The 55,785-nt window shown below is 60.9% G+C and carries 50 protein-coding genes and 2 tRNA genes; 29 read left to right on the top strand and 23 right to left on the bottom strand.

Annotated elements, in window-relative coordinates:
- Positions 1-719: 719 nt before the first annotated feature.
- The 6 genes from PLL20_07405 to PLL20_07380 all read right to left on the bottom strand — a co-directional run bounded on the left by PLL20_07405 (position 720) and on the right by PLL20_07380 (position 5,708).
- Positions 720-1,811 carry an LD-carboxypeptidase gene (locus tag PLL20_07405; protein HPD29804.1) on the bottom strand — a complete coding sequence of 364 codons (1,092 nt, stop codon included), beginning with the start codon at positions 1,809-1,811 and terminating at the stop codon, positions 720-722.
- A gap of 4 nt (positions 1,812-1,815) precedes the next feature.
- The gene (locus tag PLL20_07400; GenBank protein ID HPD29803.1) at positions 1,816-2,637 is read right to left on the bottom strand and encodes a BtpA/SgcQ family protein; all 822 of its coding nucleotides are present in this window, start codon (positions 2,635-2,637) and stop codon (positions 1,816-1,818) included.
- A gap of 25 nt (positions 2,638-2,662) precedes the next feature.
- On the bottom strand, positions 2,663-2,983 hold the full coding sequence (locus PLL20_07395) for a co-chaperone GroES (GenBank protein ID HPD29802.1): 321 nt from the start codon (positions 2,981-2,983) through the stop codon (positions 2,663-2,665).
- A gap of 160 nt (positions 2,984-3,143) precedes the next feature.
- Complete coding sequence (locus PLL20_07390) at positions 3,144-3,557, bottom strand: hypothetical protein (protein ID HPD29801.1); 414 nt, start codon at positions 3,555-3,557, stop codon at positions 3,144-3,146.
- 112 nt (positions 3,558-3,669) lie between these two features.
- Positions 3,670-4,320, bottom strand: a complete 651-nt coding sequence (locus tag PLL20_07385) for a methyltransferase domain-containing protein (GenBank protein ID HPD29800.1) — start codon at positions 4,318-4,320, stop codon at positions 3,670-3,672.
- Positions 4,321-5,108: 788 nt separating this feature from the next.
- Positions 5,109-5,708: a thioredoxin family protein gene (locus PLL20_07380; protein HPD29799.1), complete on the bottom strand. Its 600-nt coding sequence runs from the start codon at positions 5,706-5,708 to the stop codon at positions 5,109-5,111.
- A 316-nt stretch (positions 5,709-6,024) separates the two neighbouring features.
- On the opposite strand from PLL20_07380, the gene PLL20_07375 reads away from it, so the two are divergent.
- Positions 6,025-6,798 (top strand): UvrB/UvrC motif-containing protein, encoded by a 774-nt coding sequence (locus PLL20_07375; protein ID HPD29798.1) that lies wholly within the window; start codon positions 6,025-6,027, stop codon positions 6,796-6,798.
- A gap of 87 nt (positions 6,799-6,885) precedes the next feature.
- Here the strand turns inward: PLL20_07375 and PLL20_07370 are convergent, their stop codons facing one another.
- The 3 genes from PLL20_07370 to PLL20_07360 form a co-directional block, all read right to left on the bottom strand.
- A complete protein-coding gene (locus PLL20_07370) occupies positions 6,886-8,241 on the bottom strand; it encodes an amino acid permease (GenBank protein ID HPD29797.1) in 1,356 nt (451 codons plus the stop codon).
- A 107-nt stretch (positions 8,242-8,348) separates the two neighbouring features.
- Entirely contained in the window at positions 8,349-9,185 is an 837-nt protein-coding gene (locus tag PLL20_07365; GenBank protein ID HPD29796.1) for a class I SAM-dependent methyltransferase, read from the bottom strand.
- A gap of 26 nt (positions 9,186-9,211) precedes the next feature.
- The gene (locus PLL20_07360; protein ID HPD29795.1) at positions 9,212-10,180 is read right to left on the bottom strand and encodes a hypothetical protein; all 969 of its coding nucleotides are present in this window, start codon (positions 10,178-10,180) and stop codon (positions 9,212-9,214) included.
- Positions 10,181-10,409: 229 nt separating this feature from the next.
- Here PLL20_07360 and PLL20_07355 point away from each other — a divergent pair, with 229 nt between their 5' ends.
- From PLL20_07355 to PLL20_07330, 6 genes are read left to right on the top strand one after another with little or no spacing between them, the layout of a single operon-like run.
- Positions 10,410-12,551, top strand: a complete 2,142-nt coding sequence (locus tag PLL20_07355) for an SPFH domain-containing protein (protein HPD29794.1) — start codon at positions 10,410-10,412, stop codon at positions 12,549-12,551.
- A 57-nt stretch (positions 12,552-12,608) separates the two neighbouring features.
- Positions 12,609-13,595, top strand: coding sequence for a protease modulator HflC (locus PLL20_07350; GenBank protein ID HPD29793.1), 987 nt, complete (start codon positions 12,609-12,611; stop codon positions 13,593-13,595).
- A 40-nt stretch (positions 13,596-13,635) separates the two neighbouring features.
- A complete protein-coding gene (locus PLL20_07345) occupies positions 13,636-14,925 on the top strand; it encodes an SPFH domain-containing protein (protein HPD29792.1) in 1,290 nt (429 codons plus the stop codon).
- A 40-nt stretch (positions 14,926-14,965) separates the two neighbouring features.
- Positions 14,966-16,159, top strand: a complete 1,194-nt coding sequence (locus PLL20_07340) for an ABC transporter ATP-binding protein (GenBank protein ID HPD29791.1) — start codon at positions 14,966-14,968, stop codon at positions 16,157-16,159.
- 6 nt (positions 16,160-16,165) lie between these two features.
- Positions 16,166-17,572, top strand: coding sequence for an ABC transporter permease (locus PLL20_07335; protein HPD29790.1), 1,407 nt, complete (start codon positions 16,166-16,168; stop codon positions 17,570-17,572).
- Positions 17,573-17,596: 24 nt separating this feature from the next.
- Complete coding sequence (locus tag PLL20_07330; GenBank protein ID HPD29789.1) at positions 17,597-19,627, top strand: hypothetical protein; 2,031 nt, start codon at positions 17,597-17,599, stop codon at positions 19,625-19,627.
- A gap of 20 nt (positions 19,628-19,647) precedes the next feature.
- On the opposite strand, the gene PLL20_07325 is transcribed toward PLL20_07330, so the two are convergent.
- Entirely contained in the window at positions 19,648-20,745 is a 1,098-nt protein-coding gene (locus tag PLL20_07325; GenBank protein HPD29788.1) for a DegT/DnrJ/EryC1/StrS family aminotransferase, read from the bottom strand.
- Between the two features lie 665 nt (positions 20,746-21,410).
- Here PLL20_07325 and PLL20_07320 point away from each other — a divergent pair.
- The 4 genes from PLL20_07320 (at position 21,411) to PLL20_07305 (ending at position 25,333) form a co-directional block, all read left to right on the top strand.
- Positions 21,411-22,883, top strand: a complete 1,473-nt coding sequence (locus PLL20_07320) for a nicotinate phosphoribosyltransferase (protein HPD29787.1) — start codon at positions 21,411-21,413, stop codon at positions 22,881-22,883.
- A gap of 111 nt (positions 22,884-22,994) precedes the next feature.
- Positions 22,995-23,684 (top strand): NUDIX domain-containing protein, encoded by a 690-nt coding sequence (locus PLL20_07315; protein HPD29786.1) that lies wholly within the window; start codon positions 22,995-22,997, stop codon positions 23,682-23,684.
- Positions 23,681-24,232: an RNA 2'-phosphotransferase gene (locus PLL20_07310; protein ID HPD29785.1), complete on the top strand. Its 552-nt coding sequence runs from the start codon at positions 23,681-23,683 to the stop codon at positions 24,230-24,232. Before PLL20_07315 ends, PLL20_07310 begins: the two co-directional genes overlap by 4 nt.
- A gap of 18 nt (positions 24,233-24,250) precedes the next feature.
- On the top strand, positions 24,251-25,333 hold the full coding sequence (locus tag PLL20_07305; protein ID HPD29784.1) for an ADP-ribosylglycohydrolase family protein: 1,083 nt from the start codon (positions 24,251-24,253) through the stop codon (positions 25,331-25,333).
- Between the two features lie 98 nt (positions 25,334-25,431).
- Here the strand turns inward: PLL20_07305 and PLL20_07300 are convergent, their stop codons facing one another.
- Together PLL20_07300 and PLL20_07295 are read right to left on the bottom strand one after the other, a co-directional pair.
- On the bottom strand, positions 25,432-25,902 hold the full coding sequence (locus PLL20_07300) for a hypothetical protein (GenBank protein ID HPD29783.1): 471 nt from the start codon (positions 25,900-25,902) through the stop codon (positions 25,432-25,434).
- Positions 25,903-25,996: 94 nt separating this feature from the next.
- A complete protein-coding gene (locus tag PLL20_07295; protein ID HPD29782.1) occupies positions 25,997-26,959 on the bottom strand; it encodes a reverse transcriptase family protein in 963 nt (320 codons plus the stop codon).
- Between the two features lie 533 nt (positions 26,960-27,492).
- Here PLL20_07295 and PLL20_07290 point away from each other — a divergent pair.
- From PLL20_07290 to PLL20_07255, 8 genes are all read left to right on the top strand, one after another.
- Positions 27,493-29,688 (top strand): beta-propeller domain-containing protein, encoded by a 2,196-nt coding sequence (locus PLL20_07290; protein HPD29781.1) that lies wholly within the window; start codon positions 27,493-27,495, stop codon positions 29,686-29,688.
- Between the two features lie 454 nt (positions 29,689-30,142).
- A complete protein-coding gene (locus PLL20_07285) occupies positions 30,143-31,720 on the top strand; it encodes a 2-isopropylmalate synthase (protein ID HPD29780.1) in 1,578 nt (525 codons plus the stop codon).
- Between the two features lie 101 nt (positions 31,721-31,821).
- Positions 31,822-33,393 (top strand): shikimate dehydrogenase, encoded by a 1,572-nt coding sequence (gene aroE, locus PLL20_07280; GenBank protein ID HPD29779.1) that lies wholly within the window; start codon positions 31,822-31,824, stop codon positions 33,391-33,393.
- A gap of 42 nt (positions 33,394-33,435) precedes the next feature.
- Entirely contained in the window at positions 33,436-34,206 is a 771-nt protein-coding gene (locus PLL20_07275; protein ID HPD29778.1) for a class I SAM-dependent methyltransferase, read from the top strand.
- A 47-nt stretch (positions 34,207-34,253) separates the two neighbouring features.
- Complete coding sequence (locus tag PLL20_07270) at positions 34,254-34,694, top strand: hypothetical protein (GenBank protein ID HPD29777.1); 441 nt, start codon at positions 34,254-34,256, stop codon at positions 34,692-34,694.
- Positions 34,695-34,859: 165 nt separating this feature from the next.
- Positions 34,860-36,113 carry an argininosuccinate synthase gene (locus PLL20_07265; GenBank protein HPD29776.1) on the top strand — a complete coding sequence of 418 codons (1,254 nt, stop codon included), beginning with the start codon at positions 34,860-34,862 and terminating at the stop codon, positions 36,111-36,113.
- A gap of 121 nt (positions 36,114-36,234) precedes the next feature.
- Entirely contained in the window at positions 36,235-37,014 is a 780-nt protein-coding gene (locus tag PLL20_07260) for a class I SAM-dependent methyltransferase (GenBank protein ID HPD29775.1), read from the top strand.
- A gap of 49 nt (positions 37,015-37,063) precedes the next feature.
- Positions 37,064-37,137, top strand: a tRNA-Val gene (locus tag PLL20_07255).
- A gap of 397 nt (positions 37,138-37,534) precedes the next feature.
- Here the strand turns inward: PLL20_07255 and PLL20_07250 are convergent.
- Positions 37,535-37,607: transfer RNA gene (locus PLL20_07250), tRNA-Ala, on the bottom strand.
- 171 nt (positions 37,608-37,778) lie between these two features.
- Here PLL20_07250 and PLL20_07245 point away from each other — a divergent pair.
- Positions 37,779-38,747 carry an aldolase catalytic domain-containing protein gene (locus PLL20_07245; protein ID HPD29774.1) on the top strand — a complete coding sequence of 323 codons (969 nt, stop codon included), beginning with the start codon at positions 37,779-37,781 and terminating at the stop codon, positions 38,745-38,747.
- A gap of 120 nt (positions 38,748-38,867) precedes the next feature.
- Here PLL20_07245 and arfB read toward each other — a convergent pair whose 3' ends face one another.
- Entirely contained in the window at positions 38,868-39,470 is a 603-nt protein-coding gene (gene arfB, locus PLL20_07240; GenBank protein HPD29773.1) for an alternative ribosome rescue aminoacyl-tRNA hydrolase ArfB, read from the bottom strand.
- An 18-nt stretch (positions 39,471-39,488) separates the two neighbouring features.
- The gene (locus tag PLL20_07235) at positions 39,489-40,595 is read right to left on the bottom strand and encodes a dihydrodipicolinate synthase family protein (protein HPD29772.1); all 1,107 of its coding nucleotides are present in this window, start codon (positions 40,593-40,595) and stop codon (positions 39,489-39,491) included.
- 155 nt (positions 40,596-40,750) lie between these two features.
- On the opposite strand from PLL20_07235, the gene PLL20_07230 reads away from it, so the two are divergent.
- The 4 genes from PLL20_07230 to PLL20_07215 all read left to right on the top strand — a co-directional run bounded on the left by PLL20_07230 (position 40,751) and on the right by PLL20_07215 (position 45,210).
- Positions 40,751-42,565, top strand: coding sequence for a hypothetical protein (locus PLL20_07230; GenBank protein ID HPD29771.1), 1,815 nt, complete (start codon positions 40,751-40,753; stop codon positions 42,563-42,565).
- 131 nt (positions 42,566-42,696) lie between these two features.
- Positions 42,697-43,758, top strand: coding sequence for a Gfo/Idh/MocA family oxidoreductase (locus PLL20_07225; GenBank protein ID HPD29770.1), 1,062 nt, complete (start codon positions 42,697-42,699; stop codon positions 43,756-43,758).
- 119 nt (positions 43,759-43,877) lie between these two features.
- The gene (locus PLL20_07220; protein HPD29769.1) at positions 43,878-44,483 is read left to right on the top strand and encodes an acyltransferase; all 606 of its coding nucleotides are present in this window, start codon (positions 43,878-43,880) and stop codon (positions 44,481-44,483) included.
- A 4-nt stretch (positions 44,484-44,487) separates the two neighbouring features.
- On the top strand, positions 44,488-45,210 hold the full coding sequence (locus PLL20_07215) for a glycosyltransferase family 2 protein (protein ID HPD29768.1): 723 nt from the start codon (positions 44,488-44,490) through the stop codon (positions 45,208-45,210).
- 285 nt (positions 45,211-45,495) lie between these two features.
- Here PLL20_07215 and gdhA read toward each other — a convergent pair whose 3' ends face one another.
- Complete coding sequence (gdhA, locus tag PLL20_07210; protein ID HPD29767.1) at positions 45,496-46,836, bottom strand: NADP-specific glutamate dehydrogenase; 1,341 nt, start codon at positions 46,834-46,836, stop codon at positions 45,496-45,498.
- A 224-nt stretch (positions 46,837-47,060) separates the two neighbouring features.
- Here gdhA and PLL20_07205 point away from each other — a divergent pair, with 224 nt between their 5' ends.
- A complete protein-coding gene (locus PLL20_07205) occupies positions 47,061-47,993 on the top strand; it encodes a LysR family transcriptional regulator (GenBank protein HPD29766.1) in 933 nt (310 codons plus the stop codon).
- A gap of 127 nt (positions 47,994-48,120) precedes the next feature.
- Here PLL20_07205 and PLL20_07200 read toward each other — a convergent pair whose 3' ends face one another.
- Both PLL20_07200 and PLL20_07195 read right to left on the bottom strand, forming a co-directional pair.
- The gene (locus PLL20_07200) at positions 48,121-48,792 is read right to left on the bottom strand and encodes a PEP-CTERM sorting domain-containing protein (protein ID HPD29765.1); all 672 of its coding nucleotides are present in this window, start codon (positions 48,790-48,792) and stop codon (positions 48,121-48,123) included.
- A gap of 598 nt (positions 48,793-49,390) precedes the next feature.
- Positions 49,391-50,038, bottom strand: a complete 648-nt coding sequence (locus PLL20_07195; protein HPD29764.1) for a PEP-CTERM sorting domain-containing protein — start codon at positions 50,036-50,038, stop codon at positions 49,391-49,393.
- A 619-nt stretch (positions 50,039-50,657) separates the two neighbouring features.
- Here PLL20_07195 and miaA point away from each other — a divergent pair.
- Positions 50,658-51,581, top strand: coding sequence for a tRNA (adenosine(37)-N6)-dimethylallyltransferase MiaA (miaA, locus tag PLL20_07190; protein HPD29763.1), 924 nt, complete (start codon positions 50,658-50,660; stop codon positions 51,579-51,581).
- Between the two features lie 78 nt (positions 51,582-51,659).
- Here miaA and PLL20_07185 read toward each other — a convergent pair whose 3' ends face one another.
- The 5 genes from PLL20_07185 to PLL20_07165 form a co-directional block, all read right to left on the bottom strand.
- Positions 51,660-51,941: an RNA-binding protein gene (locus tag PLL20_07185; protein ID HPD29762.1), complete on the bottom strand. Its 282-nt coding sequence runs from the start codon at positions 51,939-51,941 to the stop codon at positions 51,660-51,662.
- A gap of 324 nt (positions 51,942-52,265) precedes the next feature.
- The gene (locus tag PLL20_07180; GenBank protein HPD29761.1) at positions 52,266-52,403 is read right to left on the bottom strand and encodes a hypothetical protein; all 138 of its coding nucleotides are present in this window, start codon (positions 52,401-52,403) and stop codon (positions 52,266-52,268) included.
- A 527-nt stretch (positions 52,404-52,930) separates the two neighbouring features.
- Positions 52,931-53,497 (bottom strand): 3-isopropylmalate dehydratase, encoded by a 567-nt coding sequence (locus PLL20_07175; GenBank protein HPD29760.1) that lies wholly within the window; start codon positions 53,495-53,497, stop codon positions 52,931-52,933.
- Positions 53,498-53,712: 215 nt separating this feature from the next.
- A complete protein-coding gene (locus PLL20_07170; GenBank protein HPD29759.1) occupies positions 53,713-54,573 on the bottom strand; it encodes a sugar phosphate isomerase/epimerase in 861 nt (286 codons plus the stop codon).
- A gap of 140 nt (positions 54,574-54,713) precedes the next feature.
- Positions 54,714-54,959: a hypothetical protein gene (locus tag PLL20_07165; protein ID HPD29758.1), complete on the bottom strand. Its 246-nt coding sequence runs from the start codon at positions 54,957-54,959 to the stop codon at positions 54,714-54,716.
- Positions 54,960-55,128: 169 nt separating this feature from the next.
- Here PLL20_07165 and PLL20_07160 point away from each other — a divergent pair, with 169 nt between their 5' ends.
- From PLL20_07160 to PLL20_07150, 3 genes are all read left to right on the top strand, one after another.
- Complete coding sequence (locus tag PLL20_07160) at positions 55,129-55,347, top strand: hypothetical protein (GenBank protein ID HPD29757.1); 219 nt, start codon at positions 55,129-55,131, stop codon at positions 55,345-55,347.
- Complete coding sequence (locus PLL20_07155) at positions 55,344-55,541, top strand: hypothetical protein (protein ID HPD29756.1); 198 nt, start codon at positions 55,344-55,346, stop codon at positions 55,539-55,541. The genes PLL20_07160 and PLL20_07155 overlap by 4 nt, the downstream gene beginning before the upstream one ends.
- A partial coding sequence (locus PLL20_07150; GenBank protein HPD29755.1) for a hypothetical protein occupies positions 55,538-55,785 on the top strand: 248 nt, incomplete at its 3' end. The genes PLL20_07155 and PLL20_07150, both read left to right, overlap by 4 nt.

Below are 55,785 nucleotides of genomic sequence, written 5' to 3'. Positions count from 1 at the left end.
TAGTTCCATATAGCACAATATGTCAAGAGTCAAGAGTTGACCCCGATACCCCCCCCGATACCCCCCTAGCACAATATGTCAAGAGTCAAGAGTTGACCCCGATACCCCCCGGCCGACCTGCCCTACCTGCAGGTGGAGGGTTGGCATCGTCATGAATGCCGAATGTGGAAAGGATTCCGCAGGGGGTGCGGCCCGGAAAGGATTCCGGGCCGAGCGGAGATGGGCCGACGGGGGCGTCGGCCCTACAGCGACGGGGGCGTCGGCCCTACAGACACTCGAACTCAGCCTACGCCGGATGCGGAGATGGGCCGACGGGGGCGTCGGCCCTACCCCCCGCATGCCCACGCAAAGCCGTGGGCATGGCACCCGGCACGCCCTAGCGTGCTGCCATGGACGCCGAATGCGGAAAGGATTCCGCAGGGGGTGCGGCCCGGAAAGGATTCCGGGCCGAGCGGTTTGGAGGTTTGGTCGGACATGAGCGGTCAAAATGGCGCGCAGAGCATGCCCTACCGTGGTGACATCTCAATGGTTGGTGGCGGGTCCGGCGACCTGCCGTGCGGGAATACGCTTGCCTGGGGGCAAGGATGGGCCGACGGGGGCGTCGGCCCTACAGACGCTCGAACTCAGCCTACGCTGGATGCAGAGATGGGCCGACGGGGGCGTCGGCCCTACCCTCCATGCCTACGCATGGCCGTGGGGATGGCGCCCGGCACGGGTTGTTACTCTCTCCCCCACTTGTCCCACGGAGTCTCGATGCTCACCTGGGTCTGGCCGCGGGCCGCGCGGCGGCAACGGAGGATGACTTGGCGGTGCATCGGGAGGGGGGCGATCGGGTAGACGTGTCCGAAGTTGGTCAGTTCGATGACCGGTTGGTTACGTGAGGTTCGCTGGTGACGCTTGAGCGCCTCGAAGACTGCCTGCGTCAGGTTGGCGTCGCCGTCGCGGAAGTTGCCGAGGATAATTCCCTCGGCCTTGTCCAACAGACCGGACAGTTTGAGGCCTGCGAGCATGCGGTCGACGGCCCCAACCGATTCGTTAATCTCTTCAAGGGCGAGCCACTTGCCGGTGGGATCGATGAATTCGGCGTAGCGTGAGCCGATCAGGGGCATGATCACGCTGATGTTGCCGCCGACGATGGTGATGGGCTTGGCGGCCGGCAACTTGCCCTCCAGCAAACGTCCTGAGGGCACACGCGGTGAGCCGTGCCCGTCAAGGATGGCCGCCACCTCGGCGATAAAATCGGCGAACATTCCCCGGAACTTGGCTGCGGCCCAGCCGGCGCCAAAACCCGCGCAATGGGCGGCATCGACGGGCATTTCCGCGGCTTGGAGGTACGCATCGGCCCGTTTGGTCATGAAACGGCGCACCCCGTCGAACAGGAACAACGGCCCAAGATCGTGCAGTGCAAACACCTTCGGATACCTTCCTGCAATGAGGACCAGACTGGTCATTTCGCTGAACCCGAAGACGTGGATCGTGGTGCGGCGTCGCTTGAGCACGTCGAAATCGATCTTCTGGAGGATTCGCGTGAACCATGACCCGCCGCGCACGGTGACGAGCGCAGCGACATCGTCGTCCGCCAGGATGGTTTCGATCTCGCGGGCTCGAGCGGCATCGTCGAATCGCCCGCCGTGCATCTCGTCCTGCTTGGCGAAGATCATCGGCCCGCCGGCCGTGACGGCGTAACGGCCGTTGAGTCTGCTTGATGCCAAGGCAATCAGTTCACCGACGTTTCGGATGCCGAGCAACTGCATGCCCTGGGTGGCGTAGCTGGCAACAGCGGTCAGGTGAATGCGAGGTTTGGCTGCCATAATTTCACCTCCTTGCCGCCTTAACCAAAGCCGCAGCACGCGCCGCGTCGACGGGGGCGGTGGTCAGGCCGTCCCGCTTGATCGCCGTACCGACGATTACGCCGTTGGCGACGGCGAGCCATTCGGCCACGGTATCGGGCGTGACGCCGCTGCCCACGTAGACCGGCCGATCCGGAACCGCCTCTCGAACAGCCTTGAGGTCGGCCAGGTCGGTCGGCTTTCCGGTGGCCGCGCCGCTGACGATCAGTCCGTCGGCTCGGCCCCGGTACGCGGCTTCTTCGGCAGTCTGCGCGATCGGCGCGGCCGCCAGCGGCATAGCGTGTTTCACGTGGACATCGGCAAGAATCGCGGGCATCGCGGCGGTCTGATTGCCTTGTGCGTCGCCGGTAAGACGACGCCGGTATCGAAGCGTCTCGTCGGCGCGCCCCTCCATGAGCCCCTGGTCGGTGGCGTAGGCGCCCGTGTGCACGTTGACACGGACGAACGCCGCTCCGCAGACGCCGGCGATGGCCACTGCGGCAATCGCATCGTTCCGGAGAACGTTGACCCCCACCGGGATGGAGACCGCGGCCATCACCGCTCGCACAGCCACGGTCATGAAGGCGACAGTGTGGGGATCAACGGTGGTCGGCCGGAAGGGGGCATCACCGAAGTTCTCAATGATCAGGGCGTCGAAGCCGGCGTCGGCCAGAAGCCGGGCATCGTGGCACGCCGCCTGGACCACCTTGCTCAAAGGCTGCCGGCCGGCGGGACTTCCGGGCAATGGAGCAAGATGGACCATGCCGATAATCGCCTGGTCCGGCAGACGTCTGATGGGCCCGTCCATGAATCAGACTCGGAGGTGGACTGTCTCAACGGCGGTCTCGAAATACCGCCACGATATCGTCAACCGGTACGACGTATAGCTGGTTGCCGGGCTCGAAATCCACGGGAATGGAGTTTTTCGGGTTAAACAGCACCCGGTCATACTGTCGGACCGGAAAATCGTTGTCATTGGAAAGCATCTGCGAGACCGTTACCACGCGCCCGGTGATCGTGGGAATCTCGATGTTGTCGGGCAGGGCGATTCCGCCTTTGGTTTTCTTGCGGTCTTCGTCCTTGCGGACGAGGACTCGCTTGCCGAGCGGTTCGACGGTCTCGAGTCTGGTCTTTTGGGGTCGGATTTCACGCATTACGCCGTCTCCTCTTGCCGGAGGGCAAGATACTTGACCACGAAAGCTTCAGCGATAGCCATCACAGGAAACCAAGTCAATTATAGAGGAGATGCGGCCGGCGCCAACTCCGGCAAGGCGACAAACAACCACGACGACATGGCAGGTCGAGAAAAGGCTGTTACTTTCCGCCCGGCTTGACGGCCGGGGAAGCAGGTTGGCGTGTCCGAGACTTGAAATCGCGGACCCACGCAAGGAATTGGCTTCGGGGAATCGCACCCGTCAGCGCCCGGTACTTTCCGTCGGGCGAAACGAGAATGAAAGCGGGATAGGTAGTCACCTGATATTTGCGCAGGGAGCCCACGTACATCGATCCGAAATCGCGGTCAACCAGGACGTTGATGGTGTCCCTGAATTCAGCCTCCACCTCGGGGTCGGAAAGCAATTCGCGGCCCTTCATCCGGTTGGAGGTCGGGTCCGTCCAGAGTTGATAGAAAACGAAGAGGATCTTGCCCTCATCGCGGGCCCGCTGCTCGGCTTTCACGACATCGCCGAGATCCCAGCGGTATCCTTGTTGACAACCGGTAGCAGGCATCAGAGCCGCCAAGCAAAGCAACGGGATTCCCCGGCAAGGCCGATCGGACAGACACAACCGTTTGCGGAAACTGGTATGCATGTTCACCATTATCCCTGATGGGTGGAGCATCTCACGCGGCAGTAGATTGTCGTTCCGGCCGTAAGGCGGGCCGGTTGGTGATAAAAACGGTCTGGAACAGATCCATGTTGTCCAGTTTGTAGCGGAAGTCGACTTCGAGCCCCGTCGCCTGGGCCAGTTCCTGCAAGCACAGGTCGCTTCGCCAACCAAGGTGCTGACAGAGCGGACACAGCCATTTTTCGATGGTGCCGAACACCCGGTTGCTCGATCGGAAGTGGTTGATGATGACCACCTGCCCGCCCGGCTTGCTTACCCGCCGAGTCTCCTCGATGAGCTTCACCGGATCGCTTACCACGGTCACGACATGGCTCAGCAGTACATGATCGAACACGCCGTCCTCGAAGGGCAGTTGCAGGGCATTTCCCAGAGTCAGGCTGACCCACGACATGCGGTGCTCTTCAATTCGCTTGCGGGCTCTGCGCAGCATGCCTTCGCTGAGATCGATCCCCACCACCCTGGCGTGTTTCGGGTAGGAAGCCAAGGCCAGACCGGTTCCCACGCCGATATCTAACACTCGGTCTCCCGGCTGGATGCACATGCGCTCAATAGCCCGTGTCGTGCGGCGATGCACGATCGACGGCCAGAAAAGATCATAAAAGTAAGACCATACGTTGTAGATCTTACGAGTGGTGCGCTCTTCCATCGGGCCTTACCTCGTGTCGTTGCTCAATCCAAGGCGGACCGCCCTTTTGCGGGCCGCAGCCAAAGCGCACTACGATCCCGAAACATGCGCAAAATCCACGCCCGTCATGACGGAAGAGAGTAACGCCGCTATCGGCGGGCCGCAAGTTGAGCCTTACGGCCGGGCCTTGCTTCACGTGAACTGCGCCCGGCGACCAGACGCATGCGTCGAGTTTGCCTTTGGTCCCTGAGGCGAAGACGCGGCAAGTGAGCACTGGGGGGCAGTTGATCGGTCGAGCGCCCAACGATGGTCTCGCTGGACCAGCGGGATCTGTGCCGTGGGCGTTGCAAGTTCCCCGCCACCCGCCGAGACCTGAAAAAAAGGCGACGACCAGCCGTCGCCGATCGTCGCTGTTCTCTCTCCCGTAAGCTAGGGTTACGCCTCGTTGAAGATTATACGGCGCGCAGGTGTCCGGGTCAAAAGAAGACTCTAAACTATTTGGAATTCCAGTACTTACAAAACCTAACACAAACCCAATCTGCTTGCTCGCCGGCAGAAAATCACAGTGCCCAACTATGACCGAAGAGAGCTTGTCGGTACACAAAAGGAAGCTTGCAGGCAAGCGGAAACGGTATTATCGGGCTGCCAGCTTGGCTGGCATGCAAATCCAATCTTGTCTTGGTTGGTCGGCGTCACAGCGATTGTGTCTTTGGGCCTTCTATCATGGCCAGGTCAGGAGCGTGTATTGCGCTGCCCGCAAGGTGGGGGGCCAAAGGGGGTACCTGGGCCCAGAGGATCGCTCCGGCGTATCACGAAGCCAGTTTGGAGTTCTTGATTCCGCAGCCGTAGGCATCGGTTTTGGGCTTGGCGACCGGCTTACCGGCGAGCAGGTCCTCGATGGCAGCCGCGACGTAGTTGTTGTCGCCCTTGTCATCGATAGCTCCGGCGTAGACGAGCTTTCCCTCTTTATCGATCACGAACATATGTGGAGTCCGTTTGGCCCCATAGGCGTTGGCGACCTTCGCATCGACGTCGTGAAGAATCGGATAAGCCAAGCTCTGTTCGGCGGCGTAGACCCGGTTCTCGTCGGGCTTGGTTCCTTCAGTCGAGTCGATCCCGAGCCAGACCACGTCCTTGGCAGCGTACTTCTTATAGGTCTTCTGCATCTGCTGCTTGTCGTGGGCAGCGCGGCTGATCGGACAACCCTTGTTGATCCACTCCAAAACGACAATCCTGCCCTTGAAGTCGGCAAGCTTGAATTCCTTGCCATACACGTCCTTAAGGGCAAAATCGGGGGCCTTCTGGCCGGGTTCGGCAGCTTTGCCCGGTTCTGCGGCTAAGGAATAGCCATAGAGACAGACGCCCGCGCCCAAGGCTGCCAGTGTCAGCGCCATCCATTTTCCTTTCATGTCCGTTCCTCCCTTATTGACAGGTCCGAAACCACCTGACTGCATGCTATTACTGCTGCTTCAATAAGCACAGTGCCCAAGTCAATGCCATATTTGCCCAAGCCGCTGCCCGGAAAGCACCGATGGTCCTCGGCCATGATGCAAGGGACGGCTCGAAGGGGAGTTTAGTCCTCTGCCGGTGGGGAGGCAACCGGCCTGGTTTTGCGTCGCTTGATATGGAGTCTAAATACCCCAACGCGTAAGATATATGGTGGAGCTCGAGGCGGGTTGCGAATACCCCCGAAGCCCAAGCCGCCAGCAAAGCATGGAGCCGAGGATGCCATCGAAGGATCTGCGCCCGATCATTCAGGATTGGCCCTTTGAATCGGGCCAGATCAAGGTCCGCAAGATCCGCGGGCTGGATAACCGAGTGAAGATCCAGATGCGCGTGGATCTGGGGGTGCTCCAGATGGAGACGGAAGGCCGGCCCGACGGGCAACGGCCTTTCAATTACGAATCCCTGCTGGAATACCATTTGGCCCGGCTTGAGTCTCACAAGCGGCGCAACGGCACGGACTTGGGTTTCAGCCTGTCGCCCGATGAATGTCTGGCGATCCGCGACGAGAGCCTTCAATACTACCATCGGTACCTGGCCAGTTTCGCAATGGAAGACTACGACATGGTCGTCCGGGACACCCAGCGGAACCTGGACGTTCTGGACCTGTGCTGCAAGTATGGCGAGCAGGAAAGCGACCGGATGGCCCTGGAGGCACACAGGCCGTACATCATCATGATGAACACGCGGGCCAAGGCGTTGGGCGCCATCGGCAACGGGCAGTATCTTACCGCTCTGGCGCACGTGGAGCGGGGATTGGTCAGCATTCGCGATTTCTTCAAAAAATACGGAACTTCCAAGTCGTTCAACCACAGTCCCGAGGTCGTGATTCTCAAGGCGTTGCGGCGTGAGGTCCGCAAGCAGTTGCCCGTGGACCCGATTCGCAAGCTCAAGCAAGAGCTTGCCGACGCTGTGGCGGAAGAGCGATTTGAGGACGCCGCCCAGCTCCGCGACAGTCTCGAGGCCTTGCTGAAGCAACACGGCGGGCAGTCGTAAGCGGGTGTGCGCGGTCGAGCGTCGGGGGGTCCTGGGGCGACGGCCATTAATCGGGTTCGTCGTGTCAAGCCTTCTCCAAGTGATCGGTCACGTTTTGGCGGTCCGACGGCGGAGTTTTCGCCACGCATAGTACACCGGCACGCCAGCGAGGATGCTGCCGAGGCTCAGCAGCGACGGCATCGGCCATTCCTTGAACGCGAAAACGGCCGTGAAGAGGGTGGCGGTCATGAAAAAGGCCGGCACGACAGGATATCCTGGGACCCGAAACGGGCGGGGCATTTGGGGACGGCGGATGCGCAACACATACACTGCGGCGATGAAGAGCAGGGCGAACAGCGAGAGTCCGACGGCAGCGTACTGATAGAGGCTCTCAAAATCGGTCAGAAAGAGAATCGCGATCGCACAGGCGCTTTGGGCCAGCGTGGCATTGACCGGGACCCGCCCTCGTGGGCTGATTCGCCCGGCGATTGACGGGAAGAGCCCGTCGCAGGCCATCGCAAAATAGACGCGCGGTCCGGTCACGATGAAGGCGTTCACCGTGGCCAGGAAGGTCAACCCAACCACGGCCGAGAACGCGCCCGCGGCACGTCGGCCGAGCGATTGTTCGACGGCCATCCATGGAACCTTCTCTGCGTTATGAAAACCGACCTTTACCAGCGGGACCGAGGCCGCAAAGAACAGCATCATCGCCAGATACAGTGCGGTCACCGCCGCGGTTCCGAGCAACAGGGAACGAGGTAGCATCCCAGCGGGGTTTTTCACCTCGCCGGCGAGGTAGCTTGCGGCGTTCCACCCGCTGTAAGCGAACATCACGTAGAACAACTGCGATGCGGCGGTGCCGAGCCCGACATTCGCCGGGGATCGATTGCCGGCGATCTGCTGGAAAGTCGCTTCTCCGCAAATGAACCCGGCGGCAACCGCGGCGACAAAGACGCCCAGCTTGACGACGGTGGTGAGGTTCTGCACCCAGGCTGACTGGCGATGGCCCAGGAGATTGGGGGCGGTAACCAGGATGATGATCGCAGTCGCCAGGACCTTCGTGGGCAACGACGCGGCCGACCCGGCCGCGACCATCCCGGAGGCCTGCAAAAGATACTTGGAGGCCACGTGGGCCGCGACCGCGAGCGGAGCCGAGAAACCAAGGAAGAACGAGGTCCAACCGGATAAAAATGCCGGCATTGGACCGTAGGCCTCGCGCAGGTACACGTACTCACCGCCCGCGCGAGGCATCGCAGCAGCAAGTTCGGCCACGCACAACGCACCGCACAGCGCGAGGAGGCCGCCCAGGATCCAGAGACCGAAGATGACCGTGTGATTGCCGAGCGAGGCCATCATGTAGCCTGGTGAAACGAGGATTCCCGTTCCGACCATGCTGGCGATGACCACGAAAGTGGTGGTGGCCAACCCGAAACCGCGAGGCATCTGCTCTTCACGAACGTCCATGGGTCACTCCGTCCGGGCGTCATCATCGCGACTTTGGGACGAAACACCAGCCCCCGGCGTTTGCGCAGCGGTGGTGTGGCGATCGGGGCCGGCGCGTCGATCTCTTCTCAGCGGCGCGACGCGGTGACCTGCATGATGTCGAAGGTATTGAGGGTGACGCCCCATGCGGCCGGGATGACACTTTCCAAGACGCGGTACGCGACCGGCAAGCGGAGACCGAGAACCAGCAGCGAGTAGAGAATCTGGCGAAGACTGCGGGCCACACCGATCGCCCGGATGTCGATGACCTCGAACCCGTGATTGCCTAACAGACGGGTAATGGTGTTGCGATCGAAGTAGTGCAGGTGCGATGGCGGGTGAATCATCCGCCACTTGCGGCCGCGCCAGCGGGCCAAGACGCTGCCGACGTCGCCGGTAGTGAGACACAGGATTGCTCCGGACCTGGACAGCTCGGCGACGCGGGCGAGGAAGCGATCAGGACGTTCGAGATGCTCGATAACGTCCCACATCACGGTGACATCGACCTTGCCGCCGATGGTGTGCTCATCGGCCAGCAGGAAATCATCCGTTCGCACGTCGAGACCCAGCACCTCCCGGGCGTGGCGGGCCGCCTCCCAATTGATCTCGAAACCTACCGTCTGGAAATGTGCCCGGGCAAGGTCGAGGAAAAAGCCGTAAGCCGACCCGATCTCAAGCAGGCGCCCGCCGGGACAGCGTTTGCGGATGTGCTTGAGGCGTCGGCGGAAGTTTCGCTTCAGAAGGGCCTCATCGCCGAGGTAATCGAGGTATTCCTGGCCGGTGAAATAGGCGCCCTGGTAGATCTGTCGGGCATCGATGGGGTTTTCGAGACGGGCAGTCACAAACCCACAGACCGGGCACTTGAGCAGAATGTCCAGGAAAGGCTCGAATCCCTGATGAGAGCAGACCATGCAGGCCGGCGGCATGTGGGTTACCCCATGTCAGAAGACCGTCAGCCGACCTCTCGCTTCTGGAACAGGGCGACGGCAATCAGAAGCCAGGCCAGAACGATCAGCATCGCGTAGCCAAATGCCATGCCCACGTATGGCGCGGTGATACGGTTGTTCTGGGTCAAGGCATCTGCCACCCAGAGAAACGCCAAGTTGGGCGAGAGCCAATAGGCAAATCGGGCCAGGAGGCTGGTATCGCGAAGTTGCCCAAACAGATAGTCGGAGGCCAAACCGATCATCAGGACCAGTGTGCAGATCGCCAGCGTGGCCACTTGGCCGAGGCGAGTCGAGACTGCCACCGCCACGGCCGTGGCGATCATGACCATGGCAAAGACCAGGGCAACGGCCCCGATGATTTGACCGTCGATGAAGTCTTTGCCGAATTGCTGTATTTCCCACGTAGGACCGATCAGACACACCAAGACCAGAGCCAAGGTCATCAACGGGATTGAGATAGTTACCGATGTCGACGAGAACTGCATGTCATACAAGTAGTTACAGAGAGCGGCGATCAGCAGTGTGGTAAAGAAGGCAGCGCATCCGAACACGATCACGGGCACATCGAAGTGGTCAGAGCTGCGGGACATTACCTTGTGCCGCATGGTCAACAGGAAGACGATGCCGTTGAGATAGTAGGCTATAGCCAGGGCCCCGGACAAGCCGGCGAACTTGCCCAGAATGAACACGGGACGGCCGACCGGCTTACTGACGACGGTCAGGACCGTCTTGTTTTCGATTTCGCGCGACAAAACCCCTGCGGCACTGAAGGCCGCCAAAAACAAACCGCACACAAGCATCGTAGAAAGGCTAAGGTCTTTCAGGAGCTTGTTGTCGTCATCGAAGGTGTAGCCGGCCAAACCGAGGTTGAGCACCAACACGAAGGTGCTCGCAAGGAGGAGGATTCCGTAGATTGGCTGTCTTACGGTTTCTGTGAGACTGTTGGTAGCAATACCCAAGAACTTGGTGAACATGGCGCCCAACTATCAGCAAGAACAGAGGTTACACTTTATCGATCGCAACGGACGAAACGCTCCAAGGCGGCCGGGCCCAAACTTGGCAGGCCGACCCGCATATTGTAGAGTACGCGGCTCGGCCGTCCACTGCTCGGCGGATTTCCGAATTGAGCTGGCAAAGATGTGCGTAGAGCCAACCACATGAGGCGCCATTGGAGATGGCGACTCACCAGAGAAACAGAGCATCATGACAACGCAAAGGCCTGAACGTAGAGCCCGTACTGTAGCACTCGCCGGTCTGGCTTTTCAGATCCTGCTGTCGGTCTTCTTCGCGGTCTTGTGGTCGTGGGGGAAGACGGAGGGACTGCGAGCCCTCATGCTGCTGTCGGCCATCGGGAACGCGATATGGCTGTTCCTTGTCATGGTCTGCCAGCAGCGCGTCCTGGTTCAGGAAGAGAAGTTCGAGACGGAGCAGCTTCGGCGGGAACGAGCGGCGGCAGGCGGCACCGATGCCATCTTCGACGTCGCGGACGAAGAGCTTCTTCTGGCTCGCCGGCGACTGCAGTGGATGTATCGGTGGATGCTGCCGAGCTTTTCGATCCTGGTGATTGTGCTGCTGGTTGTGGCCGGTCTTGTGGGATGGAGATGGTCGATCGGTGACTCGTTCTCCTCCGAGAATTGGACGGCCGTCGGCAAGGACAAGATCCCGCTGTTGTTCTTCATGACGCTTGGGGCGGCTTTCGTGAGTTTCCTGTTTTCGCGATACGCGACCGGCATGGCTCGCTACCGCGAGTGGCAGATCCTGCACGCGGGCGCCACCTGGCTGATGGGCGTCACGCTGGCATCGGTGCTTGTCAGTGCCGCCATGGGTGCGCTTTACATGGGGGCGACGCCCGTTTTCGAGCGGGTGGTGGCCTACATTCTGCGCATTCTGCTGTTCGTGCTGGCGGCGGAGACGCTCCTGAACCTGGTGCTTGACTTCTATCGGCCCAGGGCACCGGATGAAGAGCCGCGGCCGGCCTTCGACAGCCGGCTGCTGGGCCTGTTCACCGAACCCGGCGGCATCGCCCGCTCGATTGCCGATGCGATCAACTACCAGTTCGGTTTCGAGGTTTCGTCGACCTGGTTTTACAAGCTGTTGCAGCGTTCAGTGGTGCCGTTGATCGGATTCGCGATCCTGATGATGTTTGCGGCGTCCTGCCTGGTATTCGTGGGTGCCGACGAGGAGGTGGTGATCGAGCGTTTTGGGGTCAAACGGGACGTGCTGGGGGGCGGCCTGCGGATCAAGTGGCCTTGGCCGATCGAGAAAGCCTACAAGGTCGCCACCGCGCAGGTGCATGAGTTGAAAATCGGCATCCTCGACGAAGGCACGGACAAGGACGGAAAGAAAGAGCTATTCCTCTGGACGAACAAGCACGCCTGGGAGCCGCACCTCAACGTGCTCGTGGCCACGCCCAAACTGGCGGAGTACATCGAGAAGACCGACGGCCGCGTGACGACGGAGCCGGCCGAGGCCCAGGAGCGGCGGGCCCAGGCCGTCCCGGTGAGTCAACTGCGGGTCTCGGCCACCATCCTCTACAGGATCCGAGACCCCTATGACTGGCTGCGGCGATACGGCGGACCGGACGACAAGGGGCCTCGGGCGATGCTGACGGCCATCGCGAACCGGGAGATTATGCGGCAATGCGCCAGCGTGGAGGTCACCGCCTTGATGGGCACGTCGCGTGGGGCGGTTGAACGAAGCCTGCGGGAGGAGATTCAGAAGACGGCGGATCAGGAGAGCCTGGGTGTCGACATCGTTTTCCTCGGTCTGCAGGGAGTGCACCCGCCGTCGGAGACGGCCGAGTCCTTCCAGGCGGTTATCGGGGCCGAGTCGAAGCGGACGGCCTCGATTCGCAGTGCCAAAGCGGATCGCGACAAGCGACTGGCTGAAGTCGCAGGCGACGTCACCCGCGCCGAAAACCTCAACGACGCCATCCGCCGGCTCAATGAGCTGGAAGCCAGCGGCAAGGCGTCTGGGGACGAGCTTCAGGAAGCCCGCGACCGAGTTCAGCGTATGTTCTTCGGCGACGCGAAACGGGGCATCCGCCCCGTGGGCGGGCTCGCGGCCAACAGAATGGCCGAGGCCCGGGCCGTTCGGTGGCGGATCGAGAACCAGTCGGCCGGGCAGGCGATCGGCTTTGTTCACGAGATGGCGACCCGAAATGCGGCCCCGAAGGTATACCGCATGCGTAAGTACCTCGAGATGCTGGCCGAGGCCACCGCCGGCATCCGGAAATACGTTCTGGCCGCATCTGAGGCCCAGGGTTCGCTGCGAACCTTCCATTTGAACCTCCAGGACGCACGGGACATCCCGATCGACGTGGCCATCCAGAAGAAGTCGGATTGATCGGATCGGACAGGGGGACAGAGAACCCGAATCACGAGTATCGGAGAGACATGACTCATGAAGCGCAGTGTGCCATCCATCGTTGCGGCGGTTGCGATCGTTCTCATCCTCGTTTTTCACATGGTTACCTACCAGGTGCGTTTCAACGAGGTGGCCGTGGTGAGGACCTTCGGCAAGATCCAGGCGCCTGACCCGGTTACGGGCGAGTCGCCCGACGTGAAGACCAAGCCCGGCCTGAAATTCAAATGGCCCTGGCCGATCCAGCAGGTTTCCATTTTCGACAACCGAATCCAGTTGACGGAGACGATCGGCGAGGAGACCCCAACCCGGGACCGCAAGAACGTGGTCGTGACAACGGCCGTCGGCTGGTCGATCGCCGATCCCTACGTTTTCAGCATCCGCAATCAGGACATGAAGGATGCCGAACGGAAACTGCAGGTTCGGGTCCGCAACGATCAGAAAACGGTCATCGCGAGATACGATTTCGCCCATTTCGTCTCAACCAATCCGGACGAACTGAAGTATGACGACATCGAGCGGGAGATTTTCAGGGCGATTCAGGAGACGGCGCCGACGGCGAGCGAGCTTTTCGGCATCGAGGTTCGATACGTCGGGATCGAGGGGCTAGCGCTTCCCAAGCAGATTACCACGGACGTCTTCAACGCGATGAAGAAGGAGCGCGAGGCGGAGGCGGCCCGCTACACCAGCGAGGGCGAATCGGAGGCCAATCGCATCAAGGCCGAGGCGGAGAGCATCGCCGGCACGATCCTGGCTTTCGCCGATCGGCAGGCCGAGCAGATCATCGCCGAGGGCAAAGCACGGGCGGCGGCCTACAACGAGACCTTCAGAAAGGACGAGGATCTGGCGGTGTTCCTGCTGCAAATGGACTATCTGGGAAAGATACTGAAGGACCGCTCGACGGTGGTTTTCGACGGTCATCCGCCCTTTGACCTGCTGAAGGAAGCCAGTCTGCAGGGCAAGCCGGCGGCCGCAACGCGGCCTGCGGGGCGTATGCCCGAGCCGGCCATCGTTGAACCGAAGTGAGGACTCGCAGGGCCTGGCGGCCCGGCACGGAGTGACAACAGTGGCTCAGGACCATCCTCATCACGAACACATCGATCCCGATCACGGGCATGACTACTCATCTTCGGAGGAGCCGGCCGGTGCGGCCCCCGCCGAAGCGTTCGATGCCGCGAACCAGGCGCTGGTCGACGCGCTGAAGCTCAGCTTTCGAGTTCTGAAAGCGGTGATGATTGGAGCGGTTTTCCTCTACGTGTTGAGCGGTCTGTTCATCGTCGATCGGGACAAAGAAGTGGTCGTTCAGCTCCGGTTCGGCGAACAGATCAACACTTACGGAGACGGCATCCACTGGGCGATGCCTTATCCGATCGACGAGCTCATCGAGGTTCCCGTTTCGATGGACACGTTGACGCTGGACGCGTTCTGGCTGCAGATCAGCGATGCCGACAAGGGGAAACCGTTGAGCGAGTTGATGGCGCGCGGCGACGGGCTAGACCCTGGGGTGGACGGGGCCCTGCTCACGGGTGATCGGGGTATCATGCATCTGTTGACCCAGGCCCAGTATCGCATCACCGACGCCCAGCAATACGTCAGGAACGTTGTTCTTCAGGGTAACGATCGGACCGGCGAGAAGGACCTTCTGAGAGCGGTGCTCAAGAACGCCTGCGTAGCCAGCGCCGCTCGGACCACGGCCGAGGTCATCTCGAAAGATCCCAGCACCATGGTCTCGGGCGTCAAGATCCGGGCGCAGGAGATGCTTGATCATCTGGGTGCCGGCATCACGCTCGACAAGGTGGACGTCGTTCAGTCCTGGTATCCTTTGCAGGTTCAGCCGTCGGTCGACGCCGTCACCAATGCGATGAACACCAAACAGCAGGCGATCCAGTCGGCCTATGGCGAGCGGCAGAAGATCCTGAACGAGGCGGCGGGGAGAGTCTGGGAGGATTTGTGGAACGCGATCCAGGAGCTTGACCAGAAAGCGACCGACCAGGAGCGGAGCGAGGTCCTCGGCCGAATCGAGACGCTGCTGACGGCTCAGGCTTCGGGCAAGGCCGGCAAGCGCATCCAAGAAGCCCGGCAACAGCGAGAGCAGATCGTGTTGTCGACGCTGGCCCGGCAGAAGGCCTTCCTGGCCTTGCTGGAGGAACACCGGAAGAACCCCGAATTGCTTCGCCAGCGGTTGTTGGTGGAAGGACTCAAGGACCTGTTTGCCCAGCCTGGCGCGGTCAAATGGATGCTGCCGGGCGGCGAGAACAAGCAACTGGATGTGTGGCTCAACCCGGACCCGGTGGAATTCAAGAAAGCACAGGAGGCCGCAACTCGCCAGAGAACGGGAGTCGGCGCAGGCAAATGAGCCCGCGAGGCAGAAACCACAACCATTGAGCGGACCATCTATGTCCAGCAACGATCTATCCGTGATTCAAACCGCCGGGTTGACCAAGGTCTTCAAGGACTTCTGGCACCGGCAGCGCGTGGTGGCGGTGGACAAGCTGGATCTCGACATCCACAAGGACGAGGTCTTCGGCTTGCTGGGCCCCAACGGATCGGGCAAGACGACCACGATCAAGATGCTGTTGGGGCTGCTGTATCCCACGCGAGGGCGGATTCAGGTTCTCGGCCGTGCGCCGACCGACGTGGAGGTCAAGTCGCGGATCGGTTTTCTGCCGGAGGAGTCGTACCTATACCAGTTTCTCGATGCCCGCGAGACGCTGGACTACTACGGGCGTCTGTTCCGGATTCCGCGTCAGGAGCGGCGCCGGCGTGTGGAGCAGCTTCTTGAAATGACGGGTCTGGGTCGCGAGGCCCGGCGGCGGGTAGGCGAGTATTCGAAGGGCATGGCCCGGCGTATCGGCCTGGCCCAAGCCCTGATCAACGACCCCGATTTATTGATTCTGGATGAACCGACGTCGGGGCTGGATCCGGTGGGCACTCGCGAGATCAAGGATCTGATCGTCTTCCTGAATCGCGAGAAACGCAAGACCATTCTGCTGTGCAGTCACCTTCTGGCGGACGTCGAGGACGTGTGCCAGCGAGTGGCGGTGCTTTACGGGGGGCGGTTGCAGGCTCTTGGGCCGATCCGGGAGCTGTTGAGCCAAGAGAACCTGACGCAGATCACCACGGAGAAGCTCAACCCGGACAGCGTCGACCGCATTCGCCGTATCATCGAGCGTGAGGAAGGCCGGCAGGTCATCAGCGTGTCGACGCCGTCCGACAGGCTGGAGACGTTCTTCCTGCGGATTGTCCGGCAGGCCCAGCAGCTTCGCCAGACGACATCCGGTGCCACGGTGGGCGGCCGCATCGCCGAGTTTCTGACGGAATCGCCGGTCGGCGAAGCGGTGGTCGAGTCGCTGGTCGCCGCCGCCTCCAAACCGGAGCGGGTCGAGCCCGCCGCCCAGCCCGCGGCCGAACCCGGTGAATCGGCAGCAACCGAGGTGTTGAAAGAGCTGATCTCCTCGTCGTCCGCCGTTGCCGAGGCAACCTCGCCGGTCGAGAACGAGCCGTCCGCCCCCGTTCCCCAGATCGACGAAAGCGTGATTGACAGCCTGATGAATCGCGCCGACCGCAAGACCGGTCCGTCCAAGGAGTGACCCGGCATGTCGCGCATCTGGGCCGTCGCCCGCCACATGATCGCCGAAAGCATCCGGACCAAGGTCGCGCTGTTGTTTATCGCGATCATTCTGATCATCCTGCTGACCCTGCCGTTCACGGTGACGGGCGACGGGCTGACGATCAAGAGCCGGCTTCAGAACTACCTTGCTTATTCGCTGGGCTCGGTCGGCGCGCTGCTCAGTCTGCTGACCGTCTTTTTATCCTGTGGAACGCTGTCGAACGAGATCAGCGGGAAGTATCTGTTTTTGGTGGTGAGCAAGCCGATCCCGCGATGGCAGTTGTTCGTGGGCAAATGGGTGGGCGTGGTGACCCTGAACGGGGTGATGCTGCTGGTGACCTTTGCTGCGGCGTTGGCCTCGACGTGGTACATCAAGAATCGACCTGCGACCGTTCCCGGCGACGCGGAAGCCGTGCAGAAGGAGGTGCTGGAGGTCCGGCACAACTTCAGGCTTCATCAGCCGAATTGGAATCAGCTCGCCCAGGAACGGCTTCGTCAATTGCGGGAAGCAGGGGCCATCGAGAAGCTCTCTCCAGAAGAAGAGAAGGCCCTTATCGCGCGGCTCATCGAGGAAGCCAAGAGCGGATGGAGAACGCTGCGGCCAAGACAATGGCACCTGTTCGAGTTCCGTCTTTCCGAGATCGCGGTTGACAGGCGGAGGCACGCCGACGCCCTGGAACAGGACTACGTGTTCCTGCACATCAAGCCCCGCCATCCGGGCGGCACGGAAGACGCCGTTCTGCAAGCCGTGATCGCGTGCGGTGATCCACGGGAACCGCAGACCCTGACCCGCGAGGTGACCGCCGACTTCGTGGTGGAACGGTTTCACGACATCCCGATTCCCACGTTCGCGGTCAACAGCCGGAACACGTTGTACGTCCAGATCTTCAATCTGAGCGATAAGGACTCGATCACCTTCGAGGGTGACGATTGTTTCGAATTGCTCTATCCGCTCGGGACGTTTCACTGGAACACCTTGCGGGCGATCATGATCACCTGGTCGCGGCTGGCGTTTCTGGCGGCGTTGGGACTGATGATGTCGAGCTTTCTGTCGTTCCCCGTGGCCTGCATGGCCTCGTTTCTGGTGCTCGCGGCGGCCTCGATGAAAAAGTGGCTGGCCGACGCTTTTGAATGGACGATCCCTCAGGGAACGCGGGAAGACCCGATGTGGATCTTTGGTCCGCCGATGCGTCTGATCGGCCGGGCCTTCGTCAACCTGGTGCCCGATTTCACGCATTACGACGCGGTGAGCAACATCGTGGGAGGGCGGTATGTGCCAGCATTCTGGGTGCTGCAGGCTCTTGTCCTGTTGCTGCTGGTCCAGGGAGCGGTGCTGATCATCATCGGGTGCGTGGTGTTGACCAGGCGGGAGCTGGCTCGCGTGACCGCCTAGGCGGTCTGAAGGAGAGATTTGTCAGTGGGCAAGGGCGATCGTGGTCAATATGTGATCGAGCGTGCCGAGGCACAGCAATCCGCCACTTTGATCCAGTCGGCGGCGCTGCTCGGCGCGCTTGTCTGCGTCGTCCTGGCCGGCTTGCTGCAGGATCCGATCAACCGGCGGCGAGAGGACCTCCAACTGGTCATGCACTCGGACATCTACAAGGAGCTGCCGCCGGAATACGGATGGATCAGCGCTTTCGGCGGACCGCTTCGCGGCCTCGCGGTCCACTATTTCTGGTATCGTGCCGAAGAGCTGAAGCAGGAGGGCAAGTACTACGAGTCACAGCAGTTGGCCCGGTGGATCTGCACGTTGCAGCCGCGTTTCGCGCAGGTATGGATCTTCCAGGCCTGGAACATGTCGTACAACATCTCCGTAGCGACGCACACGCCCCAGGAACGCTGGCAGTGGGTGTACAACGGTATTCGACTGCTGCGCGACGAGGGCATCCCGAACAATGACCGGGTCATTGCGTTGTACCGGGAGCTCACCTGGATCATCTTCCACAAGCTCGGAGACCGGATCGACGAGTTCCACAATTTCTACAAGCGAAGATGGGCGGCGACGATGGAAAACCTGCTCGGTCCGCCGCCGGTGGGGGTGAGTGACGAGAAGATACTCGACTGGTTCCGGCCGGTGGCCGAGGCGCCGGTACAACTGGAAGAAGTCATGGCCAAACGACCGAAGGTGGCCGAGCTTGTGAAAGCGTTGGGCGACCTTGGCGTCGACGTGCGGAGTACGACGACAAACGACAAGGTGTTTCATCCGTTGGAGAAGCTTTTCTTCGAGCCGTACGCCCGGTTTCTTCATGAGAAGGACATGACCGGGCTTCGGGCCCAGCCGGCCCAGACGAGCGAGCCGCAACGCCGGCTGAACGAGTTTTTTGCCGCTTCGGCCGGTGAGGACTTCGACGCCCTGCTGGCGTGGCTGCGGGCGAAGGTACTGCGCGAACAGTACAAGATGGATCCGGCATTCATGCTGTCGATGACCGAGAAGCTGGGAACGGCCAAGCCTATTCCGCTCGACTGGCGCACCCCGTGGACGCACGCCATCTATTGGTCGATGTACGGCATGAAGAAGGGCGAAGAGGTTCATAACGTCCAGGAAATCGACCGTCTGAACACGGATCGGGTGATGCTCTACGGCCTGCAGAACCTGGCGCGGATGGGGCGATACATCTTCCGGAACAATCCGGACGAGCCGTTCAGGTCGTTCCTGGAAACGGGTCCCGACCTGCACTTCGTGGAGGCGATGCACAACAAGTACATTGAGCTGGGGAAGAAATACGCCGAGCCGGACGAAAACGTCGAGAACCGCACCTGCGAGATGTTGCGAGACGGGCACGTGAATTTCCTCGAGGAAGCGGTGATGAATTTCTACTTCGCCGGCCGGAACGACGAAGCTCGTCATTATCTGGATTACCTGGCCAAGCACTACCCCGACCCGAACACCAACCAGCCCAAGGAGATCTATTTCAAGACGGTGGACGAGTTCATGAACAACCGGATCGGCGAGATCATCGACACGCAGCCTTCGGCGATCGCACTCATCGGCAACCTGCTTCGGAGAGGTTACCTCGCGCTGGCCGGCGGCAGCAGCGACGAATTCGGAGCGGCCGTACGTCGCGCGGCCGCCATCTACCAGCGATACCAGGAAGATGCCGTCAGCAGCGAGATGAATCGTCTGCGTCTGCCGAGATTCGAGTCGATACGGGCCGGGGCCTTGTTCCGCTTCGTGGCCGACGCAACGATCCCGCTTTACGTTCGCTCGTTCGTGTGGCGATACGAGGGAATGACGGAAGAGAATGACCTGGTCCGCAAGTACTGCTACCACTTTGACATGCCCGGCCTGCTCAAAGCCCTGGGCGAGGAATGCGCGGAAGAAGGAATTGACATGAAGCTGGCGTTCCCTGAGCCCTCCGGCATCGAGCAGTGGCTGAAGGAGAATCCCGCTCCGGTCCTTCAGGAGGACCTGGACAAGGCCCCGGCAGGCGCCAGCAAAGGGGGATGAGTCCGCTTGCACGGAAGCGTTCACCTGGCCTGCCGAATTGTCTCGATAACGTAGTCCTGCTGCTGGGCGGTCATTTCTGGGAACACCGGCAGTGAGAGAACTTCCTTTGCGGCCTTTTCGGCGACGGGGAAGTCACCCACGCGGTAGCCCAGATTGCGGTAGACCGGCTGGAGATGGAGCGGGATCGGATAGAAGATTTTGGCCCCGATGCCGGCCTCCGTCAGCCTGGCTCGTAACGCGTCACGATTCGGGGAGCGGATGGTATATTGGTGATAGATGTGCCCGCAGTTGGGGTCCCTGTGCGGCGTGACGACGCAATTGCCGGCCAGGGCGGCATCGTATCGGGCGGCGTGCCGGCACCGACGGTCATTCCAGGCGGCCAAGTGCGGCAACTTCGCCCGCAGGGCAACCGCCTGAATGGCGCTCATACGGAAATTGGCCCCCAGCCGCCCGTGTTCATACTCGGAAGTCTGTCCCTGGTGGCGCACGACTCGCAGCGTTGCGGCCAGCTTGTCGTCATTGGTCAGCACCATCCCGGCTTCGCCGATCGCGGACAGGTTTTTCGTCGGATAGAAGGAAAGGGTGGCCGCTTTTCCAAAACTGCACGCGGGCCTGCCCTTATAGGTCGCGCCAATGGCCTGCGCGGCATCCTCGATTACGGGGATTCCGTGACGGTCGGCGACTGTGAGGACGCGGTCCATGTCGGCGCATTGGCCGTAGAGGTGAACAGGAATAATCGCCTTGGTTCGTGGTGTAACGGCCTTGGCGACGGCATCCGGATCGATGTTGTACGTATCCGGAAGAATGTCCACGAAGACCGGTCTTGCTCCGACGCGCGAAACGCTCGCCGCGGTTGCAAAGAAGGTAAACACCGGCACGATGACCTCATCACCCGCGCCGACATCGAGAGCCATGAGAGCAGCGACGATGGCGTCCGAACCGTTGCTGACACCGATGCCGTGGGCCACGCCGCAGAGCTGAGCCACTTCGCTCTCAAGAGCCTCGACCTCGGGTCCGAGGACGAAGCCGCAGGTCTTCAGCACCCGGTCGATTCCCGCGCGAACCTCCGGCTCGACGGTGCGAAACTGTGCAGCCAAATCAAGTAACGGTACTTTCATGCGGCACAGTATCCGCGTTTTGCCTGGTCGCGACAACCTGAACGTTCTGGGACATTGCTTGCCGGAGGCGCAGCAAGCGCGCACTGCGCAAAAAAAACTTCCGGGGCGAATTGGTATTCGGTCCCGGAAGTGCGCCACGGCTAAGACAGCCGAATATCTGGGGTGAAACCCTGTTCCGTTGACGTACCGACGACGCGCGATAGAGTCGCCGACACGATATTCATCCATGCGTGTGCGACCGACTATACCGCTGTCCCGGCGGCCATGTCAACGAATGCATCGGCGAAACGATCAGAAACCATGAAAACCGTAACTTCATTACAGATAATGGGTTGTGCATAGCGTCTCGTTGTGAGTGATTCCCGTCCTTCACAAGTCGTTGGGTCTGCGATACTTGGACCGGGCCTGAGAATCGTGCGTTTTTTTCACCATTTTTTGCTGGTATGGCCGGGCTGCGGAGGCGCCGTGCCGTCTCAGTTATAGGACGTTCACCGAAGGTCTTGATCCATCAATGTTTAGGCAAGAAGCTCGAGATTCATCGCTTCTCTGGACGGAAATGCGTCAGTTTGGCGTGGAAAAGCTGTCCCGAACCAAGGTCATGGATTATGGTCGGCTTTACAGGAGCGGATACTTGGTTTGCGGAACACACCCGCAAGGAGGCCAACATGAGAGTTCTCGATCGGGTCTACCGGGAGAGTTTGACGTTGCTGACAGACCTGTACCTGTTGACCATGGCAAACGGCTACTGGAAGCTGGGTCGGGCCGAGGACGAGGCCGTCTTCCACCTGTTCTTCCGAAAGCACCCTTTCGGGGGCGGCTATACGATCACTTGCGGGCTGGAATACGTGCTCGACCTGATCCGGGGGTTTCGTTTCAGCAACACGGATCTCGAATACCTGGCCGGGCTCAGGGGAAACGACGATGCACCGCTGTTTGAGCCGGCATTCCTGGATTATCTCGGCGATCTGAGGCTTCGCTGCGACATCGCCGCCATTCCCGAAGGCACCGTTGTCTTTCCGCAAGAGCCGCTGATTCGGGTTCAGGGTCCGCTGCTTGAATGCCAGTTGCTGGAGACGCACCTGCTCAACATCATCAACTTCCAGTCGCTGATCGCCACCAAGGCGTCGCGGATCTGCCTTGCCGCCAGCGGGGGAACGGTGCTGGAATTCGGTCTGCGCCGAGCGCAAGGCATGGATGGGGGACTGGCTGCCAGCCGGGCCGCTTACATCGGCGGTTGCGATGCCACTTCGAACGTGCTGGCGGGCAAGCTATTCGGCATCCCGGTTCGAGGGACCCATGCCCACAGTTGGGTGATGTCGTTCGACGGGGAGCTGGAGGCGTTCGATGCCTACGCCAAGGCGATGCCCAACAACTGCATATTCCTGGTTGATACCTACAACACGCTTGAAGGCGTGGCCCATGCGATCGAGGTCGGACGGCGGCTTCGGGAAAGCGGCCACAAGATGATCGGCATTCGCCTCGACTCGGGGGATCTGGCATACCTGAGCATCGAGGCTCGCAAGATGCTTGATGCGGCAGGCTTCACGGACGCCCGCATCGTGGCAAGCAACGACCTCGATGAGGAAACGATCCGCAGCCTTAAGGACCAAGAGGCCGCGATCTCGATCTGGGGCGTCGGGACGCGCCTGATCACCGCCCATGACGAGCCGGCCTTGGGCGGCGTCTACAAGCTCTCAGCGATCCGACGGCGGGGCGGAGCGTGGAAGGACTGTGTCAAGGTCTCCGAACAGGCTATGAAGACCACGGCGCCGGGCATCCAGCAGGTCAGGCGGTTTCGGATGGGGCAGGAATTCATAGGGGACATGATATATGACGAAAGGCTGGGCATTTGCGGTCCGCCGGTGATGATAGACCCCGTCGATCCGACGCGGCGCAAAATGATGCCGGCCGATGCGGAACATGAAGATCTGCTGGTTCCGGTGGTAATCAAGGGGCAAGTCATCTATCAGTCGCCTGCCATCAGCGACATTCGCGAGCGGGCCGGGCGGCAACTGGCCGCACTCCACAAGGGCATCAAGCGTTTCCTTAACCCGCACGAGTACCCGACGGGCCTGGAGCAGAGGCTTTACGACCTTAAGACGAAGCTCGTGCTGCAAGCGAGGAACGCGCCGGTCTGACCCTGCGAGCCTTTGAGGGAGAAATCAACGAAACCGGATTCTTATTTGACTTAGTGTGAAATATACACTATGCTAAGCGTGTAGATTACACTGAAAAGCAAGGAACGACCCATGCCGCACACGTACCAGTACCCTCGTCCGAGCCTGACCGTTGATTGCGTGGTCTTCGGCCTGGATGACGAGGACCTCAAGGTGTTGCTCATCCAGCGTGACCTGCCGCCCTTCGAGGGGCAGTGGGCCTTACCCGGCGGTTTCGTGCGAATGGATGAGACGTTGGAGGAGGCCGCCGAGCGGGAGCTGCGCGAGGAAACCGGGCTCTCGGACGTGTACCTCGAGCAACTGTACACGTTTGGCGACCTGGGCCGCGACCCGCGCGAGCGAGTGGTGACCGTGGCCTACTACGCGCTGGTCAATCTGCGGGACCATCGCGTACAGGCCGCCACCGACGCCCGCAACGCCGCCTGGTTCGCCGTCGAAGACTGCGCTAAGCTGGCGTTCGATCACGCTCGCATCCTGCGAATGGCCTTGCAGCGGTTGCGCGGCAAGGTGCGCTACCAGCCGATCGGCTTTGAGTTGCTGCCGCCGAAGTTCACGCTACGGCAACTGCAGCATCTGTACGAAAAGGTGCTCGATCGGCCGCTCGATAAACGCAACTTTCGCAAGAAGATCCTGGGCATGGGGATTCTTATCGAACTCGACGAAGTCGAGACCGACGTGGCCCACCGGGCCGCCCGGTTGTATCGCTTTGACAAGAAGCACTATGACCGGCTGACGAAGAAGGGGTTCAATTTCGAGATATGAATAGCGAAGAAAAGAAGAGAACGAGCAAGTTTCTCAGCTACGTGTTGCGGCACCGGCCTGACGAGATCGGCCTGGAGCTGGATCGCGCGGGCTGGGTGTCGGTGGATGTGTTGCTGGTTCAGTGCGAGGCGCACGGTCGGCCTATTTCCTGGGAGCAACTGGAGGAGGTCGTCCTGACCAATGACAAGCAGCGCTTTGAGTTCAGCGACGACCAAGCGATGATCCGCGCGAGGCAGGGGCACTCGATTAAGGTCGATCTCGGATACGTCCCGGTCGAGCCACCCGAGGTCTTGTATCACGGCACGGCCGTGCACAACCTCGAATCGATTCGTGACAAGGGACTGCTCAAGGGCAAACGGCACCACGTCCACCTGTCGGCCGAGACAGTGATGACCCTGAAGGTCGCGTCCAGATACGGCAAGCCCGTCCTTCTGAAGATCGACGCACGGAAAATGCACCAGGATGGCCATGTGTTTTACCGAACCGGCAACAACGTGTGGCTCACTGATCATGTGCCGCCGGAGTACCTGACTTGGCCGGAGACCTGAAGCTCTCGGAGAACTCTGATGGTCAGCATCAACGATTCAAGGCTCTTCTCTGGCGCCTTCCAAGGTTGCATCCTCGGGACGGCCGTCGGTGATGCCATCGGTCTGCCGCGGGAAGGCCTGTCCGCCCGGCGGGCGGCGAGACTCTTCGGCTCTGCCCCTCTCGATCACCGCTTGCTGATAGGGCGAGGAATGGTCAGCGACGACACTGAGCACACCTGTATGGTTGCGCAGGCGCTGCTGGCATCGAAGGGAAACCCGGACGCTTTTGCTCGATCGCTGGCCTGGAAGCTGCGATGGTGGCTCCTTGGCTTACCGGCCGGGGTGGGTTCGGCGACCGCGCGATCGATTCTCAAGCTGTGGTTGGGATTCCCGCCTCATCGCAGCGGAGTCTGGTCCGCGGGCAACGGACCTGCCATGAGATCGGCGATCCTGGGAGTCTACGCCGGTGATGATGACGATCTGCTGCTGAGGCTGGTACACGCGTCGACGGTGATCACCCACTGCGACCCGGCGGCCGAGCATGGTGCGCTGGCCGTGGCCCTGGCGGCACGTTACGGAGCCATGAGAGGCAGCGAGGGTGTTCGGCCGGCAGAGTTCCTGGCGCACGCGGAGAAGTATCTGAAGGATGCGCCGTTGATGCACTTGCTAAGCCGAGCCAACGATCATCTTCAGCAAGGAGATGATGCCGCAGAATACGCCGTGGCGCTCGGCCTTCGTCACGGCGTGAGCGGCTACATCAACCACACCGTGCCGGTGGCATTGTATTGCTGGCTGCGGCGGCCCGACGATTTCCGATCTGCCGTGGAGGCGGCGGTGTTGCTTGGCGGGGATACGGATACGACGGGTGCCATTGTGGGGGCGCTCATGGGTGCGACGCTGGGTGTTGAGGCGATTCCCGCGGAATGGCTGGATGGGCTTGCGGAGTGGCCTCGAACAACGCAGTGGATGAGAACGCTCGGGGAACACCTGTCTGAGGCGAAGACCCATGCGGGGATGGAGGGCCAGTTGCCGCTTTTCTGGCCGGACGTCCTGTTGCGAAACGTCTTCTTTCTCGGCGTCGTGCTCGCCCATGTGTTGAGGCGGTGCCTGCCGCCGTACTGACAGGTAAAAGGGTGAGAGCAGAGGCAAGAGGAACGTCTTCGGCCGGGCTGACCGACGAGAAGGTTACGTTGTTGCCGGCTCGGGGACTGAGGAAGGTCTCACAAGGCAGGGGCGACGGATCGGAGAAGATCATTGTTCACGAGGTGCCCGTTCACCAGGTTTGTTCCCGGCCGGCCAACCAGTTCCTTGCCCTTGTAGATCGAGCCGCCCGCAACCATCATCAAACGCCCGTCCGCGGTAATCGAAAGCTTCGGGTCGCGCAGGTCGACGCCCTCCTCAGTCAGCAAAGCCGCGGAAGACCACTTGTCGCCGTCGACCGACTCCAGCACGCGCAGCTTTCCGTCGCCGCCGACATGGCCCTCGCCCTCGCGGAAGGTGCAGTACCACTTGTCCTGAAAGCGGATGAGATCGGTGAAGGCGTTGTGCGGGGCAGCGTCCCAGATCCGCTTGACGGAGACGATCTCGCATTGCGGCACATCCCCCGGCCGGCTCGCCGGTGCGTCCTGGGCCAGGGCCACAACGCTCGACGTTACTGCACACGCCAGACCAATCACAGTTGTCCTTCTCATCAGCTCGTCCTTTCGCGATAGCGGAACGGCCCGTGTAAGCGGCCGGTCTACATCTCGTTTGAAATTGGCCACAACATGTCTTCCCGAACGAAGGTCACGAGGCAGGCGTTGCCCTTTGGGCAGCGATCATCGCCTGTAGTGCATGCCAACCGGCCAGTTGCTGTGGTGTCAGCGTTGCCGGCCGGCCCCTGCGAAGGTGATCCGCGACCGCCCGCAATCGACGACGCGTGGCCCGCGGCAAATCGGGTTTGGAGTTGACCACCAGGCCGGTGACGAGTTGTCGATCGTGACGACGGGAAACCCGCAGCTTGCGATGCATGTGCAGGCGGTAGCCCTCGCTCGCAATGACGGCCTTGGCAGCATGGATCAAATCGTTCGGGCGAGGCTGCCGGCGTTTTTGCCTTTCCAGCGCTTTGGGATTTGCGCACCGAGTCGCAGCCAAGTCGGCGATTCGAGCCGAGAAGGTGATGTCGTCGGCGTATCGTGAATAGGAGAGGCCTCGGCTCTCGGCAAGTGCCGCCAGTCGAGCATCGAGGCGATAGTTGACCAGATTGCTCAACCGCGGACTCGTCGGTGCCCCCTGAGGAAGGGAGCCCTTATAGGTGCAGAGACGGGTCAATATGGTGGCCGCCTCCTGGTCATATCCGATGAAGCGGAAGTATCGCTCGACGCGATCGGCCGAGATCGAGGGGAAGAAGTTCACCAGGTCGAGACGGATGACGATGTCCTTATCGACGTGCGGCAGGGCATTGGTGACGATGGAGTGGCCGCGTTCGAAACCAGTGGCGTTGGGGTGGGCGCGCAGGCGGCGTAACAACCTGCGCAGGATCAAGCGTTGAACGGCCATGAGCGGAGGGGCGGGTGCCTGGATGGTTCTCATGCCTCCGCTGCGTTTGGGAACCTGAAAAGCCTTGTAGCTCACATCGACGCGGGCCAGTTCGGCCGCATCGACGCCGAGTCGCCGGGCCAGATCGACGGTCGTGAAGCGCGGAGGCGGTAACGCCGGCTCGACACGTCGTGAAAACAGGGATTTCAGAAAGCCGAACATGGCTGTCATCTTCAAAACTGGACGCGGGCGCGAGCCAATGGCTGCGCCCGCGACCGTCTTGCTGACGGATGCGATCCGTCGCTCTGGATGTAAGGAAGCACGAGACTTCCCGGCTGACGAAACATCAGCCCGTGTCCTGCGTTTGGACACCGCCAAGACGGCAGCACCATCATGGTGCGGAAAGCGCGGCGAATCAACGCGCATCCTGTGTCAGCGGGTGCTCGCATCTGGAAAAGGGCAAACCCGAGGATCGATCTGTGCGACGGCGGCCAGCCGCCCGAAACCGGCGCCGCCGCGTATTGGCCAAGGCGTGATTGGCAACCTTATTATGGACAAGGGTTTGCATTTGTTCTTGTGTGGGCCGCATTTGGTCGATTAGAGGCGTGGACGCCGTATCTGGATATCAAGGGAAGTCCGGGCGGGTTTTCCCGTGCCCGACGTCAGGTTCTGGACACCTTGTGTCGTCTTATAATTGGACTAAGCCTGCCGCGCAGGTGGAACGTATGCTCCATCGCCTGCAATAGAGAAAGGGGGTCTCGTTCATGCGACGCTATTCACTGCTGATTGCGATTGGGTTCTTGTTCTCGCTCAGTGGCGCCAATTGCCTGGACTTTCTGAATAACAAGCCTCGTGTGGCCGGCCTCAAGGGTTTCTCGTCGGGCGAAGAGCTCAGGAGCTACTTCGCCAGTCAAGCGAGCAACTCCATGAGAAACAATTACCGCAACCCATTCCCGATCTTCTGGGGCGGTTTTCCGATGGCTCCCACGGATATGGCGACCGGTGGCGACGCCGCAAACGGAGCCGAGGGCGGCGGGGCTGATCGAGGCGATGATTATTCCGGAACCAACATCCAGGAGGCCGGCGTGGATGAGAGCGATCTGGTGAAGAACGACGGGGATTACATCTACGTACTCGACGAGAGCACGGTGCACATCGCTTCCGTTTCGCCCCTGGCCGAGGCAGCCAGCATCAAGCTCGACTCTTATGGAGACTCGCTCTATCTCTATGGGAACAAGCTGATCGCCTTATCGCAGGAATACACGTACTATCCCATGCCGCTTTTGATGGATTCGTCGGTTCGCTTCGGTGCCGCCAGAGAGTCCCTTGCTGAGACCGGAGAAGGTTCGGAAGAGCCGCCGGGCGAAGGCAGCGACGCCTCGGAGGGAGAAGGCGACTGCACGACATCCGGAGATGATAGCGGCGCAAGCTGCGATGACGGGGATGACTCCTCAGATGATCTCGACGAGGACGATATTGTCGGCGGCCCATGGAACGACGGAAGCCAGGTGCTGGTGACGATCATCGACGTGACCGACCCGGCCAACCCCGCCGTGGAAGCCAAGATTCGACTGGAAGGTTCGCTGGCCTCCAGCCGCATGATCGAGAGCAAGCTGCACGTTGTTCTGACCACCACGCCGCGGCTTCCGTACGACATTACCTTCAGGGAGTTAGACGAAATCACCCTGGAAGAGTGGTTGCCGGATTACGAGATTGAAAACGCCTCGGGGGGCAAGCAGTCGGGCGACATCGTCGGCTGGGAAAACGTTTTCCGTCCGCTGGACGAACAAGGATACGGCCTCACCACCGTGGTTACGCTGGACGTCAACGACCCGACGGGCGAGCCGGTATCGACCAGCATCGTCGCCGATGCAGGAACGATCTACGCGAGCACCGAGGCGCTTTACGTAACGGACACCGAATACGGCTGGTCCGGCTTCTGGGAAATCACGCGAACCGATACCGAGATCCACAAGTTCCGCTTCACCGAGACGGGCACCGAGTACGCGGCCAGCGGGCTGGTACCGGGGCGTCCCCTGAATCAGTACTCGCTCGGCGAATACCAGGACTACCTTCGCATCGCGACGACCGAGGATGACTTCAGCGGCAACGGGAACGGCACGACCAACAACGTGTACGTACTCGGCCAACAGGGGGACGCATTGAACATCGTCGGCAGCGTGGAGAACATCGGCCGGGGCGAAACGATCTACTCTGCCCGGTTCATCGGCGAGCGGGGCTTCGTGGTCACGTTCCGGCGGACCGACCCGCTGTTCGTCATCGACCTGAGCGAACCGACGTCGCCGCAAATGAAGGGTGAACTGATCTGTCCGGGATACTCGGATCACATTCAGTTGCTGGATGAGAACCACCTGCTGACCATCGGCAAGGACGCCGAGCCTGACGGCGATTGGGCGTGGGTCAAGGGCGTGCAACTCTCGGTCTTCGACGTGAGCGACATGGAGCATCCACAGTTACAGTACCGCGAGAGGATCGGCGGCCGGGGAACCAACAGCGAAGCGAACTACAACCCGAAAGCGTTCAATCTGTGGAAGCCTCAAGGCGAGGATTACGGTTTGTTGGCGTTTCCGATCGACGTGTACGACGAAGGCACGTCGGGCAACCCCTGGTCCTATGGTGATTGGAAGTTCAGCGGGTTGATGGTCTATCGTGTGAGCGTGGCAAACGGCTTCGAGTATCTAGGCGGCATTTCCTCTGTTGATACTTCCCAGGTGAACGGCTGCTACTGGGGCTATTACGGCGGTTATACCCGGGGCGTGTTCATCAGGGATAGCGTCTTTTCGGTCACCCCGAATGGGGTGAAAGCCGCCGCGATCGGCGAGGTGTCCACGATTACGGCCGAGGTTGAGTTTGCCGGGGCCGATCCACCCTACGACTACTGCGGGGGCTGGGTCGAGCCGATGATCATGGTCCCCGACGAGGCGGTTGATCTGCGATAACCCGGGGTGTGAGAGACTCTGAAAGCTCGTCCCCTGCGTCTGCAGGGGGTGGGCGGCGCACGACCGTGACCAAGAGAGGCATCAGGGGATGGGCCGATCACCGACGGTGAAGGCTCACCCCTTTTTTGTGTTGACAACGCCCTCTTGTGCCGATATGATTCTCTACGATGAGGTCAGGTATCACCCAGCCCGGTTCCTACGCCTGCCAAGGCTTGCTCCTGCTCAGCCTGGTGCTTAGTGCGCGCGTAGGGTCCGCGGGTGGCTGATCCGGTCTGAAAAGCAGCGAAACCCGAAGCCCTACGCAGCGTCGCGTAGGGCTTTTTTGTTTGTTTGGCCAGAAAGGCCATGCCGGCAGTTGGCAACCGACCGGCTGTCGGCTAACGTGTGAACCCGTGTTCGTATTCGAGGCATCTGCGGCCGTACCGCGGAGAAGCTGCCTCAAGGAGCCAACGTCATGTCCACATCACAGGAAGAGTCGGGCGACGGTCAATCCATGATTCGTATCTTCGATACGACGCTGCGGGACGGCGAGCAGTCCCCCGGAGCGTCTCTGAACACCGCGCAGAAACTGGAAATCGCCCGGGCACTCGAACGGCTGAACGTGGACATCATCGAGGCAGGCTTTCCGATCACCTCGCCGGATGACTTCGAGGCGGTGCAGGCCGTCTCGGGAATTGTCAGAGGCTGCAGCGTGGCCGGGTTGGCCCGCTGTACGGAAAAAGACATTGTCCGCGCCGCCGAGGCGGTGAAGGAAGCGGCCAGACCGCGGATTCACGTGTTCTGCGCCACCTCGGCCATCCACCGGCAATACAAGCTCAAGCGGGCCGAGGCCGAGATCATCAAGCTCAGCGTCGAGGGGGTTAAGTTGGCCAAGAGCTTTGTCGAAGACGTGGAATTCTCACCGGAGGATGCCTCTCGTACCGAGTTGCCGTTCCTGGCGGAAGTGGTTGAAGCGACGATCGAGGCCGGAGCGACAACCGTGAACATCCCCGACACGGTCGGCTACTCCACGCCCGATCACTTCACGAACATCATCGAGTACCTGATGACCCACGTGAAGAGCATCAAGAAGGCCGTCATCAGCGTGCACTGCCATAACGACCTGGGGCTGGCGGTGGCCAATTCGTTGGCGGCGGTGAAAGCCGGAGCCCGCCAGGTAGAGTGCACCATCAACGGCCTGGGCGAGCGGGCGGGCAACGCCTCGCTGGAAGAGGTGGTTATGGCCATCAAGACCCGAGCCGACGTGTACAAGGCGCGAACGCGGATCAATACGAAGATGATCTATCCGACCTCGCGTCTGGTCGCCTCGCTCACCGGCATCCACGTCCAGCGCAACAAGGCGATCGTGGGGCAAAACGCGTTCGCTCATGAGGCCGGCATCCACCAGCACGGCGTGCTGGCACATCGCGAGACCTACGAAATCATGAACCCGCAGGACGTGGGGATTCCCGAGTCCAAGCTGGTGTTGGGCAAGCACTCGGGCCGGCACGCCCTCCGCGACCGGCTGCTGCAACTGGGGATCGAACTGGACGACAAGCAGCTCGATATGGTCTTTGAGCAGTTCAAGACGCTGGCCGATCGGAAGAAGGAGGTCTTCGACGAAGACATCGAAGCGATCGTCGGCCAGTTGTTCGAGGAAGCCGAGGCCATGCGCACCTGGGAGTTGGTCAGCCTCCAGACGATGGGCGGGACGGGCGTCACTCCGACGGCCACGGTGCAATTGAGGAGCCTGGCCGACGACAAGACATACCTGGACGCGGCGACCGGCGACGGACCGATCGATGCCGCTTTCTCCTGCATCACGCGCCTGACCGGCGTCGAGGCCAAACTCCAGGAGTTCGACTTGCGAGCCGTGACCGGCGGCAAGGAGGCTCAGGGCGAGGCCAATCTGGAGTTGGTGTGCAACGGCAAGACTTATCGCGGCCGTGGGCGGTCGACGGATATCATCGAGGCGAGCGTTCTGGCCTTTGTGAATGCGATCAATCGGGCGGTCGCGGGTCGCAGAAAAAGCGGCGCCTCACCCGAGAAATGAGCGGAGGAAGTCGTCAGTGGTCAGTGATCAGTCTTCAGTTGAAAAGATGATCCGGGAGATCTGACTGAGAACTGACAACTGATCACCGATGACTGATTACCATGACCTCTCTCTGTGTCCCACTGACCGCCGACAATTGCCAGGCCATGGCGGAGCAGATCGCGCAGGCAACGCGCCTCGGCGCGGACATGGTTGAGCTGCGTCTGGATCACCTGCGGGAACCCAGCCTCGATGCGGTGCGGGCACTGATGGACCGGGCGGGGCATTTCTCGGTGGATGTGCTCATGACATGCCGTCTGGCCGAGGAAGGCGGCAACTTCACCGGCAGCGAGGAGCAACGTGTCAGGCTGTTCGAAGCGGCGGCCCTGGTCGGCGGTGACTACATCGATGTTGAGTTGGCCGCGTGGCGACGGTCGGCCCTGTTGCGGGACCGGGTCGACGCGCTTCGGCTGGGGCGAGACCCGTCCCGGCCGTTGAAGCTGATTCTCTCGCGCCACGATTTCGAGAAGACTCCGCCGGACCTGTTGAACATCCTGGAAGACATGGCTCGCGAGCCGTGCGACGTGGTCAAGCTAGCTACAAAGGCTGAGAGTATCGTTGACTCACTGCGTGTGCTGGATGCGCTGCGTGAGTCGGCCGGCAAACGACCGACGATCGCGCTGGCCATGGGCGAAGCCGGCATCCCAACGCGTGTTCTGGCCCGCAAGCTCGGCGCGATGCTGACCTTTGCCTCGCTGGAGGCGGGCAAGGAATCGGCACCCGGCCAGGTTACGGCGGCGGACATGCTCGGCCTGTACCGGTGGAACTCGATCGGTCCGGCGACGGCGGTCTACGGCGTGATCGGCTGTCCGGTGGGGCACTCGATGAGTCCGGCGATCTTCAATGCTGCTTTCACCGCGGCGGGCTGTGACGCGGTCTACCTGCCGCTACGTATTGAGCCGCCGTATGAAGACTTCGCCGCCTTCATTGACGGGTGCCTGTCGCGGCCATGGCTGAATCTGAGCGGGTGCAGTGTGACGATTCCTCACAAGGAGAACCTGCTGCGGTACGTGGCCGAGCACGGCGGGACCGTCGAACCGCTGGCCAAGCGAATCGGCGCGGCCAACACGCTGCACGTCCAGACCGGTGAACCGTCGCTCGGTGCCTGCAATACCGATTATCGTGGCGCGATGGACGCCCTGTGTGCAGGCATCTGCTGTACGCGCGAGGAGTTGGGTCGACTCTCGGTTGCCGTTCTCGGGGCCGGTGGTGTCAGCCGGGCCATCGTGGCCGGTTTGCGCGACTGCGGCTGCCGGGTAACGATTTACAATCGCACCTTCGAGCGGGCCAGGACGCTGGCCGCCGAGTTCGGGGCCGAGGCACGGCCGTTGAACCAAGCGGCCGATCATGAGGCCGATATCATCATCAACGGGACGAGTATCGGCATGTGGCCGAATGTGGATGACACCCCCCTGCCCGCCGACGCCTTACTCGGAAAGCCGGTCGTCTTCGATACCATCTATAATCCGATCGAAACCCGCCTGTTGAGAGAAGCCCGCCTGCGAGGTTGTCGAACCGTCGACGGGGTATCGATGTTCGTCAACCAAGCTGCCGCCCAGTTCGAGCGCTGGATCGGCCGGCCGGCGCCCGTCGACATTCTGCGCGACGTTCTGCTGCGGCGTCTCGGGCGCTGAGCCGAATCCCGACGCCGCAATCACTCGTATACCGGAGACAAGATGATGGAGACCGATGACAAGCAGCGTTTTGCCCATATGGCCGAGGACTATGACCAGGTAGCCCCCTTCCTGGTGCCGATGTACGATTTCATACAGCAGGAGATGATTCGATTAGCCGACTTGGCCGCAATGCCAAGGCCGCGAATTGTCGACCTGGGTGCCGGCGGCGGCCGATTTCTGGAGAGGGTGCTGGCGGTCTGCCCGCAGGCCACCTGCTACTGGGTGGATTCATCCGAGAGTTTCCTCGCCGTCGCGAGGCGGCGTCTGGCAAGATTCGGCGAGCAGATCAACTACATTCTCTCGCCTATGGAAGGTGACTGGACGCGGCAGATCGACCATCCCGTGAATTGCGTATTCTCCATGTCCGCCATCCATCATCTGGAGCGGCACGAAAAGAAAGCCCTTTATGCTCGCTGCTTTGGACTGTTGGCCGAGGGGGGCTGGTTTATCAACGGCGACGAAATGAAGACACTCGACGAAAACGCCTATCGGTCCAGCCTCGATTTCTGGGTGCGCCACGTCCAAGGCCGGGCCGATCACATCCCACCTGCATTGGTCGAGAATGCTCGGCGATGGTGCGGGCATTTCGACGGCTGGAAGCGGCGCAACATCGAACGCATCGACCAGCCGAAAACCAAAGGTGATGACCTGCACGAGCCTTTCATCGATCAGATGCGGTGGCTGAAGGACACCGGTTTCGCGGGAGTTGACATCTTCGTCAAGTACCACCTGTGGTGCGTGATCGGGGGCAGAAAGCCGATCCAAGCTTGACCGGAGGCATCTTGCGGAGAACAATTCAATAGCGGGAGGTTTGGGCCATGTGGCCTTTCGGCTGGTGGAGACGGTTCCGGCGCCGCATCAAGTTGCTGCAGGCCTCCGGAGCGTCGATTGACCTTGCGGAACTGAAGGAGCTCGCAGAGTCAAGCCCCACCAAGAAGTACGTCAACCTCCTGTTGTTGGAGATGGCGAAGGGCAGTATCGACGAACTCACTTTGAGCAGATCGATGCCCTTACCACGATCGAAACTCGATCCGAACGCGCCGATACCAACCTTTGAATCGATGGTGAACAGGCTCAAAGTCATGGCCGCACTCGACCCGGTCATCTACCAGCACCCGAAAGAGGGACGAATCGAGTTGACTATCGGCTCGGATCCGCTCGTTGTTCACGTGCGTTTCGTGGATACCGCCCCGGAGCGTTCCGTCCACCTACGGCTGGAGTGGCTCGATGAGCCCCCACCACCTGCGAGGCTCAGATAACCTCATCACCCGCTCTCATCTGGACACCGCCCCGCAGATCGCGGATAATCTTGTTCTTTCCTGGCATGGCCGGTCCGGTCCGTTGTTGTGGACCATCTTGTTGATCCATGAAAGCCGGGAGATGACTGTCTGTGGGCGCAGAACCTGCGAATTGAGGAACAGAAAATGGCACTCCAAGTCAAGAAAGTCGTGCTTGCCTATTCCGGCGGGCTGGACACCAGCGTGATTCTGCCGTGGATCAAGGAAACGTACAACTGCGAGGTCATCGCCTTTGCGGCCGAGCTGGGCCAGGGCGACGAGCTTAAGAACCTCCGCAAGAAGGCCCTCGACAGCGGAGCCAGCGAGTATGTCGAGCGCGATCTGCGCGAGGAGTTCGTCAAGGACTTCCTTTGGCCGATGCTAAGGAGTGGAGCAGTCTACGAGGGCAAGTATCTGCTGGGCACCTCCATCGCACGGCCGCTGATCGCCAAGGAGCAGGTCAAGGTGGCCCACGAGTATGGTGCCGACGCCGTGGCTCACGGGGCAACCGGCAAGGGGAATGACCAGGTGCGTTTCGAGCTGACCTACATGGCGCTTGACCCGTCGCTCAAGGTGATCGCCCCCTGGAAGGACCCGCGTTTCGAGCTGCGCAGCCGTGAGGCGGCCGTCGCCTATGCCGAGGCCCGCGGCATTCCCATCGAGCAATCCAAGAAGAAGATCTACTCTCGCGATCGCAATTTCTGGCACATCTCGCACGAGGGAGCCGAGCTGGAGGGCACTTGGGCCGAGCCGCAGGATCGCATGCTGGTCCTGAGCGTGCCGATCGAAAAGGCCCCGAACACGCCGGCTTATGTCGAAGTCAATTTCGAGCAGGGCACGCCGGTGGGTTTGAACGGTAAGCGGATGGACGGGATCTCGATCCTCACCAGACTCAACGAGCTGGGCGGCAAGCACGGCGTCGGCCAGGTCGACCTGGTGGAAAACCGGCTGGTCGGCATGAAATCGCGGGGCGTGTATGAGACTCCCGGCGGAACGATTCTGTATGAGGCCCGCAGGGCTTTGGAAGGCATCTGCCTGGACCGCGAGACGCTGCATTACAAGGAGATCGTGTCGCACCGGTATGCTGAACTGGTCTACTACGGTCAGTGGTACAGTCCGCTGAGACACGCCCTCGACGCTTTCTTCACGCAGGTCAACAAGCCGCTGACCGGCACCGCCCGGATCAAGCTCTACAAGGGCAACTGCCGTGCGGTTGGAACCAAGAGCCCCCGTTCGCTGTTCATCCCGGCGCTGGCCAGCTTCACCATGGGCGCCGAGTATGACTCGACCGACGCCATCGGCTTCATTCGCCTGTTCGGCCTGCCGATGAAAGTCAACGGCATCGTCCGGCGTCAAGCGGCCCGCGCCAGCAGAGCCCGCGCCGCTCGGAAGAAAAAGTAAGCATTCTAAACAGGACGGGCCAACTGGAAACCGGCCTGCCATCCGGAGGCCGGACCGCCCTGACGTATTGGGTTGCGGGCGCGTGGCATCGCGTGCCGCCATCGAACCGACAGGACCGCCGATGAGAACCGTGCTTCGCCCGGACAATCCGTTCGGTCCCGGCCGTCACGGCTTTGCATGGGAGCACGTGCCATCCGGCAGGCGGTGCCACCTGGATTTCGGCTGCGGGAGCGGGCGTTTTCTGGAAACGCTCAGGGACAAGGGCTTTCAGCGGCTGATCGGGATTGACGCCTCGCGGGAAGCGATCGAGGCCGGACGCCGCGAGCGGCCCGGATTGGAACTCATCCACCGCAGGGAACCGCTCCCATTGCCGTTCGCAGACCGGGAGATCGATTCCATCAGCCTTCTCGACGTGCTTGAGCACGTGGTGAATCAGAAAGGCCTGCTTGCGGAGCTCCATCGCGTGCTCAAGGATGACGGAGTACTGATCGTCACGGTGCCGGGCCTCCATGTCTTTTCCTGTTTGGACCTGGGCAATCTCAAGTTTCGTTTTCCGCGGCTGCACCGATGGTTCTACCGTCTGCGACATTCTCAGGAAGATTATGAACATCGTTACGCGGCCAACCCGGACGGACTGATAGGCGACATCTCGGCCGAAAAACGATGGCATGAGCACTTTTCTCGCGAGGACCTGGCCGGGTTGCTGTCCGGTGCCGGCTTCGAGGTGAGCCTGTTTGACGGCAGCGGTTTTTTCATGCGACTTCTGGCACCATTCCATCATCTCACGCGTCCGGTCGGTCCCGTGAACCGCATGTTTCAGAAGCTCCAGCGGGGCGATCACCTGCGATACGAATCGGCCAACCTGTTCTGTGTCGCCCGCAAACGACCGGTAACGGGTTGACAGCCCCCTATTGACTGGCCCGGCCCGAAACAGAACAATGTCCATCTGCGGGCGATTAGCTCAATTGGCTAGAGCGCGTCCCTTACAAGGACGAGGTCACTGGTTCGAGTCCAGTATCGCCCAATGGCGAGAAGCTAACGACCCTCACCTTCTGATTTCCTGCCGTCAAGAACGTCGGGCGGCGGAACCGGAAGAAATTATGTTCTAAAGAAGTCTTTATAGATTTCTATGCCGCATCATGCGCCTTTCTCCTCAGACGCCATCAAACGGCCCGGAGAGGCGACAAGACCGGCGGCGGACGTCGGGACACACGCCGTCGCTGATCGACGGCAACCCTGCACACAAAGAACAGGTATTGGGGGGCGCAATAGGTGGCGCGCGAAAACCGCCCGTATCACCGGCCGACTTGGCGACGCTCGCCGACCGAAAAGATCTCGAGACTGCCGGAGCCGAGCCGCGGTCCGTGCGACAGCGCCGGCGATTGTTCGTTATTCCCTTGGGCAAAAAGACTTACGTTTACTGGAGGCGATGGGATTCGGACCCACGACCTTCGCATTGCGAACGCGACGCTCTCCCAACTGAGCTACGCCCCCATCTGGACCCTTGAGTTTATCGGCCGGGCATCTGAATGACAATAGCGCGGCCGGAATGGCAAGAATCGCGGCTGGTCTGCCGACCTATGGCGAAGACATGCCAGGCGGTTTGACTGTCGCCAGGGAAACTCACAAGATAAAGAGCTGTGAGTTTCTTAAGGAGCCTTAGCTGTGAAAGCACCATGGATCACTTACCGGCCGGAACTGAAGGTCCTTGACTGCACCATTCGTGACGGGGGCCTCATCAACGACCATCAGTGGGATGAAAAGTTCGTCAAAGCCGTTTACCAGACCTGCGTTGAAGCGGGTATCGACTACATGGAAATCGGCTACAAGGCGTCGAAGAAGCTCTTTGCCCGTGACAAGTTCGGCGATTGGAAGTTCTGTGACGAGGACGATTTGCGCCGAGTAGTCGGCGATAACGAGACCGACGTGAAACTGGCCGTCATGGCCGATGCGGACAAGTGCGACTACAAGGAGGACATCCTCCCAAAGGACGAAAGCGTGATCGACGTGGTGCGCGTCGCTACGTACGTCCACCAGATTCCCACGGCCGTGGCCATGATCAATGACGCATACGACAAGGGCTATGAGGTTACCTGTAACCTGATGGCCGTGTCGACGGTGCAGGAACCCGATCTGGACCAGGCACTCGAGGTGCTGGCCGCGTCACCGGCTTCCACAATCGTGGTTGTTGACAGTTTTGGCAGCCTTTATGCCGAGCAAATTGAGATTTTGGTTAAGAAGTATAAGTCTTACCTGAATGGAACCGGCAAGGAAGTCGGCATTCACGCCCACAACAACCAGCAGTTGGCGTTCGCCAACACCATAGAGGCGATCATCCATGGGGCGAACCGGATCGACGCGACGATGGGCGGTCTCGGTCGAGGGGCGGGCAACTGCCCGATGGAACTGCTGATCGGTTTCCTTCGGAACCCGAAATTCCGGCTCAGACCGATACTCAAGCTGCTGCAGGACCATGTCGAGCCGATGCGCAAGGCGGTGGAGTGGGGCCCCATGGTGCCATACATCATCACCGGGCAACTCAACCAGCATCCAAGGTCGGCGATCAAGATGCTGAGCGGCAACGGCCGCAACAACTTCGTTGAGTTTTACGACACTTGTGTGGCGGACGAGTGAGGTCACCTCTCTGCCGTACCGCGTTTCGACACCCGGCAGGACCGCTCTGAGAAGACGTGCTCGTTCATCCCTTGGATAATCCGGAGTTGCACCCGAGCAAGCGCCGACGGGCACGCGCGGTCATTCTTCTCCGACCGCTATCTCGGCCGAGCGCGAGCGTTTGAGTTGGCTGCGTTTGGCTTTTACCTCCAGGCGCTGGCGGTTGGCCGAGGCCGGAGGCGAGGTCTTGCGCCGGGGCTTGGGGGCGTGGAAAGCAGCACCGAGCAGCTCGATGAAGCGGTTGACGGCGGCCCGGCGGTTGCCGAGTTGTGTCCGCTCTTTGCTGGAAACCACGCGGAGAATGCCATCCTGCCCGATCCGGCTCGCCAAGGCGCGACGGATCTGGGTTCGCTGCGCAACGGTCAATGACATGCTCCGGTCGACATCGAACTCAAGCGTCACCCGGGTGTTGACCTTGTTGACGTTCTGCCCGCCTGGGCCGGGACTCCGGTCAAAGGAGAATCTCAGTTCACATTCGCTGATGCCAACACCACTGCTGATCTGAATCACGATCGCCGCCCTTTCCGTAACCCGCTCATTTATTGCATCACAACTGAAAGAAGCGAGCACACCCATATTATAGGGCAAAACGCTCCCGGACGCCAGAGGTGCGGCCAGAGGCAACATGAACCAGGCTTGCAGCGATGCTTCGTCCGAGCAGTTGCCCCACATTCCCGCGGTCACGCGACATCGCGATTGCTGCTATCCGCTCAGCCATTTATCGCGGTGAGCGGCGACGAAGGCATCATCGTTGAGATGAGGATAGGCGGCGTAAACGCGATCGATCTCCTCAGCCTGGCCCGGAGACAGATCCTCGGCCGGATCGATGCACCATCGCCCTTCAAGCAAACCCTGACGGCGAAGGACCTCGTGGAGGCCGGCAATACAACCGGCAAAGCTGTTGGCCGCATCGAAGAGCGCGGCGTTAGCGTCGGTCACCTCAATGCCCTGTCGCAACCAGTCTGCGATGGTCATTCCGGCATAAGGGCTGCCGGCGGGCTCCGGGTGACCCGCGATCAGGCGTCGAATGGCGTCGAGCTGCTCGACGGCCCGCCGCGTCCACACCGCCCAGTGCCCGAGCAAGCCGCCCACAATCCGCAGCGTCACCTGCCGCCCGCCGTGATTCATTCGGCAGGCGGTCAAGAGATCAGCAATGATGTTGTCGTCGTTGCCCGTGTAAAGGGCCACTTGGTCCGCTCGACCGCTCTCGGCCACGGCCCGAACAACATCGAGCGTCTGGTAGCGATTGAAGGGGGCAATCTTGATCGCGACCAAGTTGTCAATCTCGGCCAAGCGCCGCCAGAAGGCGAAAGGCAGCACGCGTCCGCCGACGGCCGGCTGAAGATAAAAGCCCATGATGGGCAAGACCTCTGCTACGGCCCGGGCGTGCCGGACCATCTCCTCAAGCGAACGATCCTTCATGGCCGAGAGGCTCAACAGGCCGATGTCGTAACCCAGTTCGCGGGCGAGTTGCGCCTCTTCGACGGCCTGGCGGGTCTCGCCGCAGATGCCCGCGATCTTGATGATCGCGGATTTGCCGCCTGTTCGTGTGAAACGGTTCACTTCCTCGCTCGCCAACTCCAACACCGGCCGAAGCAGTCCGATTGAAGGATGCCGGATCGCGAATTGGGTCGTATGAACGCCCACCGCGACACCACCGGCACCGGCCGCCAGATAGTAGCGAGTCAGAGCTCTCTGCCGCCGTTCGTCCAGCGTTCGCTTCGCGTTCAAGGCGAGCGGATGAGCAGGAATCACGCAGCCGCTTCGAATCGCGGCCAGAACCTCGCTTGTTGGCATTGGCAAGGACATCGCATCCTCCGAAGGCCGATCAGCCGCTCGACCTGGACGTTGGTCGGCAGCAGCAGCCCGATGGCCGTTCATTGTTATGGGACGTCGCTGGCGGGGCAAGATTTCCGGCGGACAGCAATACTCAGGCTGACGGTCGACCGATGTTATGGGACGACATGACTACTCCCGAGGATCAACCGGGTCAATTGCCACCCGCCGTAACCACCGGGCCCGACAGTCCCTGGTTCCGACGCGGTCTGCTCTTGTGCTGCTGGCTGGTTGCCGTTGGCCTGGGCGCTATCCACGCCTGGGGCGACCGCCACACCATGAATCCGGACGGCATATCTTACCTTGACCTGGCTGAGGCGGTGCGCGCCGGGCGATGGTCGGATGCCGTCAGCGGGTATTGGAGCCCGGTTTACTCATGTCTGCTGGCCGTCGGCCTGATGTTCAGCGGAGCGAGCCCCTATTGGGAAGCAACCGTTGCTCATGCTGTGAACTTCGCCGTCTATCTCTGTGCGTTGGCCAGTTTTCACTTCCTATGGGTTGCGATTTTGGATCGAGGCCGATCACGTGCCAGAGACGCCGCCGCAGACGCGGGTGAGCAATTGCCTTCATGGGCCTGGTTCGTTCTGGGCTACGCCCTGTTCATCTGGACATCGCTTGACTTGATCACCCTGCGTATCGTCAACCCGGACATGTGCGTTGCAGTCTGTGTATACTTGGCCGCAGGTATCGTCGTTCGTCTTCAAGGCGGGCAAGCGGGCATCGGGTGGTTCGTTGCGCTCGGCCTGGTCCTGAGCATCGGCTATCTGACCAAGGCGATCATGCTGCCGATGGCAGTGGTGTTTGTTATCGTGGCCCTGCTTGCAGCGGGTCAGTTTCGCAGATTGCCGGCCAGGGTGGTCGTCGTGCTGATCTGTTTCGCATTGCCTGCCGGGCCTTATGTTGCGTTCCTGTCCGTCCAGAAGGGGCGTTTGACGTTCGGCGACTCCGGCCGGATCAATTATGCAGCTCACGTCAGCGGCATCTATCCCTGGGACCATTGGCGAGGTCTGCCGCCCGGAACCGGCACGCCTGTTCACCCCTCCCGTCAAATCCTGGACAAGCCGGCCGTCTTTGAGTTCGCCGGCCCGGTGCCGGGGACTTATCCTCTCTGGTACGACCCGTCCTATTGGTATGACGGCGTGAAACCGACCTTCAACCTGTCGCGCCAGGCGAGGGCGCTCTGGCGGAACAAGGACGCTTACTTTGACCTGCTATGCAGACAACAGGGCGCATGGCTTTTTCCGGTTCTGGTGCTTTTCGCCTTCGGTAGTCGTCTTGGGTCGGCATTGCGCGAAATCTCCTCATATTGGCCGTTGCTGCTTCCCGCGCTGGGGGGGCTGGGGATCTACGCCCTCGTTCACGTCGAGCCTCGGTACGTGGCGCCCTTTGTCCTCTTGGGATGGGGAGCACTGTTGCCCGCCGTGCGCTTGCCGGCAGGGAACCTGTCCGGCAGTCTGATCCGAGCCGTTTGCGGCGTATCGCTGCTGGCTTTGCTGCTGACCATTGGCACGGAGGCCTGCCCGGCCATCAGTCGAACTGTCAGCGATCTCAGGCTCCGCACGGACACCGCGCCCCACCCCCAATGGCAGATCGCCCGGCAGCTTGGGGAGATGGGTCTCCGCCCCGGCGACAAAGTGGCCCACATAGGCCAAGCACTCAAGAGCTGGTCTTACTGGGCCAGACTGGCAGGCGTTCAGATCATCTCCGAGCTGCGTCCCGAAGAGAGCTTCTGGCTTTCTGATGACGCGACTCGTGGTCGTGTGATTGAAGCGTTTCGCAGCACAGGGGCCCGTGCGGTCATTGCCCGTCGGCCGACGTCGGACGAACGTCCGTGGGGTCTGCCGATCGATTTCGCACCTGGTTTCCAGCCGGTGGGCAACACCGGCCACCATGTTCTCTTCCTTGTGACTCCGGCAACGCAGACGGCATCAGCACCCGGATGACCGGGCATTATCGGGCGTTGAACCATCTCAACACCCGTTGCGACTCCGATAAGTTCCTTGATCGGACCCTGGTCACTTCCGATATCTCATGAAGTTGTGACTGATCGTCATCTTCAGGGAGTATCGGGACCATGGCAGCGGATGGAGCGCAAGTGCGGCTGGCGGTGATCGGGTGCGGCAGATGGGGACCCAATCACATTCGGGTCTTCTCTGAAAGCGACCGCGCCACCGTGGTGGGCTGTGCCGACATCAGCCAGCAAAGACGGGAAAACATGCTCAAGCGGTTCCCGCAGATTCGCGCCGTCGCCGACTACCACGAGCTGCTGGCCGACGAGTCGATCGATGCCGTGGTCATCGCCACGCCGACCTTCACGCACGCGCAGATCGCCCGAGAAGCCCTGCAGGCCGGCAAGCACGTGCTGGCAGAGAAACCCATCTGCGCCACAACCCGCGAGGCGGCCGGAATAGTCCGGCTGGCCGAGGACACCGGTCTTGTATTCATGGTCGGTCACGTGTTCCTGTTTAACAACGGAATCACCGAGCTTCGCAAGCTGGTCGAATCGGGCGAGCTGGGACGTATTCACTATATGGAGGCAAACCGAACCAATCTCGGTCCGATTCGCGGCGACGTGAACGCCTTGTACGATCTGGCGACACACGATATCAGCATTTTTAACTACCTGATAGGGTGCTCGCCGGTAGAGGTGTCCGCGGTCGGTCGGTGCATCTCGCAGAAGAACATTGAGGACGTCTGCTTCGCGACACTGAAGTATCCCGACGGCACGCTCGGCCACATTCACGTGAGCTGGCTGAATCCGCGGAAGGTGCGAACCATGACCGTGGTCGGCGACAGGCAGATGGCCTATTGGGACGATATCGATCCGGATAACACCCTGAGGCTCTACGACAAGGGCATCGACCAGGAGCCACACTACGACTCCTTCGGCGAGTTTCGCTACTTGCTGCGCAGCGGCGACATGCACGTTCCGGCAATCCGGCAGTCCGAACCATTGGTCAACCAGGCACAGGCCTTCCTCGACTGGGTGCTCGGCGGCAAGCGATCGTTGTCTGATGCCCGCTACGGTCTCGAGGTGGTCGCCGTGCTGGAAGCGGCGACCCGCTCGATGGCCGCGGGCGGGACCATGTGTCGCGTCGAGGCCGAAGTCCCCGAAGCATTGTGCGAGGTGGCCTGATCGGGCACCGCCGGCGGCTTTGCCGGCCTGCGTCTCAGGCAAGGTCGAGCAGGGACAAGCAGGCGGCCCCGAGGGCGTCGTACCGTTTGCATCGCTTTGTTCGCCAGACGAGAGCCAACATGCCAGCGTCATCGGTTTCAGCAGGCCCATTCGTTCACCCGTCGGCCCTTTGTGAGAGCCCGGACGTCGGGGAGGGCACCCGCATCTGGGCCTTCGCCCATGTCCTGAAGGGCGCCGTCGTCGGACGAGACTGCAACATCGGCGATCATGCCTTCATCGAGGGCGGCGCCGTGGTCGGCGATCGCGTGACCATCAAAAACAGCGCACTCATCTGGGACGGCGTGACGATCGAGGACGACGCATTCATCGGGCCAGGCGTGGTGTTCACCAACGATCTCTACCCCCGAAGTCCGCGCATGCCCGGCGCCCGCGCCCGGTACGCCCATCCCGACAACTGGCGAGTGCCGACCCGCGTGTGCCGCGGGGCCTCGATCGGAGCCGGGGCGGTCATTCTCTGCGGCGTCACCATCGGTTCCTTTGCCGCCGTCGGTGCCGGCACCGTGGTTACCCGCAACGTTCCGGACCATCGTCTCGTCGTGGGCAACCCTGCGCGTCCGGCAGGCTGGATGTGCCGGTGCGGAATGCGGCTGGACGAATCATTGTCCTGCCCACGGTGCGCCCGTCGATTCGTTCTGCGCGACGATGGCTTGGAGGAGGCGGATTGACAGGATGTACAAGGGTAAAAAGATCATTGCGATGGCCCCGGCCCACAACGAAGAAGCCAAGATCGGCCAAGTCGTCGCCCGTACCGACCGCAAGCTGGTCGACACCATCCTGGTCATCGATGACGCCTCGACCGACCGCACCGTCGAGGTCGCACGAGAGGGCGGGGCAACGGTCCTATCCACCGGCCACAGGATGGGCGTGGGAGGAGCCCTGCGTATGGGCATCGAGTACGGCCGGCAGACCGGACACGACGTTGCCGTGATCATGGCCGGCAACAACAAGGACAACCCCGCGGAGATCCCTCGGCTGCTTGATCCGATCTGCGATCAGAACATAGACTTCGTTATCGGCTCGCGTTTCCTTGTCGGCGGAGCCTACGGGGGCGACATGCCCGGCTACCGCAAGCTGGCGACACGGCTGCACCCCTGGTTGCTCAGCCTGCTTGTGGGCAAGAAGCTGACCGAGAGCACGAACGGATTCAGAGCTTTTCGCCTCTCGCTGCTTGACGACCGGCGGATCAACCTCAATCAGTCTTGGCTCGACGGTTACGGATTGGAGGTCTACCTTCTATTCAAGACCATCAAGCTCGGGTACCGGCACGCGGAAGTGCCGTGCACGAAGATCTACCCGCCCAGGCGACTGGGCTACACCAAGATGAAACCCGTCGTCGGCTGGTGGAGCATCCTCCGGCCCCTGTTTCTGCTGGGACTGGGCGTCAAACAGTAATCAACAAAACAAGTATTCGGTCAAGCGGGCGCCCGTAAGAGGCAATGAATGCGGTTCGGAGCCTCCCGGGGCAGCGATGATTGAACAAGATTCGATGCGCCGCGACCGACAGGCTGCGTTGCCTCACGCGCGTTCTTCGGCCCTTGGCGCCGCTTGCCTTCGGCGACCTTTGCCGGCGTCGGGCAAGCTTCCGCGTCGCTTCAACGCCGAATCGGTGCCGCCGTGTGCGACAAGCCGGTATCGCGCCATGCGTTCGCGCGACGGATCAACGACTGAGCGTGTGTATCAAACCACACCCTGGTCGATCATCGCATCGGCAACCTTGACGAAGCCGGCGATGTTGGCCCCCATGACGTAGTTGGTGGGCTCGCCGTACTCGGCGGCGGTCTTGGAGACGGCTTTGTGTATGGCGATCATGATGTCGTGGAGACGACGATCGACTTCCTCCCGCGTCCAGTTGGTGTGCTGGGCGTTCTGCGACATTTCCAGGCCGGAAGTGGCCACGCCGCCGGCGTTGGCGGCCTTGCCGGGGCCATACAGGATCTTGTTGGTCAGGAAGACCTCGATGCCTTCCGGTTCGGTCGGCATGTTGGCTCCTTCGCAGACCAGCTTACAACCGTTCTTCACCAGCGTCTTGGCATCTTCGCCGCTGATTTCATTCTGCGTGGCCGACGGGAAGGCACAATCGCACTTGACGCCCCACGGCCGGACGCCGTCCTTGTATTCGACCCCCTTGAATTTCTCGGCGTATTCGCGAATGCGCCCGCGTCGAACGTTTTTCAGTTCCATGACCCAGGCGAGCTTCTCGGCGTCGATGCCGGCCGGATCGTAGATGGTGCCGTTGGAGTCCGATAAAGTCACGCATTTGCCGCCGAGCTGGTTGACCTTCTCGACCGTGTATTGGGCGACGTTGCCTGAGCCGGACACGGCACAGATTTTCCCACGCATCGAGTCGTTTCTCGTGGCAAGCATCTCTTCGGCGAAATAGACCGCGCCATAGCCGGTCGCCTCGGGTCGGATCAACGAACCGCCCCAATTCAGGGCCTTGCCGGTCAGCACTCCGGTGAACTCGTTGCGGATGCGCTTGTATTGGCCGAAGAGATAGCCGATCTCGCGGCCCCCGACGCCGATGTCACCGGCGGGAACGTCCGTGTGCGGGCCGATGTGCCTGCACAACTCGGTCATGAACGACTGGCAGAACCGCATGACCTCGTTGTCGGACTTGCCCTTCGGATCGAAGTCCGAGCCGCCCTTGCCGCCGCCCATCGGAAGTGTAGTCAGCGAGTTCTTCAGGATCTGCTCAAAGGCCAGGAACTTCAGAATGCCCAGGTAAACCGTCGGATGGAACCGCAGGCCCCCCTTATAGGGCCCGATTGCGCTGTTGAACTCGATGCGATAGCCGCGGTTGACCTGAATGTTGCCCTTATCGTCCAGCCACGGTACGCGGAATATGATCACCCGTTCGGGTTCACAGAATCGTTCAAGAATCCGGTGTTTCTCGTACTTGGGATGACGGTCAAAGACCGGCTGCAACGACTCGAGAACCTCCCTGACCGCCTGATGAAACTCGGGCTCGCCAGGATTTCGTTTGATGACTGTTTCCAGCACGTTCTGAACGTAGGACATGCGTCCTGCTCTCCTTCTGTTGCATACTGCGTCCGGCGCAGTTGCCTAACGGATTCCCCGCGAATCCGGCAAGCGGGAACGTTCCCGTCGGCCTTTCGCGAGCACAAACCCTTTTGTGGCCGGGTGTGCAGAGGCCGCCGCCTTGGCGTCAATAGGCGATTGGAGAAAGTCTAACATTCCCGTACTATTATGGAAACGGTTCGCGGCTAATACTTGACATTAGATTGGCTAATGATATCATTGAGTGGATGAATCTCGACACGCTGCGCGTCTTCTGTGATGTTGTCCGCTGCCGGAGTTTCTCCCGCGGTTCAGCCTTGAACCACATTTCCCAGTCGGCCGCCAGCCAGGCCGTCCACCAGATTGAGCGACGCCTGGGGATGCCGCTGATCGATCGCACCAAACGCCCTTTCATCCTTACCCCGGAAGGCCAAGTGTACTACGACGGCGTCCGCCAGGTGCTGGACCGATATGACGCGGTGGAATCTCAGGTTCGCTCCCTGCGCAATGAAGTGGCCGGGCAAGTGCGCGTGGCGGCCATTTACTCGGTCGGCTTGCACGACATGAGTCAGGCCATGCAGACCTTTATGCGGCAATACCCCAAGGCCAAGGTTCGCCTCGAGTTCCTGCATCCCAACAAAGTTTATGATGCAGTGTTGAACGAGCAGGTGGATCTGGGCATCGTTTCCTACCCCGCGGCGATACGCGGCCTGACGGTCATTCCCCTGCGAACGGAGAACATGGCCCTGGTCTGCAGCCCGAACCACCGTCTGGCGAACATGAAACGGGTGACCATCACCCAGCTTCGGGGCGAGAACTTCATCGGCTTCGACCGCGAGCTGATCATTCGTCGCGAGCTTGATCGTTATCTTCGCGAGAACCAAGTCCTGGTCAACATGGTGATGGAGTTCGACAATATCGAGACCATCAAACAGGCTGTCGAAATCGGGGCCGGGGTCAGCATTTTGCCGGAGCCGACGATCAGAAAAGAGATTCAGACGGGCTCATTGGTGGCCGTTCCGCTGGCCAGTCAGAAGATTCGCCGGCCAATCGGCATTATCCATCGCCAGCGAAAGATCTTCACGCCCGCGATTGTCAGGCTGATTGAGCTGCTCAAGTCGATGAAATCAGAGACGTCGGAGCCAAGGCGGGTATAGTGCCCCGTCACCGCACGCGCTACTGTCCCGAGAATGGGCGCGGCGGGCAAGAAAATGCCCTGCGGCGGCGCAGGGCATGTTAACATCTGAAAAAGGCAGTGGAATTCATCGCTTTCCGACATTCTGGTCAGCGACGCCGCAGCAGCACGGCACCCAAAGCCAACAGCAGTATCGACGCCGGCTCGGGTGTCGGCGTTTCCTTAAGCGTGAAGACCGTATACGGCTCGCTCGTCTTCGAGACTACGCGGATCACCAGATTGCCGTCCGTGGGCCCGTCGCCCGGGAACCATACGCTGTTGTTCGGCACGACGGCATCGGTACCACCGGGACCGAGGCCAAAGCCATCGACGCTAAAGCTTTTGTTGTCTGCCGAGAAGACCTGGTGGTCCAACGGCGACGTGGTGAAGAAGAAACCGGGGCCATGCTCGAACCAAGCGTCACCCTTATCCAGCAAGTCGAAATGGAAATCAGTCCAGTCGACGCCGGTGGTATTGGTGATAATCTCATCCTGAATAACGATACGGGTGATCGTCGATGGGCCGGTCTGCATGAACGTGATCGGGATCGAGGGGAATTGACCAAACTCATCGGGGCCCTGAGTGAATTGGGCTGACTTCTGGATGAAGATGATGCTTGCCGTCGGCGGCGACGCGGGAGGAATCCAGATGTCCACCAAACCATCCAAGCCATCGTCCCAAACGGCCTGCCATCCCGTATTGTCCAGCACCACCAAGCCCGCGTTAGCGGACGACACGACCAAGAGAGTCACCGCGGCTGCTGCTGAGAACATACCTTTCATAGTTGCCTCCTGCCTTTCCTTTTCTGATGCGTGTGGGACGATCTTTGAATGGGCCGGCTCGTCGGACACGCATCCTCGCAAGCGCGACTTCGTACAGATGTGCAGTGCGCGCCTGCTCGCGTTTTCCCGTTTCTCTGAACTGACACGATGAGGGCTACACCGTCGATGTGCAGCTCTCCCCCTCTCTCCTTATATAGTAGCCTAGCCGGTCACTGTTGGCGTGTCAAGGTTTTTTTGTTTTCTTGGCGATTTTTTCTTAGTTGCCATTCCCCGGATCAGCCCGTCTGAAGACATGAGCCAACCAGCCTGCCAGGCAAGTGAAAACACAAAAGCAAGAGAATCACCCTAAGACTTTTCAGCAACGAGGTTTACGTCAATTTGGAACCATTGGCAGCGCTGCTAGCATTGGACAACTTATCGGGGCCCATTGCCCACCGTCCGGGCCTCTGGAGTGAGGAATGTGGGCCAAAACCCACAGGCAAATCCGACTCCCGCAACGGCTGGTGCAAAAAAAGGGGGGAAGGACGCCCCAGAAAAAGCGTGCCCCGCCACGGGGGCGGGGCACTGATCTTCAGGCTCAAATGGAGCAGGAATGCGCTCACCGGCGTCGCAACATCATGGCACCAAGAACAAGCAGCAAGAGGGAGGCCGGCTCAGGCGTTGGCGTCTCCTTCAGCGTGAAAAGGGTGTAGGGTGCGGCCGGCTTGGAAGTGACGTGGATCACGAGTTCGCCGCCATCGACCCCGATTCCCGGCTGCCACACGCTTCCGTTGTACACGACTCCATTAGTAGCGAAACCATCGACCGAGAAGTTCATATCATCCCTGGCCCAAGACTGGTTATCCAGCGGCGAGGTTTTGAAGAACCAGCCTGGATCATGAATGAACCACGCCTCTCCATGGTCTATCAGATCCCAATGGAAATCAGTCCAATTGGCACCCGTCGAGTTCTTGATGGTCTCGTCGAGTATCACGATCTTGGTAATGGTCGATGGGCCGATCTGCCAGAAAGTAATAGGAATCGTGGGAAAATTACCGAACTCGTCAGGACCTTGAATGAACTCGACCGTCTTGTGAATGTAGACGGCGTCTGCGTCCTCCCCCTCAACCGTGATATTAAGATACGGGTTGAGTCCGCTGTCCCAGACGACCTGCCACCCCGAGCTGCCCAGAGGTATGCTGGTCGCATTCGCAAACGACGCTGCCACGAACACGAACGCCACCGCTGCCAGAAAGCTCCTTTTCATACTTTCCTCCTATCTTTTTCCGCCTCGCTCGACATGGGCATCAGATATGAGGGTGTTTGATCCCCATCATCGCGCGTCTCGTACCGCGCGTCTTCCACACAACAGAGCCGATGAGAATATGAACCTCGATACTTGTGCCCCTTTCGCTCACCTCGACACTGGACGCTTGACGTGAAGCGATTCTCTCGCTCACATTATGGATACTACCGGATAGCCCTCCTCAAAGCAAGAGTTTTTCCTGGATTTCCGCGACAGTTAATCTGGGCTGTTTCGGTCCCCTCGGCAAACCCGCAGGCCGTGTCAACGGAGATGCTGACGATTATGTATAAAATAAATTTATTCCACGCAAGGCATAAGAGAGGCTTGCGGCAGAACCCGGGCCTCATCGCGGCCGGGGGCGGAACTCAGGTTGGTCGTCCGTCGGGATCCTGGCCGGTGAGCGACCCGACGCTGACCGGGAAAGCCAGGCTCGCCAAGGCCATTCTTTGCGGCTGGGTTGTCGGCGGCTCGGCAGGTTGAGGGTGGCTCTTTGCCTGGGGTCTGCTTGTTCGTTCCGACCTGCCTTGGCTAAGCTGCACTCGGCATGACTACAAGTTCGGGTCAAAGATCGCAGATTCGAGTGAACCTCCTCATCGGCTGTACGGCCAGCGGCAAAGGCCGCATCGGTCTGGAGCTAGCTCGGCGTCTGGGCGGCGAGATCGTCTCGGTGGACTCCATGAAGATTTACCGCCGCATGGACATCGGCACAGCCAAACCTTCTGAGGCAGCCCGACGTGAGATTCGACACCACTTGATCGATGTGGTTGAGCCCAGCGAGCCGTACAGTCTGGCTCGGTACATCGAGGGCGCAGACCGGGCTATTGACGACATCGCGGGTAGGGGCAAACCGGTCCTGGCAGTGGGTGGAACGATGCTGTATGTCCGGGGACTTACGGCCGGGGTTTTCGCAGGGCCCGGGGCCGACCTCGAGTTCAGACGGGCTTTTCGCGAGCGGGCTGCCCGCGAGGGGACGTGCGCTCTGCACGCTGAATTGGCCCGGGTGGATCCCAAAGCGGCCGCACGAATTCACGTCAACGACCTCCGTCGAATCGAGCGAGCCCTGGAGGTCTATCACCTCACCGGCTCTCCGATCAGCGAATTACAGCAACAATGGGACCGGCCCATGGGCCGCTATGACTGCCGTATCGCCGCCCTTCGTCGCCCTAAGGAGCAGGCGAACCGCCGCATCAACGCTCGAGTTCATCGGATGATCGAGGCGGGGCTCGTGGACGAGGTCAAGCGGCTGCTGGCCGAGCCCGGTGGAATCGGACACCAGGCTGCGCAAGCCGTCGGCTATGCCGAGATCATCGCTTATTTGCGAGGCCGCTGGAATCTGGCCGATGCCGTCGAGCGGATCAAGATCAACTCCCGGCATCTGGCCAAGCATCAACGAACCTGGATGCGCCGGATACCCGGTATCAGGTGGGTGGATTTGACTGAGGATGATACGGTCGAAGAGGTAGCCGACCGCGTGCTGGAGGCATGGAGCCAACCCGCCGCCTGACAACCAGAAGCTCGGACGGCTCTTCATCTCCCGTCGTGCTACCAAGCTCGAAGAACTTTGCCGGTGATTCCCATTGGATCACCGACCACGACCACCGCCACCGCCGCCAGATCGCTCGGCCTTGGGTTGGGCCTCGTTGACCTTCAGCTTGCGACCGTCGACCTCCTTGCCGTTGAGTGCCTCGATGGCCGCTTGGGCAGCGGTGTTGTCGGCCATCTCGACGAAGCCAAAACCGCGAGGTCGGCCCGTATGGCGGTCGCTGATCAGGCTGACCCGGTCCACTTGCCCGTAAGCGGCAAACAACTCACGTACTGCCTCCTCCGTGGTCTTGAAGCTGAGATTGCCGACATAGATGTTCATGGTGGAGCAACTCCTCACCTTGGCTTCTGAACCTGCCGCCCGGACGCTCGGTGGGCAAAAACGCATGGTTCAGTGACAACACCATTTGGTAGCACGATTACGAATACTCTGATTGCGGCTGGGATGCAAGAGACGAAAGGCAACGATGTAGCCAGACCTTCGATCTCCACCGACGCAGCGGGACTCCGTGCCGACGTCCTGGAGCCCGCCCGCAAGCGGTTCCCGAATCTCGGCGGGCCCCGCCGGCGAGATCGGTGCTCGCGGCTCCGAAACTGATATCTTCAGGGGCGGCAGCCCGGAGCATAGCGCCTCTGTCAACGAAAACTAGACGTAACTGATAACAATGTTACTGAAGAAAGCGGCCAGCTCCGCAAAAAGTCCGCCAAGAGCCCCGAAGAGGCTCTCCAGGAACAGGGTAATGGCATCGAGCAGACCGGTGAAATCGAAAGTGATCTCCGTCATGGATCGTTCTCCTATGATCCTTTGCAGACCGGTATCGGGTTTTGCGCGATCAACAATGCAAGAGTCCGTTCGCGCCTCCAAGGGTCCCAAGAGGCTCGTCCCTGGCGTCAATCGCCGATCTTGCCCCTTCTTAATATCGTCAGGCTCCAGCCTGCTTCTTGACAGGGCCCCGGTTACGGGCCTGTGATAGTTTGGACGGGGAGACGCTATGGCTTTTTCAGAACCGCGACCGTGAGGGAGCGGCCCCCATGTGGTATTGGCCGCTCTGCGGCTTGGCCCCTCGCTTGCGCTCGGGGTTCTGAAAGAGCCGCCCAAGGCGGACCGCCTTTTTGCGGGCTGCGAGCCAAGCGCTCTGCGATCGAGAAACATGCGCGCAAAATGCGCACCCGTTGCGACGGAAGGGACTAAACCGTCATGGACCCCTCGGTCACAGCCGGCCTCATGTAGGGCCCGGTGTGACGAAGGTGGGGGCAGGGCAAGAGGTGCGCGGTCCTTTGGGCAACAAGCTGGTCGGCGGCCTGCGGGTATCACAGCATGCCGGTGCGTTTGGCGTAAGCGAAGACACCGCCGGCCTCGACGATGGGGGCGATCTCGCCGAGTGGATTGAGCGCCCGGGGGGTGCCAGACCTGCATTCGATCAGCACATTTTCCTTCAACCGGATCTCGACCTCGTCGCCGGTGCGGACCGTGTGGGTCACGCCTTCGGCGAATTCCAGCGGAATGAGGTAACCGCCGTTGACCGAATTGCGGAAGAAGATTCGGGCGTAGAACGGGGCGACGACCGCTTGGACTCCGGCCTCGGCCAAGGCCAGCGGGGCGTGCTCGCGGGAGCTGCCGCAGCCGAAGTTCTTGCCGCCGATGACGATGGTGAACCGGCTGCGGGTGTTGTTCGGGTCGGACTGATCCACGAAGGGAACATGGCCCTGGGGCAGACCGGCCTGAGCGTCGGGCACGCCGCAGAGGGCAAACCGCCCGAACTGCTTTCGCTCCTCCGGAATGGCGGGGTTGTACATCAGGTAGTGCGCCGGAATGATCTGGTCGGTGTCGATGTTATCACCGAGCACATAGGCCTTGCCCTTGATGACGTCTTGCATGGTATGCCTCAGCAGAAGCTGTCAGCTATTGGCTTTCGGCTTTCAGCCATTCGCCCTCAGCAAATCGGTTGCCTGCTATTGGCCGGTGGCCTCAGCCAAACGGCCGACCGTATCATGAGACGGCCCATTATAGCCGAGCGCGAGAGGCAGGAAAGCGAATGCTCGGGAACCGGTGCAAACGGCTGCGAGATGGAATCAGCAGGCCGTCCGGCGCTTCACAGGCCCCTGATCCACTCGAGAAACAGTCTTGACGACTCCACCGAGTCGGCCTTGCCAAGGCCTTCGAGGTACTCGACGACATAGTAGCCCCTGTAACCGTGGGCTTCGAGCTTGCGGACAATGGCCGTGAAGTCAATGGGTCCCTCGCCCCATCTCATCTGGATGTCTTCCCGCTTCATTCCGCCGGCGCGGAAGCCGGTGTTCATCACGTACGGGTACAGGCTGTCGAAGCACTTGCCCTGATTCGGGCCGGCGTAGTAGTGGCTCGGGTCGAGGGTGAGTCCCAGGCCGGGAACCTCCCTGCAGATCTTCTCGGCGTCGGCAGGGTACTCGGTGAGCTGGCCGGTGTGAGTCTCGAGGGTGAGCTTGATGCCGTGATCGGCGGCGATCTTGTGGATCACCTTGAGTTTGGCGACCTGGTCGGCCCAATCACTCTTGGCCGACGGGGCCATGATATTGATCAGCGGGGCCCTGAGCCGGACGGCCAGCTTGACCACGGCCGTGAATCGCGTCTTGTACTCATCGAACGGCTTGGTCTCGATGGCGTCGAAGGTCAGGTTCGAGACCTTCAGCTTGTTGTCGGCCAGAGTCTTCTCCACTCGCGCGGCCTCGGTGTCAAAGTCCTTCACCAGCGCGTCCACGTTCACGTGCGGTGTCCACGAAAGGCACATGACGTCGGCGTACTTGAAGCCCAGGTCCGCGACGGTCTTGAGAGCCGGTTCCAGCGGCTGCTTGGCCTTGACCAGCGTCGAACACGATGCCCGCTCGAAGGGTGTCGGCTTTGCCGCCTGGCACCCGAGGGCCAGCGACAGCGACCATGCGGCAATGGAAGCGGTGATAGGCGATCGATAGTGCATGTGTGACCTCCTGCAAGTTGTTGGTTCTGTCTTGCTGAGTCTGCAGGCCATGCTAATCGCGGGCTTGCTGATCGTCCAGAACACCGCTTGCGCGCGGCGTCTGCGCGTGTCGCCGAGAACCTGGGTCGGGGACTACCGATTCATTCAGCGCACTGTGGGCTCACCGGAATGTCCGGGCCGCTGAGGCAGCCAAGGAAGAGTTGAGTATCGTCTCCGTCGACGTCGCCGTCGTCATCGATAAGGGCAGCGAGACACTCCGGGTTACTCTGGATGGCGCCGGCGCCGCTCAGGCAGGCCTGGAAGCGGCCGAAGTCCGCCTGGTCAACGTCGCCGTCGAGAGCACCCTGATGCTCCATGAGCTTGGCTTCTTGATGACTAACCTTCATACCCCAGTCCCTGCCGGTCTCTTGCACGCCGGTGACCTTGGTCCTCGCCCATGTAAAACCGCACCCCGTTTGTCGTATAATAGTCATATTGAAGCAGCCGCCGAGTTCGGGCAATGGGATTAATCAGACCCGGCATTGACGGCTGTGCCTGAGCGAACGGAGAGACGAGATGACCATTGTCAATGGACATTTTGACGGTCAGCGAGTCGTTCTTGACGAACCCGTGCCATCGGGTGTCAGTGCCAATACGCCCGTGAAGGTGGTGTTCGACAGCGAGGGGGCGGATGACGTCCTGGCGGAGATTGCCCGTCTTGGACGCCCCGGTGGACTGCCTCCCGATTTCGCCGAGCAGCACGAACACTACGTTAAGGGAACACCCCGGCGGTGAAAACCACATTCCTCGATACCTCGTACCTGCTTGCGCTCGTATTGGCGGATGATGCTCTTCATGAGCGAGCACTGGCTTGGCAGAAGCAGGTAACCGGACAACTGTTGACCACTGAGTATGCTCTCCTGGAATTTGTGGATCCTCTGAGTGAACCAAGAGTGCGGATGCCGGCTGTGCCCGATTCGAGCCGGTGACGGCGGCGCAGTTGGATCGCGGCTATGTCCTGTTGCTGCCGGGCGTGGCCAAAAAGCCGTCGTCGATGGCGGGCATTGCCGGCGGACTCAGGGACGCGGGAATTGACCAGGCCATCGAGCGGGATCTGCGGGGCTCCCGGCCGTTCGGCGGACTCGAGAACGTGCAGTTGCTCGAACGGAATCGAGAATGGGCCGACGAGGGCGTCGGCCCTACTTGCGGGTCCGCTGGTCCCAGATTCCTATC

Source organism: Phycisphaerae bacterium (assembly GCA_035384605.1).
Lineage (GTDB): Bacteria > Planctomycetota > Phycisphaerae > UBA1845 > PWPN01 > JAUCQB01.
Note: the sequence above shows the minus strand (reverse complement) of the source record. Positions and strands in the feature narration are given on the sequence as shown.

What these genes read in the sequence shown, in the direction of transcription:
- PLL20_07405 (HPD29804.1), bottom strand. Translation starts at nt 1,811, where the DNA reads ATGGCAGCCAAACCTCGCATTCACCTGACCGCTGTTGCCAGCTACGCC.
- PLL20_07400 (HPD29803.1), bottom strand. Translation starts at nt 2,637, where the DNA reads ATGGACGGGCCCATCAGACGTCTGCCGGACCAGGCGATTATCGGCATG.
- PLL20_07395 (HPD29802.1), bottom strand. Translation starts at nt 2,983, where the DNA reads ATGCGTGAAATCCGACCCCAAAAGACCAGACTCGAGACCGTCGAACCG.
- PLL20_07390 (HPD29801.1), bottom strand. Translation starts at nt 3,557, where the DNA reads ATGCCTGCTACCGGTTGTCAACAAGGATACCGCTGGGATCTCGGCGAT.
- PLL20_07385 (HPD29800.1), bottom strand. Translation starts at nt 4,320, where the DNA reads ATGGAAGAGCGCACCACTCGTAAGATCTACAACGTATGGTCTTACTTT.
- PLL20_07380 (HPD29799.1), bottom strand. Translation starts at nt 5,708, where the DNA reads ATGAAAGGAAAATGGATGGCGCTGACACTGGCAGCCTTGGGCGCGGGC.
- PLL20_07375 (HPD29798.1), top strand. Translation starts at nt 6,025, where the DNA reads ATGCCATCGAAGGATCTGCGCCCGATCATTCAGGATTGGCCCTTTGAA.
- PLL20_07370 (HPD29797.1), bottom strand. Translation starts at nt 8,241, where the DNA reads ATGGACGTTCGTGAAGAGCAGATGCCTCGCGGTTTCGGGTTGGCCACC.
- PLL20_07365 (HPD29796.1), bottom strand. Translation starts at nt 9,185, where the DNA reads ATGCCGCCGGCCTGCATGGTCTGCTCTCATCAGGGATTCGAGCCTTTC.
- PLL20_07360 (HPD29795.1), bottom strand. Translation starts at nt 10,180, where the DNA reads ATGTTCACCAAGTTCTTGGGTATTGCTACCAACAGTCTCACAGAAACC.
- PLL20_07355 (HPD29794.1), top strand. Translation starts at nt 10,410, where the DNA reads ATGACAACGCAAAGGCCTGAACGTAGAGCCCGTACTGTAGCACTCGCC.
- PLL20_07350 (HPD29793.1), top strand. Translation starts at nt 12,609, where the DNA reads ATGAAGCGCAGTGTGCCATCCATCGTTGCGGCGGTTGCGATCGTTCTC.
- PLL20_07340 (HPD29791.1), top strand. Translation starts at nt 14,966, where the DNA reads ATGTCCAGCAACGATCTATCCGTGATTCAAACCGCCGGGTTGACCAAG.
- PLL20_07335 (HPD29790.1), top strand. Translation starts at nt 16,166, where the DNA reads ATGTCGCGCATCTGGGCCGTCGCCCGCCACATGATCGCCGAAAGCATC.
- PLL20_07325 (HPD29788.1), bottom strand. Translation starts at nt 20,745, where the DNA reads ATGAAAGTACCGTTACTTGATTTGGCTGCACAGTTTCGCACCGTCGAG.
- PLL20_07320 (HPD29787.1), top strand. Translation starts at nt 21,411, where the DNA reads ATGAGAGTTCTCGATCGGGTCTACCGGGAGAGTTTGACGTTGCTGACA.
- PLL20_07315 (HPD29786.1), top strand. Translation starts at nt 22,995, where the DNA reads ATGCCGCACACGTACCAGTACCCTCGTCCGAGCCTGACCGTTGATTGC.
- PLL20_07310 (HPD29785.1), top strand. Translation starts at nt 23,681, where the DNA reads ATGAATAGCGAAGAAAAGAAGAGAACGAGCAAGTTTCTCAGCTACGTG.
- PLL20_07305 (HPD29784.1), top strand. Translation starts at nt 24,251, where the DNA reads ATGGTCAGCATCAACGATTCAAGGCTCTTCTCTGGCGCCTTCCAAGGT.
- PLL20_07300 (HPD29783.1), bottom strand. Translation starts at nt 25,902, where the DNA reads ATGAGAAGGACAACTGTGATTGGTCTGGCGTGTGCAGTAACGTCGAGC.
- PLL20_07295 (HPD29782.1), bottom strand. Translation starts at nt 26,959, where the DNA reads ATGACAGCCATGTTCGGCTTTCTGAAATCCCTGTTTTCACGACGTGTC.
- PLL20_07290 (HPD29781.1), top strand. Translation starts at nt 27,493, where the DNA reads ATGCGACGCTATTCACTGCTGATTGCGATTGGGTTCTTGTTCTCGCTC.
- PLL20_07285 (HPD29780.1), top strand. Translation starts at nt 30,143, where the DNA reads ATGTCCACATCACAGGAAGAGTCGGGCGACGGTCAATCCATGATTCGT.
- aroE (HPD29779.1), top strand. Translation starts at nt 31,822, where the DNA reads ATGACCTCTCTCTGTGTCCCACTGACCGCCGACAATTGCCAGGCCATG.
- PLL20_07275 (HPD29778.1), top strand. Translation starts at nt 33,436, where the DNA reads ATGATGGAGACCGATGACAAGCAGCGTTTTGCCCATATGGCCGAGGAC.
- PLL20_07270 (HPD29777.1), top strand. Translation starts at nt 34,254, where the DNA reads ATGTGGCCTTTCGGCTGGTGGAGACGGTTCCGGCGCCGCATCAAGTTG.
- PLL20_07265 (HPD29776.1), top strand. Translation starts at nt 34,860, where the DNA reads ATGGCACTCCAAGTCAAGAAAGTCGTGCTTGCCTATTCCGGCGGGCTG.
- PLL20_07260 (HPD29775.1), top strand. Translation starts at nt 36,235, where the DNA reads ATGAGAACCGTGCTTCGCCCGGACAATCCGTTCGGTCCCGGCCGTCAC.
- PLL20_07235 (HPD29772.1), bottom strand. Translation starts at nt 40,595, where the DNA reads ATGTCCTTGCCAATGCCAACAAGCGAGGTTCTGGCCGCGATTCGAAGC.
- PLL20_07230 (HPD29771.1), top strand. Translation starts at nt 40,751, where the DNA reads ATGACTACTCCCGAGGATCAACCGGGTCAATTGCCACCCGCCGTAACC.
- PLL20_07225 (HPD29770.1), top strand. Translation starts at nt 42,697, where the DNA reads ATGGCAGCGGATGGAGCGCAAGTGCGGCTGGCGGTGATCGGGTGCGGC.
- PLL20_07220 (HPD29769.1), top strand. Translation starts at nt 43,878, where the DNA reads ATGCCAGCGTCATCGGTTTCAGCAGGCCCATTCGTTCACCCGTCGGCC.
- PLL20_07215 (HPD29768.1), top strand. Translation starts at nt 44,488, where the DNA reads ATGTACAAGGGTAAAAAGATCATTGCGATGGCCCCGGCCCACAACGAA.
- gdhA (HPD29767.1), bottom strand. Translation starts at nt 46,836, where the DNA reads ATGTCCTACGTTCAGAACGTGCTGGAAACAGTCATCAAACGAAATCCT.
- PLL20_07200 (HPD29765.1), bottom strand. Translation starts at nt 48,792, where the DNA reads ATGAAAGGTATGTTCTCAGCAGCAGCCGCGGTGACTCTCTTGGTCGTG.
- PLL20_07195 (HPD29764.1), bottom strand. Translation starts at nt 50,038, where the DNA reads ATGAAAAGGAGCTTTCTGGCAGCGGTGGCGTTCGTGTTCGTGGCAGCG.
- PLL20_07185 (HPD29762.1), bottom strand. Translation starts at nt 51,941, where the DNA reads ATGAACATCTATGTCGGCAATCTCAGCTTCAAGACCACGGAGGAGGCA.
- PLL20_07180 (HPD29761.1), bottom strand. Translation starts at nt 52,403, where the DNA reads ATGACGGAGATCACTTTCGATTTCACCGGTCTGCTCGATGCCATTACC.
- PLL20_07175 (HPD29760.1), bottom strand. Translation starts at nt 53,497, where the DNA reads ATGCAAGACGTCATCAAGGGCAAGGCCTATGTGCTCGGTGATAACATC.
- PLL20_07170 (HPD29759.1), bottom strand. Translation starts at nt 54,573, where the DNA reads ATGCACTATCGATCGCCTATCACCGCTTCCATTGCCGCATGGTCGCTG.
- PLL20_07165 (HPD29758.1), bottom strand. Translation starts at nt 54,959, where the DNA reads ATGAAGGTTAGTCATCAAGAAGCCAAGCTCATGGAGCATCAGGGTGCT.
- PLL20_07160 (HPD29757.1), top strand. Translation starts at nt 55,129, where the DNA reads ATGACCATTGTCAATGGACATTTTGACGGTCAGCGAGTCGTTCTTGAC.